64 protein-coding genes (2 of these 64 cut by a window edge) are annotated in these 57,671 nt (G+C 32.6%); 43 read left to right on the top strand and 21 right to left on the bottom strand.

The annotated features are described in order from the left end of the window. Positions 1-1,239 carry the 3' portion of a T9SS-dependent M36 family metallopeptidase gene (locus Q0870_RS10530; RefSeq protein WP_298555407.1) on the top strand. The gene continues 1,512 nt to the left of window position 1, outside the view, so 1,239 of the gene's 2,751 nt are visible here — the last part of the coding sequence; the start codon falls outside the window, past its left edge; the stop codon is at positions 1,237-1,239. A 75-nt stretch (positions 1,240-1,314) separates the two neighbouring features. Here the strand turns inward: Q0870_RS10530 and Q0870_RS10525 are convergent, their stop codons facing one another. The 6 genes from Q0870_RS10525 to Q0870_RS10500 all read right to left on the bottom strand — a co-directional run bounded on the left by Q0870_RS10525 (position 1,315) and on the right by Q0870_RS10500 (position 11,345). Next, a complete protein-coding gene (locus Q0870_RS10525; protein WP_298555405.1) occupies positions 1,315-2,988 on the bottom strand; it encodes an aryl-sulfate sulfotransferase in 1,674 nt (557 codons plus the stop codon). Positions 2,989-3,081: 93 nt separating this feature from the next. Continuing rightward, positions 3,082-3,969 carry a hypothetical protein gene (locus Q0870_RS10520; RefSeq protein ID WP_298555403.1) on the bottom strand — a complete coding sequence of 296 codons (888 nt, stop codon included), beginning with the start codon at positions 3,967-3,969 and terminating at the stop codon, positions 3,082-3,084. A gap of 20 nt (positions 3,970-3,989) precedes the next feature. Beyond that, positions 3,990-4,826, bottom strand: a complete 837-nt coding sequence (locus Q0870_RS10515) for a hypothetical protein (protein WP_298555401.1) — start codon at positions 4,824-4,826, stop codon at positions 3,990-3,992. Positions 4,827-4,852: 26 nt separating this feature from the next. Further along, entirely contained in the window at positions 4,853-6,361 is a 1,509-nt protein-coding gene (locus tag Q0870_RS10510; protein WP_298555400.1) for a SusD/RagB family nutrient-binding outer membrane lipoprotein, read from the bottom strand. Between the two features lie 10 nt (positions 6,362-6,371). Further along, positions 6,372-9,533 (bottom strand): SusC/RagA family TonB-linked outer membrane protein, encoded by a 3,162-nt coding sequence (locus tag Q0870_RS10505; protein WP_298555398.1) that lies wholly within the window; start codon positions 9,531-9,533, stop codon positions 6,372-6,374. A gap of 117 nt (positions 9,534-9,650) precedes the next feature. After that, positions 9,651-11,345, bottom strand: a complete 1,695-nt coding sequence (locus tag Q0870_RS10500; RefSeq protein WP_298555396.1) for a ShlB/FhaC/HecB family hemolysin secretion/activation protein — start codon at positions 11,343-11,345, stop codon at positions 9,651-9,653. 177 nt (positions 11,346-11,522) lie between these two features. On the opposite strand from Q0870_RS10500, the gene rpsL reads away from it, so the two are divergent. The 37 genes from rpsL (at position 11,523) to ctlX (ending at position 34,894) form a co-directional block, all read left to right on the top strand. Further along, entirely contained in the window at positions 11,523-11,897 is a 375-nt protein-coding gene (gene rpsL / locus Q0870_RS10495) for a 30S ribosomal protein S12 (protein WP_019386263.1), read from the top strand. 21 nt (positions 11,898-11,918) lie between these two features. Then, complete coding sequence (rpsG, locus tag Q0870_RS10490) at positions 11,919-12,395, top strand: 30S ribosomal protein S7 (protein ID WP_092847766.1); 477 nt, start codon at positions 11,919-11,921, stop codon at positions 12,393-12,395. Positions 12,396-12,398: 3 nt separating this feature from the next. Next, positions 12,399-14,525, top strand: coding sequence for an elongation factor G (fusA, locus tag Q0870_RS10485; RefSeq protein WP_298555393.1), 2,127 nt, complete (start codon positions 12,399-12,401; stop codon positions 14,523-14,525). Positions 14,526-14,536: 11 nt separating this feature from the next. Further along, complete coding sequence (rpsJ, locus tag Q0870_RS10480; protein WP_010181931.1) at positions 14,537-14,842, top strand: 30S ribosomal protein S10; 306 nt, start codon at positions 14,537-14,539, stop codon at positions 14,840-14,842. 122 nt (positions 14,843-14,964) lie between these two features. Then, positions 14,965-15,582, top strand: coding sequence for a 50S ribosomal protein L3 (rplC, locus tag Q0870_RS10475; RefSeq protein WP_298555392.1), 618 nt, complete (start codon positions 14,965-14,967; stop codon positions 15,580-15,582). Further along, on the top strand, positions 15,582-16,211 hold the full coding sequence (gene rplD / locus Q0870_RS10470; RefSeq protein ID WP_298555391.1) for a 50S ribosomal protein L4: 630 nt from the start codon (positions 15,582-15,584) through the stop codon (positions 16,209-16,211). Before rplC ends, rplD begins: the two co-directional genes overlap by 1 nt. Positions 16,212-16,218: 7 nt before the next feature. Further along, positions 16,219-16,509: a 50S ribosomal protein L23 gene (gene rplW, locus Q0870_RS10465; protein ID WP_298555390.1), complete on the top strand. Its 291-nt coding sequence runs from the start codon at positions 16,219-16,221 to the stop codon at positions 16,507-16,509. 10 nt (positions 16,510-16,519) lie between these two features. Further along, complete coding sequence (gene rplB, locus Q0870_RS10460; protein WP_298555389.1) at positions 16,520-17,347, top strand: 50S ribosomal protein L2; 828 nt, start codon at positions 16,520-16,522, stop codon at positions 17,345-17,347. 3 nt (positions 17,348-17,350) lie between these two features. Next, positions 17,351-17,629: a 30S ribosomal protein S19 gene (rpsS, locus tag Q0870_RS10455; RefSeq protein ID WP_034043300.1), complete on the top strand. Its 279-nt coding sequence runs from the start codon at positions 17,351-17,353 to the stop codon at positions 17,627-17,629. A 6-nt stretch (positions 17,630-17,635) separates the two neighbouring features. Continuing rightward, positions 17,636-18,043 (top strand): 50S ribosomal protein L22, encoded by a 408-nt coding sequence (gene rplV, locus Q0870_RS10450; RefSeq protein ID WP_298555387.1) that lies wholly within the window; start codon positions 17,636-17,638, stop codon positions 18,041-18,043. A gap of 7 nt (positions 18,044-18,050) precedes the next feature. Beyond that, positions 18,051-18,770 carry a 30S ribosomal protein S3 gene (gene rpsC, locus Q0870_RS10445; RefSeq protein WP_298555385.1) on the top strand — a complete coding sequence of 240 codons (720 nt, stop codon included), beginning with the start codon at positions 18,051-18,053 and terminating at the stop codon, positions 18,768-18,770. 21 nt (positions 18,771-18,791) lie between these two features. Beyond that, positions 18,792-19,211, top strand: coding sequence for a 50S ribosomal protein L16 (gene rplP / locus Q0870_RS10440; protein WP_298555383.1), 420 nt, complete (start codon positions 18,792-18,794; stop codon positions 19,209-19,211). Positions 19,212-19,224: 13 nt separating this feature from the next. Further along, complete coding sequence (gene rpmC, locus Q0870_RS10435; RefSeq protein ID WP_298555381.1) at positions 19,225-19,416, top strand: 50S ribosomal protein L29; 192 nt, start codon at positions 19,225-19,227, stop codon at positions 19,414-19,416. A gap of 12 nt (positions 19,417-19,428) precedes the next feature. Then, positions 19,429-19,686, top strand: a complete 258-nt coding sequence (gene rpsQ, locus Q0870_RS10430) for a 30S ribosomal protein S17 (protein WP_298555379.1) — start codon at positions 19,429-19,431, stop codon at positions 19,684-19,686. 2 nt (positions 19,687-19,688) lie between these two features. Then, a complete protein-coding gene (gene rplN, locus Q0870_RS10425; RefSeq protein WP_069831953.1) occupies positions 19,689-20,057 on the top strand; it encodes a 50S ribosomal protein L14 in 369 nt (122 codons plus the stop codon). Between the two features lie 15 nt (positions 20,058-20,072). Beyond that, positions 20,073-20,384 carry a 50S ribosomal protein L24 gene (gene rplX, locus Q0870_RS10420; RefSeq protein WP_298555377.1) on the top strand — a complete coding sequence of 104 codons (312 nt, stop codon included), beginning with the start codon at positions 20,073-20,075 and terminating at the stop codon, positions 20,382-20,384. 2 nt (positions 20,385-20,386) lie between these two features. Continuing rightward, complete coding sequence (rplE, locus tag Q0870_RS10415) at positions 20,387-20,938, top strand: 50S ribosomal protein L5 (RefSeq protein WP_298555375.1); 552 nt, start codon at positions 20,387-20,389, stop codon at positions 20,936-20,938. Positions 20,939-20,941: 3 nt separating this feature from the next. Then, a complete protein-coding gene (gene rpsN, locus Q0870_RS10410) occupies positions 20,942-21,211 on the top strand; it encodes a 30S ribosomal protein S14 (protein WP_040278732.1) in 270 nt (89 codons plus the stop codon). 68 nt (positions 21,212-21,279) lie between these two features. Beyond that, complete coding sequence (gene rpsH, locus Q0870_RS10405; RefSeq protein WP_298555373.1) at positions 21,280-21,678, top strand: 30S ribosomal protein S8; 399 nt, start codon at positions 21,280-21,282, stop codon at positions 21,676-21,678. 17 nt (positions 21,679-21,695) lie between these two features. Beyond that, complete coding sequence (rplF, locus tag Q0870_RS10400) at positions 21,696-22,238, top strand: 50S ribosomal protein L6 (RefSeq protein ID WP_298555371.1); 543 nt, start codon at positions 21,696-21,698, stop codon at positions 22,236-22,238. Positions 22,239-22,248: 10 nt separating this feature from the next. After that, positions 22,249-22,605, top strand: a complete 357-nt coding sequence (gene rplR / locus Q0870_RS10395; protein ID WP_298555370.1) for a 50S ribosomal protein L18 — start codon at positions 22,249-22,251, stop codon at positions 22,603-22,605. A gap of 6 nt (positions 22,606-22,611) precedes the next feature. Next, positions 22,612-23,136, top strand: coding sequence for a 30S ribosomal protein S5 (gene rpsE, locus Q0870_RS10390; protein ID WP_109351401.1), 525 nt, complete (start codon positions 22,612-22,614; stop codon positions 23,134-23,136). A gap of 11 nt (positions 23,137-23,147) precedes the next feature. Next, a complete protein-coding gene (rpmD, locus tag Q0870_RS10385; protein ID WP_019386285.1) occupies positions 23,148-23,327 on the top strand; it encodes a 50S ribosomal protein L30 in 180 nt (59 codons plus the stop codon). 16 nt (positions 23,328-23,343) lie between these two features. Further along, positions 23,344-23,796: a 50S ribosomal protein L15 gene (gene rplO, locus Q0870_RS10380; protein ID WP_298555369.1), complete on the top strand. Its 453-nt coding sequence runs from the start codon at positions 23,344-23,346 to the stop codon at positions 23,794-23,796. 14 nt (positions 23,797-23,810) lie between these two features. Then, a complete protein-coding gene (gene secY, locus Q0870_RS10375; protein WP_298555368.1) occupies positions 23,811-25,169 on the top strand; it encodes a preprotein translocase subunit SecY in 1,359 nt (452 codons plus the stop codon). Between the two features lie 10 nt (positions 25,170-25,179). Next, positions 25,180-25,395 (top strand): translation initiation factor IF-1, encoded by a 216-nt coding sequence (gene infA, locus Q0870_RS10370; protein ID WP_007094967.1) that lies wholly within the window; start codon positions 25,180-25,182, stop codon positions 25,393-25,395. Positions 25,396-25,399: 4 nt separating this feature from the next. Further along, positions 25,400-25,516: a type B 50S ribosomal protein L36 gene (gene ykgO, locus Q0870_RS10365; protein ID WP_013305171.1), complete on the top strand. Its 117-nt coding sequence runs from the start codon at positions 25,400-25,402 to the stop codon at positions 25,514-25,516. A gap of 3 nt (positions 25,517-25,519) precedes the next feature. Then, complete coding sequence (rpsM, locus tag Q0870_RS10360) at positions 25,520-25,894, top strand: 30S ribosomal protein S13 (RefSeq protein WP_298555366.1); 375 nt, start codon at positions 25,520-25,522, stop codon at positions 25,892-25,894. A gap of 98 nt (positions 25,895-25,992) precedes the next feature. Next, entirely contained in the window at positions 25,993-26,376 is a 384-nt protein-coding gene (gene rpsK, locus Q0870_RS10355) for a 30S ribosomal protein S11 (protein WP_298555364.1), read from the top strand. A gap of 195 nt (positions 26,377-26,571) precedes the next feature. Further along, positions 26,572-27,177 (top strand): 30S ribosomal protein S4, encoded by a 606-nt coding sequence (gene rpsD / locus Q0870_RS10350; protein WP_298555362.1) that lies wholly within the window; start codon positions 26,572-26,574, stop codon positions 27,175-27,177. Positions 27,178-27,272: 95 nt separating this feature from the next. Then, positions 27,273-28,265, top strand: a complete 993-nt coding sequence (locus Q0870_RS10345) for a DNA-directed RNA polymerase subunit alpha (protein ID WP_298555360.1) — start codon at positions 27,273-27,275, stop codon at positions 28,263-28,265. 59 nt (positions 28,266-28,324) lie between these two features. Next, on the top strand, positions 28,325-28,795 hold the full coding sequence (gene rplQ, locus Q0870_RS10340) for a 50S ribosomal protein L17 (protein WP_298555359.1): 471 nt from the start codon (positions 28,325-28,327) through the stop codon (positions 28,793-28,795). An 88-nt stretch (positions 28,796-28,883) separates the two neighbouring features. Continuing rightward, positions 28,884-29,987 (top strand): glutamine-hydrolyzing carbamoyl-phosphate synthase small subunit, encoded by a 1,104-nt coding sequence (carA, locus tag Q0870_RS10335; protein ID WP_298555358.1) that lies wholly within the window; start codon positions 28,884-28,886, stop codon positions 29,985-29,987. Between the two features lie 155 nt (positions 29,988-30,142). After that, on the top strand, positions 30,143-31,435 hold the full coding sequence (gene eno, locus Q0870_RS10330; protein ID WP_298555357.1) for a phosphopyruvate hydratase: 1,293 nt from the start codon (positions 30,143-30,145) through the stop codon (positions 31,433-31,435). Positions 31,436-31,611: 176 nt separating this feature from the next. After that, positions 31,612-32,898 carry a citrate synthase gene (locus Q0870_RS10325; protein WP_298555356.1) on the top strand — a complete coding sequence of 429 codons (1,287 nt, stop codon included), beginning with the start codon at positions 31,612-31,614 and terminating at the stop codon, positions 32,896-32,898. A gap of 139 nt (positions 32,899-33,037) precedes the next feature. Continuing rightward, entirely contained in the window at positions 33,038-33,952 is a 915-nt protein-coding gene (locus Q0870_RS10320) for an arginine deiminase-related protein (RefSeq protein ID WP_298555355.1), read from the top strand. A 6-nt stretch (positions 33,953-33,958) separates the two neighbouring features. Continuing rightward, on the top strand, positions 33,959-34,894 hold the full coding sequence (gene ctlX / locus Q0870_RS10315) for a citrulline utilization hydrolase CtlX (RefSeq protein ID WP_298555354.1): 936 nt from the start codon (positions 33,959-33,961) through the stop codon (positions 34,892-34,894). 215 nt (positions 34,895-35,109) lie between these two features. Here ctlX and Q0870_RS10310 read toward each other — a convergent pair whose 3' ends face one another. Beyond that, positions 35,110-37,182: a tetratricopeptide repeat-containing sensor histidine kinase gene (locus tag Q0870_RS10310; RefSeq protein ID WP_298555353.1), complete on the bottom strand. Its 2,073-nt coding sequence runs from the start codon at positions 37,180-37,182 to the stop codon at positions 35,110-35,112. 610 nt (positions 37,183-37,792) lie between these two features. Here Q0870_RS10310 and argS point away from each other — a divergent pair. After that, the gene (gene argS / locus Q0870_RS10305) at positions 37,793-39,577 is read left to right on the top strand and encodes an arginine--tRNA ligase (RefSeq protein WP_298555351.1); all 1,785 of its coding nucleotides are present in this window, start codon (positions 37,793-37,795) and stop codon (positions 39,575-39,577) included. Between the two features lie 14 nt (positions 39,578-39,591). On the opposite strand, the gene Q0870_RS10300 is transcribed toward argS, so the two are convergent. From Q0870_RS10300 to Q0870_RS10270, 7 genes are all read right to left on the bottom strand, one after another. Then, complete coding sequence (locus Q0870_RS10300) at positions 39,592-39,777, bottom strand: hypothetical protein (protein ID WP_298555349.1); 186 nt, start codon at positions 39,775-39,777, stop codon at positions 39,592-39,594. A gap of 97 nt (positions 39,778-39,874) precedes the next feature. Beyond that, the gene (locus tag Q0870_RS10295; protein WP_298555347.1) at positions 39,875-40,249 is read right to left on the bottom strand and encodes a hypothetical protein; all 375 of its coding nucleotides are present in this window, start codon (positions 40,247-40,249) and stop codon (positions 39,875-39,877) included. 12 nt (positions 40,250-40,261) lie between these two features. Continuing rightward, complete coding sequence (locus Q0870_RS10290; protein ID WP_298555344.1) at positions 40,262-41,899, bottom strand: DUF1501 domain-containing protein; 1,638 nt, start codon at positions 41,897-41,899, stop codon at positions 40,262-40,264. A 4-nt stretch (positions 41,900-41,903) separates the two neighbouring features. Further along, positions 41,904-43,547 carry a DUF1800 family protein gene (locus Q0870_RS10285; RefSeq protein WP_298555342.1) on the bottom strand — a complete coding sequence of 548 codons (1,644 nt, stop codon included), beginning with the start codon at positions 43,545-43,547 and terminating at the stop codon, positions 41,904-41,906. 97 nt (positions 43,548-43,644) lie between these two features. Beyond that, entirely contained in the window at positions 43,645-45,999 is a 2,355-nt protein-coding gene (locus Q0870_RS10280) for a TonB-dependent receptor (protein WP_298555340.1), read from the bottom strand. After that, on the bottom strand, positions 45,992-46,888 hold the full coding sequence (locus Q0870_RS10275) for a FecR family protein (RefSeq protein ID WP_298555338.1): 897 nt from the start codon (positions 46,886-46,888) through the stop codon (positions 45,992-45,994). Before Q0870_RS10275 ends, Q0870_RS10280 begins: the two co-directional genes overlap by 8 nt. A 140-nt stretch (positions 46,889-47,028) precedes the next feature. Further along, positions 47,029-47,544 (bottom strand): sigma-70 family RNA polymerase sigma factor, encoded by a 516-nt coding sequence (locus tag Q0870_RS10270; RefSeq protein WP_298555335.1) that lies wholly within the window; start codon positions 47,542-47,544, stop codon positions 47,029-47,031. Between the two features lie 159 nt (positions 47,545-47,703). Here Q0870_RS10270 and Q0870_RS10265 point away from each other — a divergent pair, with 159 nt between their 5' ends. The 4 genes from Q0870_RS10265 (at position 47,704) to Q0870_RS10250 (ending at position 53,493) form a co-directional block, all read left to right on the top strand. Beyond that, complete coding sequence (locus Q0870_RS10265; RefSeq protein WP_298555334.1) at positions 47,704-49,449, top strand: hypothetical protein; 1,746 nt, start codon at positions 47,704-47,706, stop codon at positions 49,447-49,449. An 864-nt stretch (positions 49,450-50,313) separates the two neighbouring features. After that, complete coding sequence (gene ffh / locus Q0870_RS10260; protein WP_298555333.1) at positions 50,314-51,642, top strand: signal recognition particle protein; 1,329 nt, start codon at positions 50,314-50,316, stop codon at positions 51,640-51,642. Between the two features lie 105 nt (positions 51,643-51,747). Continuing rightward, positions 51,748-52,626 carry a bifunctional methylenetetrahydrofolate dehydrogenase/methenyltetrahydrofolate cyclohydrolase FolD gene (folD, locus tag Q0870_RS10255; protein WP_298555331.1) on the top strand — a complete coding sequence of 293 codons (879 nt, stop codon included), beginning with the start codon at positions 51,748-51,750 and terminating at the stop codon, positions 52,624-52,626. Between the two features lie 147 nt (positions 52,627-52,773). Further along, complete coding sequence (locus Q0870_RS10250; RefSeq protein WP_298555330.1) at positions 52,774-53,493, top strand: TIGR02206 family membrane protein; 720 nt, start codon at positions 52,774-52,776, stop codon at positions 53,491-53,493. A gap of 2 nt (positions 53,494-53,495) precedes the next feature. On the opposite strand, the gene Q0870_RS10245 is transcribed toward Q0870_RS10250, so the two are convergent. From Q0870_RS10245 to Q0870_RS10215, 7 genes are all read right to left on the bottom strand, one after another. Continuing rightward, the gene (locus Q0870_RS10245) at positions 53,496-53,921 is read right to left on the bottom strand and encodes a VOC family protein (protein ID WP_298555329.1); all 426 of its coding nucleotides are present in this window, start codon (positions 53,919-53,921) and stop codon (positions 53,496-53,498) included. A gap of 6 nt (positions 53,922-53,927) precedes the next feature. Then, positions 53,928-54,113: a hypothetical protein gene (locus Q0870_RS10240; protein ID WP_298555328.1), complete on the bottom strand. Its 186-nt coding sequence runs from the start codon at positions 54,111-54,113 to the stop codon at positions 53,928-53,930. Between the two features lie 65 nt (positions 54,114-54,178). Then, positions 54,179-54,937 carry a 23S rRNA pseudouridine(2604) synthase RluF gene (gene rluF / locus Q0870_RS10235; protein ID WP_298555326.1) on the bottom strand — a complete coding sequence of 253 codons (759 nt, stop codon included), beginning with the start codon at positions 54,935-54,937 and terminating at the stop codon, positions 54,179-54,181. A 20-nt stretch (positions 54,938-54,957) separates the two neighbouring features. Then, on the bottom strand, positions 54,958-55,785 hold the full coding sequence (locus Q0870_RS10230; protein WP_298555324.1) for an alpha/beta hydrolase: 828 nt from the start codon (positions 55,783-55,785) through the stop codon (positions 54,958-54,960). Then, positions 55,786-56,157: a cupin domain-containing protein gene (locus Q0870_RS10225; protein ID WP_298555322.1), complete on the bottom strand. Its 372-nt coding sequence runs from the start codon at positions 56,155-56,157 to the stop codon at positions 55,786-55,788. A 21-nt stretch (positions 56,158-56,178) separates the two neighbouring features. Beyond that, a complete protein-coding gene (locus Q0870_RS10220; protein WP_298555320.1) occupies positions 56,179-57,150 on the bottom strand; it encodes a YitT family protein in 972 nt (323 codons plus the stop codon). Between the two features lie 7 nt (positions 57,151-57,157). Next, on the bottom strand, positions 57,158-57,671 hold the 3' portion of the coding sequence (locus Q0870_RS10215) for a hypothetical protein (protein ID WP_298555318.1). It continues 44 nt past the right edge of the window; only the last 514 of its 558 coding nucleotides appear in the window; the start codon falls outside the window, past its right edge — the gene reads right to left on this strand; its stop codon occupies positions 57,158-57,160.

Here is a 57,671-nt window from a genome sequence, read left to right as displayed (position 1 = left end):
AGAGGTAATTGTGCTTTTACGGAGAAAATACAAAATGCCCAAAATGCTGGTGCTATTGCAGTAATTGTTGCAAATCATAATAATCCAGATAATGATCCTGACTATTCTGAGTATGTTGGTATGTATGGTGTTACAACCCCAGTTTTTACAATACCTTCAATTTTTATAAATTTCACAGATGGAGAAAGTATAATATCATCACTTAACAATGCTGAAACCGTTAATGCAACGATTATCAATGACCCTGGAATTTTACTCGATGGGTCTTATGATAATGTTGTAATTGCTCATGAATATGGTCATGGTATTTCAAATAGATTAACAGGTGGTGCGTTTAGTTCTGATTGTCTTATAGCTTGTACTGAAAGAGATGCTGAAGGACGATGTATCCCAGAGACAAATACAGAGCAAATGGGTGAAGGTTGGTCAGATTGGTTTGGTTTAATGATAACTATGAAAGCTAGTGATTTACCAACAGATGGTAGAGGTATAGGAACTTATGTTAGTAGTCAACCTACAACTGGTTCTGGTATTAGACCTTTTTTATATAGTACAGACACTAATGTAAACCCAATGACTTATGCGACTTCAAATGATACAGCAAGTATAAGTGCTCCCCATGGAGTAGGATCTGTTTGGTGTACTATGTTATGGGATTTGACCTGGAAATATATTGAAAAATATGGTTTCGATCCAGACATCTATTATGGTACTGGAGGTAATAATAAAATTATGCAAATTGTTATGGATGCCTTAAAATTACAAGCCTGTCAACCAGGATTTGTTGATGGTAGAAATGCTATTTTGGCAGCTGATACTGCAATGGGAGGAGAAGATCAATGTATGATATGGGAAGTTTTTGCAGCCAGAGGTTTAGGTTTAAATGCTACTCAAGGAAGTAGATTTTTAAGAACAGATCAGACTGAAGATTTTACAATGCCAGATCCTAGTGATATGAGTCTAGCAAATTGTACTACTTTAAGTGCTGAGTCTTTTACTAGTAAAGATTATAGAGTTTATCCTAACCCAGCTAATTCTGAATTAGCTATAAAAGCTTCTAAGGCGATTGGTAATGTCGTTATAGATATTATTGATATTAATGGAAGAAAAGTGCTTTCTAAATCGACTATACTTTCAAGTGAAGTTAAAATAAACACAAGCTCACTTCAAGCTGGAATGTATATTTTGAGAATGAAAGGAGACTATATTAATACATACGATAAAATACTAATAGAATAATCACAATAGTAATTGATTTATAATTTAATTAAAAACCAACCAATCTAGAATATCTAGATTGGTTTTTTTATACTGTTAGTTTTTTATAATTTTTTCACTTATAATTAAATTATTTGAATAAGCTTTAATGATATAGATACTTTTATTAAGGTTAGAGAGGTCTATACTATCAATTCCATTTTCATCCTTTTTGTTTTTAATAAGGAGTCCTAATATATTATAAACCTCAATATTAATAATTTTGTTTTTAGAGTTAATATGTAAAGTATTATTAACAGGGTTAGGATACATTTTAAAATTATAATTAGTGTAGTTGTTAACCTCTAAAAGCGTGCAAGATTCATTTATTTGAGAATTCATTTCAATTGGTCTTTTTGGTATTAAAGATTTACCCTCAAATACAGGGTCATTTACATCATATTTATTTGCTCTAAACACGGAATTAGCACTTGCTAAGCTCCCTTGAGATAAAATACCATTACTGGTATCTGGATTTATATATTCCCATACAATTTCTTTATTAGAATTAATTTCAAAAAAATAGCCTAAAGAGCCAGAGCAAATTAATGTGTTTCCATTTGGTAGTCTTTGTGCACCAGAGAGAATAGGAGAGAAAAATTTTTTACGCTCAACAGGGTCAATGTATGTCCACGTAAGGTTTTGTGGTTCAAACCCATTTACAAGATTAAAATTGTAATTACCATTAATGTCTACATTTGGATCAATAATATCAATAGAAGAATAATTTATAGGTAAATTATTTTTATCAATTTCTCTTGAATTGCCATTATTAAAAATCATGATTTTTCCAGCATCATTAAGATTTTCTGGAATCCAATGCGGAAAATGTTGACCAAACAATTTTTTATCACTGTTATTACCTAGTCTATATGATTGTGGATTTCCCCAACGATATAAAAAATCACCTCCTTTTCCATAATTGCCACCAGTATGACTAGCAGCTTCTTTGCTTGTTGTAGAATGATCAATGATATATATTTCGCTTAAAAGACGTGAACTTAGAATAAGTTGGTCTAAATCAATATTGTATTGTACAGAGTTAAAATGAAGCCAATTGGCTGCGCCACCATTGCTGTTTTCATTAATAAAGTTTATGTCTAGTAGCTGAGGGTTATTAGCTACGTTTCCAAAATTATCTTTCGAAGCATCTAAATCTTGAATTAAATGATCTTTTATATCCCATTCCCAAACTATTGTACCACCACCATTTATTAAATCAGGCTGAATTTCTATAATTTTTTCACTGTAAATTTTACCTTCGGTTATGAGATTAGGATCTCTACCTGCTTGAATAGCTTGTACTTCTGTGAGTATTTTGGCTGCAAGAATTAATATATTCCCATTAGGTAATGGTAACACTTCATGATGTTGAGAGACTTCGTTAGTTGAATAGGTATAGTCCCAAACTAAATTATTATCCCAATCAAATAATTCTACTTTTCCACCAACTCCTCCAAAAACAACATTATCGTTTGGGATTTTTGCAGCACGTAATAAGTTTCCGTTTTCAAGCAAGTATACAGATACTCCAGGATTATACACACTAGTCCATTGATGAACAATTTCGCCACAATTATTTATTAAATAGGTTTCGTTAGATGTATTTGGTGAAAACAACGTATAACCATTAAAAGCTTCAGAATTATTTTTTATAACACCTACAGTATTTTGAGCATGTAACGTTAAACTATAGCTTAATAATAAAATAAAGTAAATAATAATTCTCATAGCTCTAATTTTAAAAGGTTTATAAAAAAGCAAAACCACTTCATATGAAGTGGTTTTGCTTTTTTATACAATATGATTAATTTATCAAAAGTTTTAGTTGCTAAAAACAACTGTACCTGAATCATTATCTGTTACTGTATAGCTAGTACCAGATACAGTTAAAACATATTTGAATAAATACGCATCTGGATTACCTTGCACTTGACCACCAGTATTAGTGTTCCATGTGCCAGTTAAATCTATAGTTTCTAAAGCAACACCAGGTTGAGAAAGTGTAAATAAAACTGGAAGAACTAAATTTTGTGCAGGAGGAACTCCGCTTGCACTAGTCCAAAAACTTGGAACTAACCAATAATTACCATCGTCTAAACTACCAGGTGATACTCTAATCTCTTCTGGACAATTATTATAACTTGCATCAATTGGTCCTGTGAAATCTTCGTTATAAATCTCAAAATCCATGTCAAAGTCACAAATACTGTGAGGATCTCCGTCTGAATCAACATATTCACCATCCCAGTTTAGGTTAACTACAAATTCATCAGTAGTAGAATTTTCTATAGTTAAAGATACTGTTGGCGATCCAATAACTTCATGAAAGTCAGAAACTGTACTTGCAACTATTTGAAGTTCTATAGTTTCAGATTCTTCAGGTGTTATATCATCATTAATAACCACTTCCATAGTAGTAGATGTTTGATATGCTGGAACAACAGCGTTACTTAAAGTAAAATCACTCTCTGATGCTGTACCTCCAACTTGACTTGCAGTAAACGAAGTTGTAGTTTTTATTGGTTTATCAAAATTAATTGTAATACTTACAACAGGTGAACCTGCCTCATTAATACTAGAAACTGCAGAAGTTGCAGTAACTATAGGTTTACTACTTTCATCACCAATTGGAGAAAGGTCTTGATCATCACAAGAAGTAAAAGCTAAAATGATTACTAATGTGCTAAATATATGTATAATTTTTTTCATTTTGTATGTTTTAAAGTTTCTTACTGTCTTGTGTAAGTTGAAGTCCATTCTCTTGGTCCTCCATTAAAGAAAGTCTCTATATGTTGCATAGTAATAATACCATTTTCAGCATCCCAAGTACCTCCTAAGATATCACCAATACCAAAACCTCCGGCAGTTCCATAATCTAAATTACCAGTGGCTAAAATTTCTCCACAAAGTTCAACAATGTTACCTCCGTTAAAAAGCCCTGCGTTACCTGTGCAAGAATCTAACCAATATCCATCTGCAGTACCAAATCTCCATGATCCATCTGCGTTTTTAGTGATAGTCGTAGTTTTTGATGGCCCACACCAATCATTAGTAACTAAGTAAGTTCCTGCTAAATCAGCAAAACATTGATAGATTAATGTCAAAGTAGTTGATTTACTACTAGCAATCACGTTAGTACCATCTGCACTAGCAAATTGTAACGTTAAAATAGGAGCAATATCTAAAGGAGGCTCAATTCCTTCAGTAATTATACTAACAGGAATAGTTCCTATGTAGTTTTGATCAGACTTAAGTGTAATTGATGTACTGTTTAATGTATAATGAACACCTTCAATGGCTGTTGTATTAGTAGCATCAACAGATATAGTAAGGTTTACATCTTCTGTGAAATCAACTATTGTTGGACCCTGAAGTTCTATGTTAACATTAGCAGTTACAATATTGCCATCAGCAACGGCACTAACTGTTTGGTTTAATGTTGAAAAACTTGTGAAATTTTCTCCATCATTAAAGGTGTCTGCTAAATTATCATCATCAAGTATACATGATGTAACAGATAATACCATTACTAATAATAATGAAATGGACTTTATTATATTTTTCATATCTATATATTTTTAAAATTATTATTTTATTGCATCCAGAAAGTATGTCTGTCAAAAGCTGCATTATCTCCCTGTATTGGAACATTATCAGGGTTAGTTGCTAACTCAGTTTCAGGGTACAGTAAATTTGATGGAAAAATTGGAGATCTTGCATCTACTGGAATAGGAATTCCAGAAGGAAAGCCAGTTCTTACTCTATCCATCCATACTTCAAATCCAGAAATAAAACCACCAGCTACCCATTTTTGAGTAATAATAGCTTCAATTTCGTTTCCTGCTGCTACTGCTAAATTCCAGTTTATTTTATTACTAAAAGCACCAGCTTCATAACCTATAGCTGCTGTTTCTGCACTTGGAACTCCTAATTCAGTAAACGAGGCTATTATACCATTTCTATAAAGCGTACCAGCATCTCCCGAAAGTAAACCACGTTGTACAGCTTCAGCTTGTAAGAATAATGATTCTGATCCTAACATAACTTGTAATGGTTGAGTACTACCAATTAACAGTCCAGGCCCTAAGGCTGAAGTCGCATTTGTTCTGAATTCATCTACATATACGTTTTGCGGAACACCTCTAAATTCACCATCAGAAGCTGCAGGAAGGAAAAGTCTAGAAATCCTATCATCACCATTATCTACTAAAAAGTTCATAAAGAATTCATTTCCACGTGTAGCTTCATTATTTCTAGCTGGAGTAGTCGTACTTCCTGGTACAAAACCAAAAACAGTAAAGAAAGGGTTTTGTTGATCAGTTTGGTCAGCATAACCAGGATTAATAGCTGCAGTGGCAGTTATAAAACCAATACCGTTATTTTCTATTTCACTATACTTGGAAGATAAATCTTCACCAGTATTTACTTGTCGTAATAACATTCTTAGTTTTAGTGTATTAGCAAATTCTTGCCAAGTCGTCATATTACCACCAAACATAGCATCAGTTGTTGCAGGTAATGTGCCAGCTGGAGCATCATTAATCATGTTTATTGCTAAATTTAACTCATCATAGATGATATCGTAAACTGCTTTATCATCATCGTAGGCAGGTTGGATATTAGATCCTCTAGCAAAAGCTTCTGTGTAAGGAACATCTCCATAGGTATCAACTAGCATAGCATAATGAAATGCTTTCATGATTTTAGCAATAGCTTTATAATTATCATAAATATCTCCTTCAAAGTTTTCAATGAAGACATAATTGTTTAAAGTAAGTGTAAACGTATTGTTCCATATTCTTTGGTACGTTGTATTGATAATTAAATATTGTTGTTCAGGTTGGTACCATACACGGTCTCCAGCATCAGCCATAACACCAGCATGAATACTTCCAATTAAGTTAAAAGAGTCACCTGAACCATTTAAGACATCTGCATTATATAACATATCTGCAGAGTTTTTTTGAGCTGCAGGCAGTAATAGATCTGGCGAAGCTGATGAAGGACTTGCTGAACTTCCATTAACATCTAAATAACTGTCACTGCACGAGAATGACAATGTCAATATCGTAAGTAGAATTATATTTTTTATATTTTTCATTTTTATTTTTTTAAAATTTTAAATTAACTTTAAACCCATAAGTTCCTGAAGGAGGTGCTTGGGCAGAAGACCCAATACCAGTTGTTCCATTACTAACTGTAGAGTTTGTGCTGCCAATACCTATGTTTGAACCAGCTCCAGAGTTAATTGAAAATTCAGGATCTGTATAGATATTTTCTGCAGCTCTCCACATAATTAAATTATTAGCAACTAAGCCAACATTAATCGCATCAAAAGGTGTTTTTTCTAAAAATTTAGAAGGAATTGCATAATCTAAAGCAATTTCTCGAATTTTAATAGCTGAAGCATCCACTACATAGTTTTCTTTAATTTCGTTATATGAAGTTTGCCAGAAATTTCTAGTTCCATCAGTTGTTGGTCTATCTGTGTTTTCTACAAAAACTCCTGATCCTGGAGTAGTTTCATAAACAGAATTAGGAAAGATGAAAGCTTGTCTATTTGTTGATACACTATTTTTTGTTAATCCAGCAAATTCTAGAGCTTCAACTACAGTACTATAGAATACGTGTCCAGTTTTATAATCAGCAACAGCTCTTAGCGAAAGCCCTTTATATGATAATTTTGAAGTAATACCTACAATAATATCTGGTACTGTATTACCTAAATTAATAAGTTCTGTAGTTGGCTCTGGGTTTCCATTCGCTTCAACAATTATTCGGCCTTGATCATCTCTTTTATAACCAGGGGCAAATAAAGAAGGATAAGCATCTCCTACTTTAGCAAATATAGTAGCTGTGTTTTGGAAACCAGAACCAATCTGAATTCTATCAGGACCACCTAAGTCTATAACTTCAGACTTGTTTGTTGACATATTGAATCCTAAATCCCATTTAAAATTTTCAGTTTGTATAGGAACAAAGCTCAAGTCAAGCTCTATACCTCTATTTTCAATTTCTCCTAGATTTGTTACAAATGAAGATGCTCCAGAGGCTCTTGAAGCTCCAATACTGTTAATTTGATCTTCAGTAGTAACTGAATAATAATTAGCATTCAATATAACCCTACTTTTGAAAAATTCTGCTCTAAGACCTGCTTCAGTAGAATAAGAAAACTCAGGACTTAAATTAGGGTCTACTGCTCTTGTTGTTTGTCTAAGCCCAGGGGTTCCTAAAGGAAAACCTACAGGTACTATGAAGTTTTCATTAATTAGTCCTATTGGTGCGTCATTACCAACTTTAGCATAACTAACATTTAATTTTAAAAAGTTTAAAACATCGCCTTTTAAACCCTCTATAGCATCAGTAGCAATAAATGATAAACCTCCAGTGTAATAAGAGTAGGTGTTGTTAGCAACAGGTAATGTAGACGAGGTATCTTGTCTCCATGCTCCCGTTAAGAATAAATAATCTTTATAACCAAGAGTCATATCACCAAAATAAGAAAATAACCTTTTTCGAGAATCAGACTGAGGAGAAGCAAAGTTAGTGGTGTTAGATCCTAAATTCCCTGTTCTAACATTTACATTAAAAAGCTCATTAGTAAATAAATTATTACCTACTATATTTATTTGGTTACTTCTAAACCCTTCCAAGTGAGTTCCTAAAATAACTCTCAAGCTGAAATCATCTGATAATTGTCCTTCTATATTGAATAAAAAATCAGAATTTAATCTAAAGTTACTACCTACACCATTAGCAACTGCACTTACCTCATCACTTGGTCTTGAATAATCTATAGCAGGGTTTGTATCATATGCAAAAGCTTCTTGAGTGTTTTTAGTTTCTCTATTAAACCAAGTTCCACCAAGAGAGTAAGATGCAGATACCCAATCGCTAAATGTATATTTAAAATTAGCAATTGCTTGTAATCTATTTGTTTTATTGGTATCTCTATTAGAATCTACTATTTGGTAAGGGTTCTTAAAGAAGGCATTAAAATATGTGTCTGGTGTAGAAAATTGATCTGTTCTCCAATTTTTATATCTCTGTAAATCTATATGGGCAGGTGTGTTCAGTAAAATTCTATAAAAACTGCCATCTGAAGGACTAGGTCCTGCAACGTCAGATTTGTCTTGGAAGAAAGATATTGATGTTCCAGTTTCAAATTTTCCATATTTTTTTGTGGCATTAAATCTGAAATTATCTCTGTTGTATTTGTCACCTGGTGTAATACCGGTTTTATCTATTCTTTGAGCTGAAAAGAAGTATGTAGAACTATCATCTCCACCACTTATAGATATAGAATTTTGAGTTGTTATTCCGGTTTCAAAGAAATTTTCTCGACCATTTTTAACAGGAGCATATCTGCCAGTTTGAAAAGTTCCATCAACTAATTGCGGTCCGATTTGACGAATAGTACCGTCGTATCTAGGTCCCCAACTTTCATTTTCATCTGGAGTATAGTTAAATGAATTACTAGAACCGCTACCAAATTTACTCTGTGTTTCAGGAAAGAACTTTAATTCTTCAAAGGTAACAGCGGAGTTAATAGAAATACTGATTTTGCCATCATTTTTCCCTCTTTTTGTGGTAATAATTAAAGCTCCATTTGCTCCTGCAGAACCATAAAGAGTTACTGAAGAAGCTCCTTTAAGAATATTTACAGATTCAATGTCATTTGGGTTAATGTCACTAAGAGCAGTGTTTGCTTGTGGTACACCATCAATAACAATTAGAGCATCATTGTTACCAGTTAAAGATGTACTAGCTCTTAATCTGATACTCGAGTTAGGTTTTACACCATTATCACTAAAGTTGATGTTAAGTCCAGAAGCTTTACCTACTAAGGCACTAACTGGATCTACAGGTGCCGCTTGTACAAGGGCTTCTTGGTTAACTATTGTGGTTGCATAAGCAAGTTCTTTAGGCTTACGCTTAATTCCCAATGCAGTAACAATTACCTCGTCAAGAGCTTCTGCATCTTCTGCCATAGTAATATTGATTGTGTTGGAGGCACCAACACCGATTTCTTGAGTTGTATACCCAACAAAACTGAATACAAGGATATCGCCTTGATTAGCATTTATTGAATAGTTACCATCAAAATCTGAAGATGTACCTGATGAAGTACCTTTAACTAAGACAGTTGCTCCAGGCAACGGTAAACCAGAACCATCTGATATTGTACCTGAAATTGTCTTTTCTTGTGCAAACGTTAGTTGCACAACAAACGCTAGTAATAGCGTTAGAATTCCACTAAACTTTGTTTTCATTTTATAATTATTTGAATTAGTCAATGCCAAAAATCATAAAATTATCTTAATAAAACAATAAATAATGGTTAAAATTTGGTAAAAAGGGTGAAATTTTACGAAAATGATAATTTGAGGCTAGAAATTCGCTGTCAAACTGATATGTATTTTAGAATTAGAGAGTTTAAATTTGGTATTCTCAGTTTTGCCGTTAGCATAGTTGAGTTTAAGTAACCCTGACTTTGTAATAATTCCAAATCCAAATCCGTATCCAAATAGTTTCTTTTTAGTTTTTTGGATTTTGTTTTCGAAATATCCAGCGTCAATAATGCTATGAATATAGATTGAATTGTTCAATTGAAACCTGTACTCTGTATTAATAAAGCTATATAGGGTCGCAAAAAGACTATTTTCTTCAAAACCTCTTATGGAGTTTATGCCTCCAAATCTTAATAATTCATTTTCAAAGTAGGTGTCAGAAATTAGATTAGAACCATTTAATCTAATATAAAAACTATTTTTCTTATTAAGGTTAAATATTTTTAAAGCGTCAATAGATAATTGGGATTGTTTTTCCTTGTTTTTAGAGCTATTTCGTTCGCCAAAACCTGTTTCAAAATAAATTTTAGAATTAAAAGGAAAAAGTAAATTGTAAGATTGGGGTTTTAAATATTGGTAAGCAATAGTGTATTGAGTGGTGTTGTAATCGGCTATTGAAGTTAAGCTATTGTCTGAAAGTAAATTATTTGATTCTGTGGAAACAATTCCAGCATACAATTTGTGTTTTACATTTATTTGATAATGCAATTTTGCAGATTGATTTACTGTTGTGAATGATGAATCTTTTTTGAAAATACGTAAAAGAAAATCTACACCTATTGGAGAGTTGAATAAATAAGGTAAAGAAATATCAGCTTCAAATGTTTTTTGGTCGTTTTCATCACTCTTATATAAAAGTCTAAATGCTTCACCAAAATTTAAATTGTTATTTAGATTTAGATTTAAATAACCGTCAAACTCTAAGTTATTTGTTTCTTCATTAGTTCCAAAACCTAAAAAACCATCAAATGCATTGCTTTTAGATTTTTCTAGATACAGATATAAGGTTGTTGAATCTTTTGAAAATAATACTTCAGGAGGTTTAATTTCATTTGCAAAATTTAAGTTGTTTAATTGTTCAGTCTTATTTTTAATGGTATTTAAATCAAAAACCTGTTTAGGTTTTATTTTTAAGAAGTTATTTAAATATGAGCGAGGAAAATTTTCATATCCTTTTAAGATTATATTATCAATGATTCTTTTGCTTTTTGACGAATTTATAATTAAACGAGCTTGAAGTGTGGATGTGTCAATAGTTTTTAAATCCGATAATTTTAAATTAGAAAATGGAAAGCCTTTTTTAGCAATTTCAGAATTAATAATATTCAGAGCATTCTCAGTTTCGGAGAGGTTAAGAATAAAATAATCATCATACACTTCCTTTGAAACTGAATTTAAAGTTATGAAGTCAATATCATTTTTATTGTAGTATACATATAAGGACTTGAATTTGCTTTTTAACTTAATTTGAGAATGGAAAGTAGAGTCATTCGTTTTCTTTAATTTTTTAGTTTCATTTTCAATATAGCCTAAATTAAATAGGGCTTTTTGTAATGCATCAATTTCAGATTTAATAGATAAAAAATCACTATGAGTTTTTAAATACCCTAATGAGTCTATTACTTGTATTTCATATTTGGTATTGCCCTCAATTTTTAAGGTTAATTTTTGGCAATACCCATTCAATGAAAAGAATACAGATATAATAAGAATTAAGTAAGAGGTTTTTGGCACGTTTTTAACTACTAAATATTCTGTAAATCTAACGGAAAATCTAAGCTTATAATATGCCTAATGTTATTATTTTTGAAAACTCTCAAAAATTAATGAATTAGGATTTGAATTCTAAATTTTAATTTCTACATTTGCACCCCTCTTAAAAGAGGATAATAAAATTTATATATATTATATATGCCAACAATTTCGCAATTAGTAAGAAAAGGAAGAGCCAAAATAACCAAGAAGAGTAAATCGGCTGCTTTAGATTCTTGTCCGCAAAGACGTGGTGTGTGTACTCGTGTTTACACAACAACTCCTAAAAAACCTAACTCAGCAATGCGTAAGGTAGCAAGGGTTCGTTTAACAAACGGAAACGAGGTTAATGCATACATCGGTGGTGAAGGACATAATCTACAAGAGCACTCGATAGTATTGGTTAGAGGTGGAAGGGTAAAAGATTTACCAGGAGTTAGATATCACATTGTACGTGGTGCTTTAGACACAGCAGGTGTTTCAGGTAGAACGCAACGTAGATCTAAGTATGGTGCAAAACGCCCTAAGAAGTAATTAAAACTTTAAGAAGAAGACATGAGAAAAAGAGCAGCAAAAAAGAGACCGCTTTTACCAGACCCAAAATTTAACGACCAGTTAGTAACGCGTTTCGTTAATATGATGATGTGGGATGGAAAGAAATCGGTGGCTTTTAAAGTATTCTACGATGCTATTGATATTGTAGACTCGAAAAAAACAGACGAAGAAAAAACAGGTTTAGAGATTTGGAAAGATGCTTTATCTAACGTTATGCCACACGTAGAAGTACGTAGTCGTCGTGTTGGTGGTGCAACATTCCAAATTCCAATGCAAATTCGTCCAGACCGTAAAGTTTCAACAGCTATGAAATGGCTAATTAGCTATGCTCGTAAAAGAAACGAAAAATCTATGGCATTGCGTTTAGCGTCTGAGGTTTTAGCAGCAGCTAAAGAAGAAGGGGCAGCCGTTAAGAAAAGAGTTGATACTCATAAAATGGCAGAGGCAAACAAAGCATTCTCTCACTTTAGATTTTAAGACATGGCAAGAGATTTAAAATTCACTAGAAATATAGGTATTGCTGCACATATTGATGCAGGAAAAACTACTACCACAGAGCGTATACTTTATTATACAGGTGTTTCACACAAAATTGGAGAAGTACATGATGGTGCTGCAACAATGGATTGGATGGAGCAAGAGCAAGAAAGAGGTATTACAATTACTTCTGCTGCAACAACTTGTACATGGAAATTTCCTATTGAAAATGGAGAGCCTACACCAGATACTAAAGGATATCACTTTAATATAATTGACACACCAGGTCACGTTGATTTTACGGTTGAAGTAAACCGTTCTTTACGTGTACTTGATGGTTTAGTGTTCTTATTTAGTGCGGTTGATGGTGTTGAACCGCAATCTGAAACTAACTGGAGGCTAGCAGATAACTACAAAGTACCAAGAATTGGTTTCGTTAATAAAATGGATCGTCAAGGATCTGACTTTTTAGGTGTTTGTCAACAAGTAAAAGATATGTTAAAATCTAACGCGGTGCCAATCGTTTTAAATATTGGTGACGAGGATGATTTTAAGGGTATCATAGATTTAGTAAAAAACCGTGCTATTGTTTGGCATGATGAAACTCAAGGGGCAACTTTTGATGTTATTGAAATTCCTGAAGAATTAAAAGAAGAGGCTCGTAAATACCGTGCATTGCTTATTGAAGAAGTAGCAGGTTATGATGAGGATCTTTTAGAAAAATTCATGGAAGATGAAGACTCTATTACTGAAGAAGAAGTGCATGCTGCACTTAGAGCTGCTGTAATGGATATGGCAATCATCCCAATGATATGTGGTTCTGCATTTAAAAACAAAGGTGTTCAGTTCTTATTAGATGCTGTATGTCGTTATTTGCCTTCTCCAACTGATAAAGAAGGTATTGTAGGTGTAAATCCAGATACTGAACAAGAAGAATTACGTAAGCCAGATGTAAAGGAGCCATTTGCTGCTTTGGCTTTTAAAATTGCTACCGATCCTTTTGTTGGTCGTTTGGCTTTCTTTAGAGCATATTCTGGTCGTTTAGATGCCGGTTCTTATGTATTAAATAACCGTTCAGGTAAAAAAGAACGTATTTCTCGTATCTATCAAATGCATGCTAACAAGCAAAATGCAATTGATTTTATAGAAGCTGGAGATATTGGAGCTGCTGTTGGATTTAAATCTATTAAAACAGGAGATACACTTTCGTCAGAAAAACATCCTATTGTTTTAGAATCAATGGACTTCCCTGATCCAGTAATTGGTATTGCGGTTGAGCCTAAAACTAAAGCAGATGTTGATAAATTAGGAATGGGCTTAGCTAAATTAGCTGAAGAAGATCCTACATTTACAGTGCGTTCAGATGAGGCTTCAGGACAGACTATTATTTCTGGAATGGGTGAACTTCACTTAGATGTAATTGTTGATCGTTTAAAACGTGAATTCAAAGTTGAGGTTAACCAAGGTCAGCCACAAGTTGAGTATAAAGAAGCTATTACAGCTTCGGCGGATCACAGAGAAGTTTATAAAAAACAATCTGGTGGTCGTGGTAAATTCGCAGATATCGTATTTACTATTGAACCTGCAGATGAAGGTCAAGTTGGACTTCAGTTTGAATCTGTAATTAAAGGTGGTAATGTTCCTAAAGAATTTATTCCTTCAATTGAAAAAGGATTTAAAATGGCAATGGTAAATGGACCATTAGCAGGTTTTGAAGTGGATGCAATGAAAATTACTTTAAAGGATGGTTCTTACCACGATGTTGATTCTGATCAATTGTCTTTCGAATTAGCCGCTAAATTAGGTTTTAAAAACGTTGCAAAAGCTGCTAAGGCAGTTATTATGGAGCCTATTATGAAACTTGAAGTTATCACTCCAGAAGAAAACATGGGTGATATTGTAGGTGATTTAAATAGAAGAAGAGGTCAAGTGAGTGACATGGGAGATAGAGCAGGTGCAAAAACTGTAAAAGCTACTGTGCCATTATCAGAAATGTTTGGATATGTAACAACATTAAGAACACTATCTTCTGGTCGTGCAACATCAACAATGGAATTTTCACACTATGCTCAAACACCTTCAAATATATCTGAAGAAGTAATTAAAGCAGCTAAAGGAGTTGAATCGTAAATCTTAAGAAAATGAGTCAAAAAATCAGAATAAAATTAAAATCTTACGATCACAACTTAGTAGATAAGTCTGCTGAAAAGATTGTAAAAACAGTAAAAAGTACTGGTGCTGTTGTAACTGGACCAATTCCGTTACCAACACATAAGAAAATTTTCACTGTATTACGTTCTCCACACGTAAACAAGAAATCAAGAGAACAATTTCAATTAAGCTCTTATAAGAGATTATTGGATATTTACTCGTCGTCATCAAAAACAATTGATGCGTTAATGAAACTTGAATTACCTAGTGGTGTTGAAGTAGAAATCAAAGTTTAGTTATAAACTTACATGTCCTAAGCTGCGAGCGAAGGAAAAACGGTAAAAATACAATTCAAGGCTGAAACGTATTTTCAGCCTTGAATTTTAATAACAAATAGTAATAAATTAAATAAATAATTATGTCTGGGTTAATTGGAAAAAAAATCGGTATGACCAGCATCTTTGATGAAAACGGGAAAAATATTCCTTGTACTGTAATCGAAGCTGGACCATGCGTAGTTACCCAAGTCAGAACTGAAGATGTTGACGGCTATTCAGCTGTTCAATTAGGTTTCGATGACGCGACAGAAAAAAGCGCTACTAAAGCAGACTTAGGTCATGCTAAAAAAGCGGGTACTTCTGTAAAACGCAAAGTTGTTGAATTCAAAGGTTTTGATGCGGAGTACAAATTAGGAGATGCAATCACTGTTGAACATTTCACTGAAGGTGAATTTGTTGATGTAGCAGGAACATCTAAAGGTAAAGGATTTCAAGGTGTTGTAAAACGTCATGGTTTCGGTGGTGTAGGTCAAGCTACTCACGGTCAGCATAACCGTTTAAGAGCGCCAGGATCTATTGGAGCTGCATCTTACCCTGCTCGTGTTTTTAAAGGCATGAAAATGGCAGGAAGAATGGGTGGAGACACAGTTAAAGTTCAAAATTTAAGAGTTTTAAAAGTAGTTGCTGAAAAGAATCTACTTGTGGTTAAAGGATGTGTTCCTGGTCACAAAAACGCTTATGTAATTATTAGAAAATAATGAAAGTAGCAGTTTTAGATATAAACGGAAAAGACACAGGTAGAAAGGCAGACCTTTCTAAAGATGTGTTTGCTATTGAGCCTAATAATCACGCAGTATACTTGGATGTTAAACAATATTTAGCAAACCAACGTCAGGGAACTCACAAATCGAAAGAAAGAGCTGAGATTGCTGGTAGTACACGTAAGATTAAAAAGCAAAAAGGAACTGGTACAGCAAGAGCAGGTAGTATTAAGTCTGGTGTATTTAAAGGTGGTGGTCGTATGTTCGGTCCAAGACCAAGAAATTACAGCTTCAAACTTAATAAAAACTTAAAGCGTTTAGCACGTAAATCTGCCTTAAGTATCAAAGCAGGAGAGAAGTCAATTACAGTTTTAGAAGATTTTAATTTTGACACTGTAAAGACTAAGAATTTTACAGCAGTTTTAAAGGCTTTAGAGCTTGAAAACAAAAAAACTCTCTTTGTGTTGGGTGGGTCAAATAATAACGTATATTTGTCATCGCGCAATTTAAAAAGCTCAGAAGTTATAACTTCATCAGAATTAAGCACTTACAAGATTTTAAATGCAAATCAAGTAGTGCTTTTAGAAGGAGCTTTAGAAGGAATTGAAACAAACTTAAGTAAATAAGAAACAGATGAGTATCTTAATTAAACCTATAATCACAGAAAAAGCGACTGCAGATAGCGAGTTGAGAAACTGCTATACTTTCGCGGTGAATACAAAGGCGAACAAGGTAGAAATCAAGAAAGCGGTGGAAGCCACTTACGGAGTTTCTGTTGAAAAAGTTCGTACTATAAATGTCCGTCCAGATCGCAATACTAAGTTTACTAAAACGGGTATTCAACATGGTAAAACAAATGCTGTTAAAAAGGCAATTGTACAACTGGCGGAAGGTGAAATGATTGATTTATACAGTAACATGTAATTAAAGACAAATGTCAGTAAGAAAATTAAAACCAATCACACCAGGACAGCGATTTAGAGTAGTAAACGGTTACGATGCCATTACTACTGATAAGCCGGAAAAGAGTTTACTCGTTCCGAACAAAAGGTCTGGTGGTAGAAACAATCGAGGAAAAATGACCATGCGCTATATTGGTGGAGGTCATAAGAAAAAGTATCGTATTATCGATTTTAAAAGAGACAAAGCAGGTATTCCTGGTGAAGTAGCTTCTATTCAATACGATCCAAACAGAACTGCTTTTATTGCGTTATTGAATTATCAAGATGGCGAGAAAAGATACATTATTGCTCAAAATGGACTTCAGGTTGGACAAAATGTAGTGTCTGGTAAAGAAGGTGTTGCTCCAGAAATTGGAAACGCGATGCCATTAAGTCAAATTCCATTAGGAACTATTATCTCTTGTATAGAATTACGTCCAGGTCAAGGAGCTATTATGGCTCGTAGTGCTGGTGCTTTTGCTCAATTAATGGCAAGAGAAGGTAAATTTGCTACAGTTAAACTGCCTTCAGGTGAAACAAGATTAATTCTTGCTAACTGTATGGCTACTATAGGTGTTGTATCTAATTCGGATCATCAATTATTAGTTGGAGGTAAAGCAGGTAGAACAAGATGGTTAGGAAGAAGACCACGTACTAGACCAGTAGTTATGAATCCAGTTGATCACCCAATGGGTGGTGGTGAAGGTAAATCTTCAGGTGGACATCCTCGTTCTAGAAACGGTATTCCAGCTAAAGGTTATAGAACCCGTTCTAAGACTAAAGCAAGTAATAAATATATTGTAGAACGTAGAAAGAAATAAGACATGGCAAGATCATTAAAAAAAGGACCTTACGTTCATTATAAATTAGAGAAAAAAGTGGCTGTAAATGTTGAGAATAACAAAAAAACAGTAATCAAAACGTGGTCTAGAGCCTCTATGATTACTCCAGATTTTGTTGGACAAACAATAGCAGTACACAATGGCCGTCAATTTGTTCCAGTATATGTTACTGAAAACATGGTGGGGCATAAATTAGGAGAATTTTCACCAACACGTTCATTCCGTGGACATGCAGGTGCTAAAAATAAAGGTAAAAAGTAGTAAGCTATGGGAAGTCGTAAAAAACAAATGGCAGACGCTATTAAGGAAGCTAAAAAACATGTTGCTTTTGCTAAACTTAATAACTGTCCTACATCACCGAGAAAAATGCGCTTAGTAGCCGATTTAGTAAGAGGCGAAAAGGTAGAAAATGCACTAAATATACTAAAATTCAACCAGAAGGAAGCATCAGGTCGTTTAGAGAAATTGTTATTGTCTGCAATTGCAAACTGGCAATCTAAAAACGAAGAAGCTAACATTGAAGAGGCTGAATTGGTAGTAAAGGAGATTAAAGTTGATAGCGGATCTATGTTAAAAAGATTGCGTCCAGCTCCTCAAGGTCGTGCACACAGAATTAGAAAACGTTCAAACCACGTTACAATCGTAGTTGGAGCTAATAATAACACACAAGCTTAATAACAGTATGGGACAAAAGACAAATCCAGTCGGGAATCGCTTAGGAATTATCAGAGGATGGGAATCTAACTGGTACGGAGGAAACGATTATGGTGATAAACTTGCCGAAGACGATAAGATTAGAAAATACGTTCACGCGCGTTTATCTAAAGCTAGTGTAAGTAGAGTAATTATTGAGAGAACTTTAAAACTTGTAACCGTTACTATCACTACTGCTAGACCTGGTATTATTATCGGAAAAGGTGGTCAAGAGGTAGACAAGTTAAAAGAAGAGCTTAAGAAAATTACTGGAAAAGAAGTTCAGATTAACATCTTTGAGATTAAAAGACCTGAACTTGATGCATTTTTAGTAGGATCAAGCATCGCTCGTCAAATTGAAAATAGAATTTCATACAGACGTGCAATTAAGATGGCTATTGCTGCTACAATGCGTATGAATGCTGAAGGAATTAAAATCCAGATTAGTGGACGTTTAAATGGTGCTGAAATGGCACGTTCTGAACACTACAAAGAAGGACGTATTCCTTTATCAACTTTTAGAGCCGATATTGACTATGCTTTAGTTGAGGCGCACACTACTTATGGTAGATTGGGTGTTAAAGTATGGATCATGAAAGGTGAAGTATATGGTAAAAGAGAACTTTCTCCGCTTGTTGGTTTATCTAAGAAGCAAGGAAAAGGTGGAGCCGGAAGAGGTGGCAATAAAGGACCTCGTCGTAGAAAGTAATTTTTTATAAAGTAAAGAAAAATGTTACAGCCTAAAAGAACAAAATTTCGTAAACAACAAAAAGGACGTATGAAAGGTCTCTCTGGAAGAGGACATCAACTTTCAAACGGTACTTTTGGAATAAAAGCAATGGACGCTACGTTTATTACTGCACGTCAAATTGAAGCAGCACGTATTGCCGCTACACGTTACATGAAAAGAGAAGGTCAACTTTGGATTAAAATATTTCCAGATAAGCCTATTACAAAAAAGCCTCTTGAAGTACGTATGGGTAAAGGTAAGGGTGCCGTTGAATTATGGGTTGCCGTGTGTAGACCTGGTCGTGTTTTATTTGAAGTAGGAGGAGTGCCATTAGACGTTGCAAAAGAAGCATTGCGTTTAGCAGCACAAAAACTACCAGTAAAAACTAAGTTTATAATCGCTAGAGATTACGAAGCATAATTTATTTGATATTATGAAACAATCAGAAATTAAAGAATTATCTGTAGCTGAGTTACAAGATAAGCTTGGTGAAACAAAAAAGAGTTATTCAGACCTAAAATTGGCTCATGCAATATCTCCTTTAGAAAATCCAATTCAATTACGTTCTATAAGAAGAACTGTAGCTAGAATTGCGACTGAATTAACTAAAAGAGAATTACAATAATTCTGCTGAAAGATGGAAACAAGAAATTTAAGAAAAGAACGTGTAGGAGTTGTTACAAGTAACAAAATGCAAAAATCAATAGTTGTTGCAGAAGTTAAAAAAGTAAAACACCCTATGTATGGAAAGTTCGTGTTGAAAACAAAGAAATATGTTGCGCACGACGAAACAAACGATTGTAATATTGGAGATACTGTAAAGATTATGGAAACAAGACCTTTAAGTAAATCTAAATGTTGGAGATTAGTAGAAATCCTAGAAAGAGCTAAATAATTATGTTACAGCAAGAATCAAGAATAAAAGTAGCAGACAATACTGGAGCTAAAGAAGTTTTAGTTATCCGTGTGTTGGGAGGTACTAAAAGAAGATACGCTTCTGTAGGAGACAAAATAGTTGTTTCTGTAAAAGATGCTACTCCTAATGGAAACATTAAGAAAAAAGCAGTTTCTACAGCAGTTGTTGTACGTACCAAGAAAGAGGTAAGAAGACCAGATGGATCTTATATAAGATTTGATGATAATGCTTGTGTTTTATTAAACCCAACGGGAGAAATGAGAGGAACACGTGTATTTGGTCCTGTTGCGAGAGAGCTTCGTGATAAACAATTCATGAAGATTGTATCATTAGCGCCAGAGGTGCTTTAATACATTATAAGTAAGATGACAAAGCTTAAAATAAAAACTGGAGATACTGTAAAAGTAATTGCTGGAGATCATAAAGGATCTGAAGGTAAAGTACAAAAAGTATTAATAGAAAAGAACAAAGCGATTGTTGAGGGTGTAAACATGGTGAAGAAACATACTAAGCCAAGTGCACAAAATCCTCAAGGAGGAATCGTAGAGAAAGAAGCTGCTATTCATATTTCTAACTTATCATTGTTAACCTCAAAAGGTGAAACAACAAGAGTTGGATATAAAATAGAAGGCGATAAAAAAGTAAGATTTTCAACAAAATCTAATGAAGTAATATAGTTATGGCATATTCACCAAGACTTAAAGAAGAGTATAAAAGCAAAGTAATTGCAGCTCTTACAGACGAATTTGGGTATAAGAATGTAATGCAGGTTCCTAAACTTACTAAGATAGTAATATCTAAAGGTGTTGGTGCAGCCGTTGCAGACAAAAAGTTAATCGACTACGCGTTAGAAGAGGTAACTACTATATCTGGGCAAAAAGCAATATCTACATTATCTAAAAAGGATGTTGCATCATTTAAATTACGTAAAGGAATGCCAATTGGTGTTAAAGTAACCTTACGTGGTGAAAAAATGTATGAGTTTTTAGATCGTTTAGTAACTTCTGCACTTCCACGTGTTAGAGACTTTAACGGTATTAAGGCAACAGGATTTGATGGTAGAGGTAATTACAATTTAGGAGTTACTGAACAAATTATATTCCCAGAAATTAACATTGATAAAGTGAATAAAATTTCTGGTATGGATATCACATTTGTAACTACTGCAGATACTGATAAAGAAGCAAAATCATTATTAACCGAATTAGGATTACCTTTTCAAAAGAACTAAGATATGGCTAAAGAATCAATGAAAGCCCGTGAGGTAAAAAGAGCTAAAACAGTGGCTAAGTATGCTGAGAAACGTAAAGCTTTAAAAGAAGCTGGAGATTATGAAGCATTACAAAAGTTGCCTAAAAATGCATCTCCTATTCGTCAGCATAATAGATGTAAATTAACAGGAAGACCAAAAGGATATATGAGAACTTTTGGGATTTCTCGTGTAACTTTTAGAGAAATGGCCAATCAAGGCCTTATCCCTGGAGTAAGAAAAGCTAGTTGGTAATATTATTTAAATAATCGGGTTTAAGGTTCGAAATAGTTCGAAAACCAAGACCACAAAATCAATTCATTATGTACTCAGATCCAATTGCGGATTATTTGACAAGAATTAGAAATGCAGTGCGTGCTAACCACAGAGTAGTGGAGATACCTGCATCTAATTTGAAGAAAGATATCACTAAAATATTATTCGAGCAAGGATATATTTTAAGTTATAAATTTGATGATTCTTCTGTACAAGGAACTATTAAAATAGCTCTTAAGTACAATAAGGAAACAAAAGAACCAGTAATTAAAAAGCTTCAACGAATTAGTACACCAGGTTTACGTCAGTATGCAGGTGCTAATGAGTTGCCTAGAATCCTTAACGGACTTGGTATTGCTATCGTTTCTACGTCTCATGGCGTTATGACGGGTAAACAGGCCAAAAGAGATAATGTAGGTGGTGAAGTATTATGTTACGTACACTAATTTAAAGCCAGAAAGAAATGTCAAGAATAGGAAATAATCCAGTAGCCATTCCAGAAGGTGTAACAGTAGACGTTAAAGATAGCGTTGTAACTGTAAAAGGAAAATTAGGAGAGTTAACACAAAATTTCGATGCAGTTGAAATTAAAGTAGAAGATGGAAATGTTCTAGTTACACGTTCTTCAGATACTAAAGAGCAAAAAGCCAAACATGGTTTATATAGATCTTTAATGAATAATATGGTTGAAGGTGTATCTAAAGGATGGACTAAAGAATTAGAATTGGTAGGTGTAGGTTATAGAGCATCAAATCAAGGACAAAAATTAGATTTAGCCTTAGGGTTTTCTCATAATATTATATTAAATATAGCTCCAGAAGTAAAAGTGGAAACTATATCAGAAAAGGGAAAAAACCCAATAGTTAAACTAACATCATTCGATAAACAACTTGTTGGTCAAGTAGCTGCGAAAATCCGCGGATTTAGAAAACCTGAGCCTTACAAAGGAAAAGGAGTCAAGTTTGTTGGTGAAGAAATAAGAAGAAAAGCAGGTAAATCAGCTTAATAATTAAGTTATGGCATTGACAAAGAACGAAAGAAGACTAAGAATAAAAAACAGAATCCGTAAGGTTGTTTCTGGAACAGAAGCAAGACCAAGGTTAGCTGTTTATAGAAGTAATAAAGAAATTTATGCTCAAATAGTAGATGATGTTACTGGTAACACTATCAGTGCAGCATCTTCAAGAGATAAAGACATTAATTCTGCGAAAGTAACTAAATCAGAAGTAGCTAAATTAGTAGGTAAAGCACTTGCTGAAAAAGCTTTAAAAGCTGGTGTTGAAACTATAGCTTTTGATAGAGGTGGATATTTATACCACGGAAGAGTTAAATCATTAGCAGAAGGTGCTAGAGAAGCAGGACTTAAATTCTAAGAAATTATGTTTAAAAAATATAAAAGTGCAGAATTAGTAAAACCAGGTGGATTAGATCTTAAGGATCGTTTAGTTGGGGTACAAAGAGTTACAAAAGTAACTAAAGGTGGTAGAGCATTTGGTTTTTCAGCAATTGTAGTGGTTGGTGATGAAGCAGGTGTTGTAGGACAAGGTTTAGGGAAATCTAAAGACGTTGCTAGTGCAATCGCAAAAGCCGTTGAAGATGCAAAGAAAAACCTAGTTAGAATTCCTATTATAAAAGGAACCTTACCACATGAGCAAAAAGGTAAGTACGGTGGAGCTAGAGTAAATATTATCCCTGCTGCCCCTGGTACAGGTGTAATTGCTGGTGGTGCTGTAAGAACGGTACTTGAAGCAGTTGGTGTGCATGATGTATTATCAAAATCTCAAGGGTCTTCAAATCCTCATAATGTAGTAAAGGCAACATTTGATGCTTTGTTACAATTAAGAGATGCGAACGCAATCGCGAGAGATAGAGGTATTTCACTTGAACAAGTTTTTAACGCTTAATATAGACAGAGATGGCAAAGATTAAAGTAAAAAAAGTTAAAAGCGCAATCAATCGTACGCAAAGACAAAAAAGAACTTTAGAAGCTCTTGGTCTAAAAAAGATTGGTCAAGTTAAAGAGCATGAGGCCACACCAAATATTCTTGGTATGGTTGCTAAAGTTTCACATTTAGTTTCTGTTGAAGAAGCTTAAAAATATAAACTGAAAAATGGATTTAAGTAATTTAAAACCTGCAGAAGGTTCAGTAAAAAACCAAGGTAAAAGAATAGGTAGAGGACAAGGTTCTGGAAAAGGTGGTACGGCAACTCGTGGTCACAAAGGAGCTAAATCACGTTCTGGTTATTCTAAGAAACTAGGATTTGAAGGTGGTCAAATGCCACTTCAAAGACGTGTTCCTAAGTTTGGTTTTACTAACATTAACCGTGTAGAGTATCAAGGTGTCAATTTAGATACGTTACAACAATTGGTTGATGATAAGAAAATTAAGGGTACAGTAGATTTTGAAACATTATTCATAAACCGTTTAGCTGGAAAGAATGATTTAGTTAAAATTATGGGGCGTGGAGAATTAAAAGCAAAATTAAAAGTATCTGCTCATAAGTTTACTGCTTCAGCAAAAGCTGCAATTGAAGCTGCTGGAGGAGAAGCGATAACTTTATAAGACGTATTATAAGTATGAAATTTATAGAATCGTTAAAAAATGTTTGGAAAATTGAGGAACTAAGAAACAGAATCATAGTTACATTGGGTCTGTTGTTAGTTTATCGTTTTGGTGCTCAAGTGGTTTTACCAGGTATAGATGCAGCTCAATTAGGCGGATTGCAACAAGGAACGGATTCAGGTATATTGAGTATACTTAATATGTTTACCGGTGGAGCATTTGCAAATGCATCTGTATTTGCTTTGGGTATCATGCCATACATTTCAGCTTCTATTGTTGTACAATTAATGGGAATAGCTATTCCGTATTTACAAAAACTACAAAAAGAAGGAGCTAGTGGGCAAAAGAAAATAAATCAAATTACACGTTGGTTAACAATTGCTATTTGTTTATTACAAGCTCCTGGTTATTTGGCAAGTTTAACTCCAATGTTTGGAATTCCTGAAAGTGCCTTTTTATTAGGACAAGGTCCATTATTTTATTTTTCATCAATTACTATTTTAGTAACGGGATGTATATTTGCTATGTGGTTAGGAGAAAAAATTACTGATAAAGGTATTGGTAATGGGATATCTTTATTAATTATGGTTGGTATTATTGCTACGTTACCTCAAGCATTTTTACAAAATGCAGCTACCAGATTAGAAGGTGGAGGAAACGGAGGATTAATGATGGTATTAATTGAATTTGTTATCTGGTTTGTTATCATTTTAGCATCTATCATGTTAGTCATGGGGGTTAGAAAAATAGCAGTGCAATATGCAAGAAGAACAGCTTCCGGTGGTTATGAAAAAAGTGCTATGGCGGGTTCAAGACAGTACATTCCATTAAAGCTTAATGCTTCTGGGGTTATGCCAATTATTTTTGCACAGGCTCTTATGTTTGTCCCTAGTTTAATTGGGCAGTCTGCTTTATTAAAGGAAACGGCTACTGGAACATGGATGGCAACAAACTATTCTGATATGTTTGGATTTTGGTACAATGTAACATTTGCTTTATTAATAATAGTATTTACATACTTTTATACAGCAATTACAGTGCCTACCAATAAAATGGCAGACGATTTAAAACGTAGTGGTGGTTTTATTCCTGGTATTCGTCCAGGTTCTGAAACATCTGAATATTTAGATAGAATAATGTCACAAATCACCTTGCCAGGTTCTATATTTTTAGCTCTTATTGCTGTGTTCCCAGCGTTTATTGTTAAACTAATGGGTGTACAACAAGGATGGGCTTTATTTTTTGGAGGAACCTCATTATTAATTATGGTTGGAGTTGCAATTGACACTATGCAACAAATAAATTCTTATTTGTTAAATAGACACTATGATGGTTTGATGAAAACTGGTAAAAATAGAAAAGCATCCGCTTAATTATTATACTATGGCAAAACAAGCAGCAATAGAACAAGACGGAACAATTATAGAAGCATTATCAAATGCTATGTTTCGTGTTGAATTAGAAAATGGTCACATTGTGACTGCACATATTTCAGGTAAAATGCGTATGCATTATATTAAATTATTACCAGGAGATAAAGTAAAATTAGAAATGAGTCCTTATGATTTAACAAAGGCTCGAATAACTTATAGATACTAATACGATGAAAGTAAGAGCATCAGTAAAGAAAAGAAGCGCAGATTGTAAGATTGTGCGTAGAAAAGGTAGACTTTACGTAATTAACAAAAAGAATCCTAGATTCAAACAAAGACAAGGATAAGCTATGGCAAGAATTGCAGGTGTAGACATACCAAAAAACAAAAGAGGAGTTATCTCTTTAACTTATATCTATGGAATAGGTAGAAGTAGAGCAAAAGAAATTTTAGCAGTAGCTAAAGTTGATGAAAGTACAAAAGTTCAAGATTGGACCGATGACCAGATTTCTGGTATTCGTGATGCCGTTGGAACTTTTACTATCGAAGGTGAATTACGTTCTGAAACACAATTAAACATTAAGAGATTAATGGACATTGGATGTTACAGAGGTATTCGCCATAGATCTGGTCTTCCATTAAGAGGGCAACGTACTAAGAATAACTCTAGAACTAGAAAAGGTAGAAGAAAAACTGTTGCTAATAAGAAAAAGGCAACTAAATAATTAAAAGTCATTAGTATTTAGTAGTTGGATGGAATCTGTTTGAAATGTAAAAGTCTAGGATTCTACACTAACAACTAACAACTAGAAACTAAAATAATATGGCAAAGACAAGTACAAAAAAACGTAAAGTTATTGTAGATGCTGTTGGAGAAGCTCACGTTACTGCTTCTTTTAATAACATCATAATTTCACTTACCAACAAAAAAGGAGACGTAATTTCATGGTCTTCAGCTGGTAAAATGGGATTTAGAGGTTCTAAGAAAAACACACCTTATGCAGCTCAATTAGCTGCCGAAGATGCTGCAGGAGTGGCATCAGAAGCGGGGCTAAAGAAAGTAAAGGTTTATGTTAAGGGACCAGGAAATGGTAGAGAATCTGCTATCCGTTCAATTCATAATGCTGGAATTGAAGTAACAGAAATTGTTGATGTTACTCCATTACCACATAATGGATGTCGTCCTCCAAAAAGAAGAAGAGTTTAATCACGTTTTAATTAACCTGAATTAAACAAAGCAAAGTAAAAAATTAATATCATCTGAAACTCAGATGGTATTAATTTTTTGCATAAATTTGCAGACTGAAAAAAAATAATTAACAAGTATTAACGAGAGATCAACGATTATCGAAGGATAAGATTAAGACCTTAATTCATAATCACTCTCAAAACAAATTTTAAAATGGCAAGATATACTGGTCCTAAAACTAAAATAGCTCGTAAATTTGGCGAAGCTATCTTCGGAGATGATAAATCATTCGAAAAAAGAAATTACCCTCCAGGGCAACACGGAAACGCACGTCGTCGTGGAAAAAAATCTGAATACGCAATTCAATTACAAGAGAAGCAAAAAGCTAAGTATACTTACGGTATCTTAGAGCGTCAATTTAGAGGATTGTTTAAAAAAGCTAGAGCTGCACAAGGTATTACTGGTGAAGTTCTTTTACAACTTTGTGAATCTAGATTAGATAATGTTGTATTTAGAATGGGTGTTGCTCCAACTAGAAGTGGTGCAAGACAATTAGTATCTCACAGACACATTACTGTAAATGGGGAATTAGTAAATATTCCTTCGTACTCTTTGAAAGCTGGAGATGTTGTTGCTGTAAGAGAAAAATCAAAATCACTTGAAGCTATTGAAAGATCACTTTCAAATTCTAGTAACGTTTATGAGTGGATTACTTGGAATGATGATACGAAACAAGGAACTTATGTTTCTGTTCCTGCTAGAATTCAAATACCGGAAAACATAAACGAACAGTTTATCGTAGAATTATACTCTAAATAATAAATTAATCATATTGGTATTTAGCCAAAGGATTTATTAGTCTTCTTCAAACTTATAAATCGCGCAACTAAATAACAATTAAAACGAAGAAATATATGGCAGTATTTAATTTTCAAAAACCAGACAAAGTAATCATGATTGATTCTACTGATTTCGAAGGCAAATTCGAATTCAGACCACTAGAGCCTGGTTACGGACTAACAGTAGGTAATGCGCTAAGAAGAGTTTTATTATCTTCATTAGAAGGATTTGCAATTACTTCTGTTAGAATTGAAGGAGTAGATCACGAATTCTCAGCAATTGCTGGTGTAGTTGAAGATGTAACAGAAATCATCTTAAACTTAAAGCAAGTTCGTTTTAAAAGACAAATTGAAGATATAGATAATGAATCAATTTCTATTTCAATTTCTGGACAAGACAGAATTACAGCTGGAGATTTTCAAAAGTTTATTTCAGGATTCCAAGTGTTAAATACAGAATTAGTTATTTGTAACTTAGATCCTAAAGTTAATTTTAACATGGAAATCACAATTGAAAAGGGTAGAGGGTATGTTCCTGCTGAAGAAAATAAAAAAGCTTCAGCTCCAATAGGAACTATATTTACGGATTCAATTTATACTCCAATCAAAAATGTTAAGTATAGTATAGAAAACTATCGTGTAGAGCAAAAAACTGATTATGAGAAATTAGTTTTTGAAATCATCACTGATGGTTCCATAACACCACAAGATGCCTTAACTGAAGGTGCTAAAACATTAATTCACCACTTCATGTTATTCTCAGATGAGCGTATCACTTTGGAAGCTGATGAAATTGCACAAACTGAAACTTATGATGAAGAATCACTTCACATGCGTCAGTTGCTTAAAACGAAGTTAATCGATATGGATTTATCTGTACGTGCACTTAATTGTTTAAAAGCTGCAGAAGTTGATACTTTAGGAGACTTAGTATCATTCAATAAAAATGACTTAATGAAATTTAGAAACTTCGGTAAGAAGTCTTTAACAGAGCTTGAAGAGCTTGTAAATGTTAAAGGATTAAATTTTGGAATGGATTTAAGCAAATATAAATTAGATAAAGATTAATTAATCATATTTTGCTCCTCGAATCACGAGTTTGGTAGCAAGATGATAAAACAAATGTCATGAGACACGGAAAAAAAGTAAACCACTTAGGTAGACAAACTGCACACCGAAAAGCAATGTTAGCAAATATGGCTTGTTCTTTAATTGAGCACAAGCGTATTAATACAACTGTTGCAAAAGCAAAAGCTTTAAAACAATTTGTAGAACCAATGATTACCAAATCAAAGGTAGATACAACTCACAACAGGCGTATTGTAATGGCTAATCTTAGACAAAAAGATGCTGTAGCTGAGTTGTTTAGAGATGTTGCGGCTAAAATAGCAGATAGACCAGGAGGTTATACTAGAATTATAAAACTAGGAAATCGTTTAGGTGATAATGCTGATATGGCAATGATAGAACTTGTTGATTATAACGAAATCTATAATGCTGGTAAGAAAGAGAAGAAAACAACTAGAAGAAGTAAAAGAGGTGGTTCAAAACCAGCTACTCCTCCAGTTGCAACTCAAGCATCAAACGAAGAAGAATAAATGTTAATAAGCATTTAATATAAAAAGGATAAACTATTTTAGTTTATCCTTTTTTTTATGCAATTTTGCAAAACTTTTTAAACGAAACATGAAATATCAAAAAAGACAAAAGGCCATCATTCTTCTAGCAGATGGTACTATTTTTTACGGTAAAGCAGTTGGTAATAAGCAAGGAACCTCATTTGGAGAAGTGTGTTTTAATACAGGTATGACTGGCTACCAAGAAATTTTTACAGACCCTTCGTATTACGGACAACTTATGGTAGCTACCAATGCACATATTGGTAACTATGGAGTTAATGATAATGAAGTTGAATCTGATTCTATTAAGATAGCAGGTTTGATTGTAAAAAACTTCAGCTATGAGTACTCTAGAGAAGATGCTGATGGGTCACTAGAAGATTTTCTTGATAAGAATAACTTATTAGCAATATCAGATGTTGATACAAGGGCTTTAGTGAGCTACATCAGAGATCATGGAGCAATGAATGCTGTTATTTCAACAGAGGTTGATAATATAGAAGGCTTAAAAAAACAATTAGCAAAAGTGCCTAATATGGAAGGTTTAGAGTTGGCTTCAAAAGTATCAACTAAAGAGCCTTACTATTTTGGTGATGAAAATGCGACTTATAAAGTTGCAGCTTTAGATATCGGAATTAAAAAGAATATTTTAAGAAATATAGCAAGTAGAGATGCTTACATAAAAGTGTTTCCATACAACTCTAAGTTTGAAGACTTAGAAGCTTTTAAACCAGATGGATACTTTTTATCTAATGGACCTGGAGATCCAGAACCTTTAGTAGAAGCGCAACAAGTTGCAAAAGAAATTATAAAAAGAGATTTACCATTATTTGGAATTTGTTTAGGGCATCAAGTAATTGCTCAAGCTAATGGTGTTTCAACGTATAAGATGCATAATGGACACAGAGGGATAAATCACCCAGTAAAAAACTTGCTTACAGGTAAAGGTGAAATTACATCTCAAAATCATGGCTTTGCTGTAAATAGAGAAGAAGCAGAAGCAAATCCAGATTTAGTAATTACACATGTACATTTAAATGATGATACAGTTGCTGGTTTAGCCATGAAAAGTAAGAATGTATTTTCTGTACAATACCATCCTGAAGCGAGTCCAGGACCAAATGATTCAATTTATCTTTTCGATCAATTCATTGAAAATTTAAAGAGGTAATATTTTATAAGCCTTAAAAATAGCTTGCTCTTTTAAGGCTTATTTTTACTAAAACGTTATAGATGTGTTTTCGTAAAATTCTGCAAAAACATCTAAAAGAAAACAAGATTAAGCCGTAAATTTGAAATAATAAAAAAGATTTAAAATAAACCATTATGAGTGTAATAATCAATGTTCACGCAAGACAAATTCTTGATTCAAGAGGAAACCCTACAGTTGAAGTAGATGTAGTAACTGAAAATAATATATTAGGTAGAGCTGCTGTACCATCAGGAGCATCAACAGGGGAGCATGAAGCTGTTGAATTACGTGATGGTGGAAACAGTTATATGGGTAAAGGTGTTTTAAAAGCAGTAGAAAATGTAAATACTATAATTGCAGAAGAGTTATTAGGTATTTCTGTTTTTGAACAAAACCTTATTGATAAGATAATGATTGATTTAGATGGTACACCAAATAAATCAAAATTAGGAGCTAATGCTATTTTAGGTGTGTCTTTAGCCGTTGCTAAAGCTGCTGCTAATGAGTTGAATATGCCGTTATATAGATACGTTGGTGGAGTTTCAGCTAACACACTGCCTGTACCAATGATGAATATCATAAATGGAGGTTCTCATAGTGATGCACCAATTGCATTTCAAGAGTTTATGATTATGCCAGTTAAAGCTAAAAATTTCACACACGCTATGCAAATGGGTACTGAGATTTTCCATAATCTTAAAAAAGTATTGCATGATAGAGATTTAAGTACAGCAGTAGGAGATGAGGGTGGTTTTGCTCCAAACTTAGCCGGAGGTACAGAAGATGCATTAGATACTATTGCAAAAGCTGTTGGAAATGCTGGATATAAATTTGGTGATGAAATTAAAATCGCTTTAGATTGTGCTTCAGCTGAATTCTTTGAAAATGGAAAATACGATTATAAGAAATTTGAAGGAGATTCAGGTGTTGTAAGAACTAGTAAAGAACAAGCTGAATATTTGGCTGAGTTAGTAGCTAAATATCCAATTATCTCTATTGAAGATGGTATGGATGAAAATGACTGGGAAGGTTGGGCTTATTTAACCGAATTGGTTGGAGATAAAGTACAGTTAGTTGGAGATGATTTATTTGTTACTAATGTTGAACGTTTATCTAGAGGTATTGAAAATGGCATTGCTAATTCAATCTTAATTAAAGTAAATCAAATTGGTTCTTTAACAGAAACTATTGCAGCTGTAAATATGGCAAAAAATGCGGGTTATACTTCTGTAATGTCTCACCGTTCTGGAGAAACTGAAGATAATACTATTGCAGATTTAGCAGTAGCATTAAACTGTGGTCAAATAAAAACAGGTTCTGCATCAAGAAGTGATCGTATGGCAAAGTACAATCAATTATTGCGCATTGAAGAAGAATTGGGAGAGGTTGCATATTTTCCACAAGAAAATGCATTCAAAATAAAATAACTATTAGTTTATTACTTTTTAAAAAAGCGATTATTTTTTAATAATCGCTTTTTTATTTGGTGTTAATTTTATCAATATGTTAATTGATTAAATCATTTAGGATAATCTTTAAAAATAAGGTGTAGATTTCGTAATTTAGCATTCCGCATAAGAAACATAAAATCACATTAAAAAGTATGGCAAAAACAGCAACTATAGAAATTAACGGTCAGAAAAATGAATTTCCTTTATTTGAAGGAACAGAAAATGAAGTTGCAATAGATATTTCAAAACTGCGAAGTTCTACTGGGGGTGTTATTACTTTAGATCCCGGATATAAAAATACAGGGTCATGTGAAAGCGCTATTACGTTTTTAGATGGTGAAAAAGGTATTTTAAGATACCGTGGTTATTCAATTGAAGATTTAGCAGATAAAGTTGATTTTTTAGAAGTCGCATACTTGTTAATCTTTGGTGAGTTACCAACTAAAGAGCAGAATGATAAGTTTCATGATGATATTAAAGCGGAATCAACAGTAGACGAAGATATTAAGAAGATTTTAGATGCTTTTCCTAAAGCAGCACACCCAATGGGAGTTATTTCTTCTTTAACAAGTGCGCTTACAGCATTTAACCCTTCTTCAGTAAATGTTGAATCTGAAGAGGATATGTATAAATCTGTTGTTAGAATATTAGGTAAAATGCCTGTATTAGTAGCATGGACCATGCGTAAAAAACAAGGGCAACCTCTAGATTACGGCGATAATTCACTTGGATACGTTGAAAACCTTTTAAAGATGATGTTTTCAAGACCAAATAGCTGTTATGTTCAAAACCCAGTTTTAGTTGATGCTTTAGATAAGCTATTAATCTTGCATGCAGATCATGAGCAAAATTGTTCAACATCTACAGTAAGAATTGTCGGTTCATCACATGCTGGTTTATTTGCATCTCTTTCAGCAGGAATTTCTGCTTTATGGGGGCCACTTCATGGAGGTGCTAATCAAGCTGTTTTAGAAATGTTGCAAGCTATTCAAGAAGATGGTGGAGATACTAAAAAGTACATGGCTAAAGCAAAAGATAAAAGCGACCCTTTTAGATTAATGGGCTTCGGACACCGTGTGTACAAGAATTTTGATCCACGTGCTAAAATTATAAAGAAAGCTGCAGATCAAGTGTTACATGATTTAGGCGTAGAAGATCCTATTTTAGAAATAGCAAAAGGTTTAGAAAAGGAAGCCTTAGAAGATCAATATTTTGTAGATAGAAAACTTTATCCTAATGTAGACTTCTATTCTGGTATTATCTACAGAGCTATGGGAATTCCAACTGAAATGTTTACAGTAATGTTTGCTATTGGTCGTTTACCAGGTTGGATTGCCCAATGGAGAGAAATGCGTTTACGTAAAGAGCCAATTGGAAGGCCAAGACAAGTTTATATTGGAGAACCTGAACGTAAATATGTACCTATCACGAAAAGATAAATACATCTATTTTTTTTTGAATAATATTTAAGTTTCACGATTTTTTCGTGAAACTTTTCTTTTTTAGGACAATTTTTATGAGAATAATGTAATTTATTGTTGATAATTATTAGTTTTGATATTATAATATGAATATTGAATGCTAAAATTAAATGTAAAAAATGAAACTTCAAGGCTTAGGTCTGTAGTTTTAGGTACAGCACAAAGTAATGGGCCTATTCCAAAAGTTGAAAATTGCTATGATCCAAAGAGTATTGAGCATATTTTAGCAGGTACTTACCCTACTGAAGGTGATATGGTTAAAGAGCTTGATGCCGTTGCAAAAATTTTTGATAAATATGATGTTAAGGTTTACAGACCTGAAGTTATTAATGACTGTAATCAAATATTTGCAAGAGACATAGCCTTTGTAATTGATGATATTTTAATTGAAGCTAATATTCTACCTCATAGAGAAGAAGAAGTTGAGGCTATAGATTATATATGGAATCAAGTTGCAAAAGATAAGCGTATTATTTTACCAGAAGCCTGCCATGTTGAAGGAGGTGATGTTATGCCATGGAATGACTATATTTTTATTGGTACCTATTCTGGAGGAGATTATTCTGAATTAATCACAGCAAGAACTAATATAGACGCTGTTATTGCTATTCAAGAGTTATTTCCAAATAAGATTGTAAAATCTTTTGAACTTCGTAAATCGAACACTAATGCAAAAGAGAATGCGTTGCATTTAGATTGCTGTTTTAATCCATTGGGAAAGGGGAAAGCTATTATTCATAAAAATGGATTTTTAGTTGAAAGAGAATATGAATGGTTAGTTAATTTCTTCGGAAAAGAAAACGTTTTTGAGATTACTAAAGATGAAATGTACCAAATGTGTAGTAATGTATTTTCTATTTCGGAAGATATTATTATTTCAGAACAAAACTTTACTAGACTTAATGATTGGTTAAGAACTCAAGATTTTATTGTTGAAGAAGTGCCTTATGCTGAAATTGGCAAGCAAGAAGGCTTATTAAGGTGTACAACAATGCCATTAATTCGAGATTAATTTAAGATGCAACAAACAACAAATACTATTTTAATGATTCGTCCGGTGAATTTCAGGATGAACGAGCAAACAGCTGTTAATAATTACTATCAAGAAAGTATTGATGGTGTTTTACCTGAAACTATAAATGTCAAAGCGCAGCGAGAGTTTGATGATTATGTTAATAAACTTAAGAGTATTGGCGTGAATGTAGTTATTGTTAACGATACAAAAGAAACGGATACACCAGATTCTATTTTTCCTAATAATTGGGTGTCTTTTCATGAAAATGGAGATGTGGGTTTATACCCCATGTTTGCTAAAAATAGACGTTTAGAGCGTCGTGAAGATATTCTAGAAACTTTAGAAGAAAAAGGATTTATAATTAATAATATTGTTGATTATACAAGTGCAGAGGAAGAACAAGTTTTTTTAGAAGGTACTGGTAGCATTGTATTAGATCGTATAAATAGAAAAGCGTATTGTGCTTTGTCACCTCGTGCTGATGAAGATTTGTTTATTGAGTTTTGTGAAGATTTTGAATATACGCCAGTGATATTTACTTCAAATCAAACTGTAAACGGAGAAAGAAAGGCGATTTATCATACTAACGTTATGATGTGTATTGGCGAGACTTTTGTTGTAATTTGTTTGAGTAGTATTGATGATAAAAAAGAACGGAAACAGGTCGTTAAACATCTTAAAGAAGATGGTAGGGCTATTATTGATATTACTGAGACACAGGTTAATAGTTTTGCTGGTAATATGCTTCAAGTTAAAGGTAAAAATGATGAACGTTACATAATTATGAGCCAAGCGGCGTATGATATTCTTACTGACTCTCAAATAAATTCTTTGGAAAAGCATACAAAAATAGTATCAAGTTCTTTAGATACTATTGAAACTTGTGGTGGAGGTAGTGCGCGTTGTATGATGGCTGAGGTGTTTTTGCCTAAACAGTAATTTTATTGATTGGCGGCGTTAGTTATTACAGCGAAACATTTATATTAATTAATTAATTAATTAATAATATAAGAAAGTATGAATAAAAGCCACAGTTATTTTTTATTGAGATATTGATATTGAGTAACCTATAAACCCTTCAAATACAATCTAGAAAAGCCTAAGCCCGACTCTTGTGGTAGCTCCGAACCAAGCCATAATTTTTTTTTATACTTTTAAGATGATGGTCTAGACTTAGGCAATTGTACATAAAATGTACTTCCTTGGCCTTTAGTACTTTCTACCCAAATTTTTCCATTATTTAATTCTACCAGCTCTTTACAGATAGAAAGTCCTAAACCAGTACCTTTTTCATTATCTGTTCCCATAGTAGTGAAAGAACTATTATTAAATAACTTACCAATATTTTCTTTTGAAATGCCTATTCCAGTATCTGCGATACTAACAATACAAGTTCCATTACTTATATGGTTTGAAACGGTAATTGTGTCACCGTTTTTACAAAATTTAAGAGCATTAGCAAGTAGATTTTGTACAACAATTTCGAACATACTTCTGTCAGCATATGCAAAATCACGTAGGGAATGATCAATTAATTCGATGCCTTTGCTTTCCATGCGCTGATCAATAAGCTTCAATTTAGTTTCAAAAACCTCTTGGATATCAAATAAACTAGGTTTTGGTTCTAGCGATTGCATTTGAGATTTAGACCAGTTAAGTAAATTGAAAAGTAATAATGATGCATTATTAGCATTTTCGCTTAACTCTGGAATTAAATTATCGAATTCTTCTCTAGATAAAGAACCATCTTTTAGTAAATCTATAAAACCATTAATAGATGAGAGCGAATCTTTTAAATCATGAGAAACAATTGAAAACAATTTATCCTTTACGTTGTTTACGTTTTCTAGATGTTTAGTTTGCTCAGAAAACGATTCATTTTGTAATTCAATTTTAACGTTTTTTTCTTCAAGCTCTTGTGTGTATTTGATATTACTATTTCGTTTAAAATAAACTAAAATTAATAATGCAGATACAACAATAAGTGCAGCAAGTAAGCCGTAAAGAATTAATTTATATTTATTTAATCTCTTATTGGTTTCAAGTGTTTTTTTAGAATCTGTTTGAGTAGTTACTATGTTTTTTTCTTGAGGTTCTTTAAAATTTGAGTTTAAATCTAAGTCATCGGGTATTTTGGTTAGATGGCTTATTTTAGACTCACTTTTATTAAGGCTATTATTTTTTAACTGATAATACTTACGTTGCCATTCAAATGCTTTGTCAAAACGTCCATTAGTTGAATCCAAAGCCTTCATTAACTTATAATGCTTTAAAAGTTCTGTTTTATTGTTAAGGTTTTTGGCTATTTTTCCAGCTTCTAAAAGTTGTTTTTCAGCAATTTTTAAACGGCCTTGTTGTAAATTTAAATCGCCTAAATTATTTAAAGCTAATAATAATCCTGCATTGTTTTTTGTTCTGGTATTGATATTATAACCAAGTATTAAATATTTTGTTGCTTTATCGTAGTCTTTAAACATTAAATACTCACCGCCTAGTTTTGGAAGTACTTTTCCTCTAACAGAATCATTTTTTGATTCACTACTCTCTAAAACTTTTTCATAATATTCAATAGCTTTTCTGTGTTCTTTTTTGTTAGAATAAAGTTCGGCTAATTTACTATGAGATTCGTTACTACCTTTGGTATCATTTAGACTTAATTGAATATTTAGTGCTTTTTCATAAAACTGAATGGCTTTTTCAAACAATTGAATATTATAATATGCTTTTGCTAAATTACTATAGGCTAGATTTAACTCTTTGTAAAGATGTCTACTTTCAAGTTCTTTTATGGCGGCCAAAGAATATTGCAAACCTTTGTTGTAGTTACCTCTGTTTATTTCAATTAAACCAATGCTGTTATTAACTTTTGCAACACTTAGTGTGTCTTTTAATGTGCTAAATAATTTTTTAGATTCATTGTACCCACTTATAGCATTTATATAGTCGTTCTTTTGTGCATAAATCAAAGCTTTGTAGTACGTAATTTCTGCAATTCCTTTTTTGTAGTTAAGATTGTTTGAAAGTTTTTCGCTTTTTAGGATGTACTCTAACGCCCTTTCGTAATCATTAATTTCATAAAGTGCTTTAATCAGTTTTAACGAGGTCTCAATTTTTAATGAGTCCTTATCTTGAAAAGCTAATTCCAAAGCAAGATTATCTATATCATTAGTTTGCGAGAAACTAATAGACATAAATAACATAACAAGTAAAGTAATTATTCTCCTCATTTTAACATTTAAATCACATCTAAGTTATAAAGCAAGTAAACTGGGGTCTTAAATTTGAGGGAAATAAGATTGCTTTATTCCAGTTGTAATTATTTGTTAGCGTTAAATTTTACCCAATAGAATTGGGATTAATAGCATTACCACGCAAAAGTTGAAAAAAGCTTATTTAAAATCTAATTTCTGCGTTTTAATACCAATAAATTAGTTGAAAGGACATCAAAAAAATAGGGCTAAAATCGATGAATAGATGAACGGTAAAAATCATAGAAAAAGAACCCTTTTATCGACAAAATGCATCTTTCTTTGTTTCTGTTGAAATTACTTTCTGTTATGTAAGAATTTTATTTTAAGTGGATTACAAAATTAAAAATAGAATTAGTCATATATCTACAAATGGTTAAATAGGTTTATACCAAGATTAGAATAAATCTATATTTTAGAATAGATGTGATTTTTATTTTCTTATTATCGTTTTTTGTTACTTCAATTTAAGTGTGAAAGTCAAAAAGAAGTTTAGGTTTTATGTTATTTTAAATATATTTTTTTGCGATTAAATAAAATTCTATACTTGATTTAAAATTCTATCTTTGTAGCCTTAAAAATGAGTAAAATGAGTCTTCAAGAAACGTTATCGAATTACGTAAAACAAGCTGTAAAATCGGATTTTGGCATTACTTTAGAAACTGTTGAATTTCAAGCAACAAGAAAAGAATTTGCAGGAGATATTACTGTTGTTGTTTTCCCAATGTTACGTTTTGTGAAAGGAAATCCTGTGCAAATTGGAGAGACTATTGGTAATTATTTAGTGGAAAATGTTGCTCAGGTTAAGGCTTTCAATGTGGTGAAAGGCTTTTTGAATGTTGAAATAGCTGACAATTACTACATTAACCTTTTTAATGAAATAAAGGATGATGAAAAATACGGTTTTGTTTCGCCTAAGGCGGAAGGCAAAGCTGTAATGGTTGAGTATTCTTCACCAAACACAAACAAACCGTTGCACTTGGGGCATGTTAGAAACAATCTTTTAGGGTATAGTGTTGCTGAAATTTTAAAAGCCTCAGGAAAAAAGGTTTATAAGACTCAAATTATAAATGATAGAGGGATTCATATTTGTAAAAGTATGTTGGCTTGGGAGCGTTTTGGTAATGGTGAAACTCCAGCTTCAACTGGTTTAAAAGGTGATAAATTGGTTGGCAATTATTATGTAAAGTTTGACCAAGAATATAAAAAAGAGACTCAAAATTTAATTTCCAAAGGAAGTTCTGAAGAAGATGCAAAAAAGAATGCGCCTTTGTTAATCGAGGCTCAAAATATGCTTTTAAAATGGGAAGCTGGTGATGAAGAAACTGTTGCGCTTTGGGAAATGATGAATGGTTGGGTTTATGAAGGTTTTGCTGAATCCTATAAGAATTTAGGAGTAGACTTTGATACTTTATATTATGAAAGTAACACTTATTTATTAGGAAAGGAATTTGTTGCTGAAGGTTTAAAAACTGATGTTTTTATTGAAGAAAAAGATGGTTCCGTTTGGTGTGATTTAACCGAAGACGGATTAGATAAAAAAATAGTGCAACGTGCCGATGGAACTGCGGTTTACATGACCCAAGATATAGGTACTGCAATACAGCGTATTAAAGATTTTCCAGATGTTGGCGGTATGGTTTATACCGTTGGAAATGAACAAGATTACCATTTTCAAGTGTTGTTTTTAATCTTGAAGAAACTAGGGTTTGAATGGGCTAAAAACCTTTTTCATTTAAGTTACGGTATGGTAGATTTACCTAGCGGAAAAATGAAAAGTAGAGAAGGTACTGTAGTTGACGCTGATGATTTAATTGATGATATGGCATCTACAGCCGAAGAGATTTCAGAAGAACTTGGTAAACTTGATGGTTATTCAAAAGAAGAAAAAAAGGAACTCTATAAAACGATTGGCTTAGGAGCGTTAAAGTACTACATTTTAAAGGTTGATCCTAAAAAGCGTATTTTGTTTGATCCTAAAGAATCTATTGATTTTCAAGGAAATACAGGGCCGTTTATACAATATACTTACGCTAGAATACAATCTATTTTGCGTAAAGCTAATCTAAATGGAGTTGTCACTTTGAGCGCAATCAAAACGTCTTTACATCCAAAAGAAAAAGAACTTATCAAGCAAATACAGCTATTCCCAGAAGTGGTTCAAAATGCGGCGGATAACCATAGCCCTGCATTAATAGCTAATTACACTTATGAATTGGTGAAAGAATTTAACTCCTTTTATCAAAATGTATCTATTTTAGGGGCGGATAATGACTCTGAGAAAACATTTAGAGTTCAATTATCTTATTTGGTGGCAAATACTATTAAAAATAGTTTTGGGTTGTTAGGGATTCATGTTCCTGAGCGTATGTAGTATTTTAAATCTATTTATTTTTTTGTAACCACCTTTAAGTCGGCTTTGTTTTCATCTTCTCGTTTTTTGTCAATTTGCTCAATTTTAAATTTTGGTAAATTATCTTTTCTGTAAAATGTAATAGGTACGGGCAATACAGTTGCTAACCCTATAATAAATACTAAAGCTAAAAGTCTTAGTGTTTTTTTTATTGACTTCATAATAATGTAATAGGAGTAACATCAATTCAATTGATGTTAAAAAATTAAACATGTAGTGAGATTTGCTAATAGAAAGCAAACAAGAATTACAATTACTTTATGAAGTTATTTTTTGATATTTACTCATGTTAATTTGAGCAATAAGATTTTGCTCTAAAAACGGATATTCTAAACTTTGCAATGTAGTTTCTTTCTGAGATTTTAAGGTTATGGAAAAATCAAAAGAGTGGATTTTGAGTAAACACTTAAAATTGAAAACTATAAATGGGTTAAATATTAAAGTTTGATATGTTTTTGCAAAGGAATAGTATTTAACAAAAGATGTACTTTCTATAGGTGTATTTTTACTGACTAACTCAGTTTTAGGGCTTTCATAATTAGTTGAAGTACTAGTAAATCCAGAAGCTGATACTAATGACAGGAGAAGTAAAAAGCAAGAGGCTATATTCAATATTCTTTTGAATGAAAACATATAAATTTTAGTCTAAATTTTAATCACCTTATGAATTTCTTTTCTTCCACCAGCTACAATTTCAACAATATAAACACCACTGGTTAAGTATGTTAAGTTTAGGCTTAGTTTACCGTTAACAATGTCTCCTATGTTGTTAATCATTAAAGCACCAGAACTATTGTAAATTCTATAAGCAATTGTGCTTATATCATCAATTCCAGAAATATTTAAAGTATCTCTAAACGGATTTGGATATACTAACCAATTCTTAACATCTTCAGTAATATTATTATTTGATAGTGTACCTCCAAAACATTCACTATCAAGTTTAAATTCTGCCTTAAGTAAATCATCTAATTTAAGACTTGAAAAACTATCATTTAAAGTATGATTAAAAAAAGTAGCATCAATTATAGTGTTATTTGCTCCTAAAAAATTCTGAAGTAAAGTGGCAAAAGTTTGTCTGTAATCATGTTGTACGGTTTGTATTTGCCAATTATTACTGTCTGATGCTTCCGTTAAATCTGGGTTTGTACCAGAAACACCTCCAGCTACAGGTTTTCCAAAAACAAACATGGGTGCTATTTCTCCATGGTCTGTTCCAAAGTTTCCATTCTCTCGGGCTTTTCTACCAAATTCAGAAAAGGTTATACCAACAACATCATCCGCAATGTTTTGACTATCAATATCGGTCATAAATGCATCTAAAGCACCAGAAAGTTCAGTTAAGAGTTCGTGATGTCTTCCTAAAACATCACCAACACCTTGTACTTGCGCGTTATGGGTGTCGAAACCAGAAATACGAACCATATAAACTTTTGAGCCCAAGTCACCACTAATTAAACGTGCAACCGTTTTTAGCTGATCTGCCAAATCGGTATCAGGATAACTTACATCGTTTTGTCCATTATTAAAGGCATTGGAAATAGATTCTGCATAGGTGTTAGAAAGTGAATCTGTATTGTTAATGAATTCTAATTCTTTGCCGTAATCAGAATCTGGAATGTTAGTTGGAGGTGCACCACCTAGTCCATTCAAAATAGAATAAAAACCTGCAGGGTCTTGTCCTGTAATGTTTAAAGATAATCCATGAGCTTCTTGAGCATGGAAACCAAGTGACGTTTTATTTGAGCCAATTTCAACAGCTAAAGGATAAGTTTCAACTACCAAATCGGCATAATACAATTCCATAAAACGACCTATCCAACCTGTGTCTGAACCATTCAAAAGGCTATTTCCGTCGTTTCCGGTTAAATATAAATCGGTAGATTTAAAATGACTTTTATTTTGAGAAGGATACCCAACGGATTGCATAATGCGAAGCCAACCTTTATCATATAAGGATTTAAAACCAACAAGCGCAGGGTTTAAGCCTATTTGCTGATTGCTAGGAAGAGTACTATCTAGAGTTATATATTGATTAGCACCAGATTCTGGAACTTTTATAGTGGGTCTTAAATTACTATAAGTATCGTATTGATTTAAAGGGATAATGGTGTTTAAACCATCATTAGCTCCTGCTAAATTTATTAAGACTAATTTTCTGTTTGAAATATCAGGACACGCCACATAAGGCATAAAGGATTTTAAAGCCGCTTGCAATTCAATTGGTGTTAATCCAATTACTGAAGCAGATGCCGATAGTTTTATAAAATTTCTTCTTTTCATAACCTTACATTAATTGGAATTCAGCTGCATTTACCATAGCAGTTACAAGAGCATTTAATCTAACTCTAACAGAGGTGTCATCATTATCATTTATATATTGCGACCATAAACCTGTCCAGTAATAATCAGGAAAACCTTCATCAACTAAAAATGTTTTGAAATAATTAACCCTATCTGTGTCAATAGCTTCTGGATATAATAAATTTGAAACTTCTATTATTAAAAGCACTGGGTCTTGAGGGTTTTCTAGTTTGGTTTTTGCAAATAATACTGTGTCTAACTCTGCATATATTCTAGCATTAGGTGTTATTGTATTTCTGCCAATAATAAAGCTTTCTATAAGCTTATATCTACCAATTAGTGTATTGGATGAAAACCAAATCCTATCAAAACTAGGTTCTTGGTAGTAGGCTGGGTACCCAGCCACAGAATCTGGATTATAAAGTTCCATACCTGCAGCTTTAAAATAAGTGTTATGGACAAATCTGAGAAAGAAATTATTATAAAAGATTAAAGCATCTGTAGTTGGATTTGGATAAGATACGCTAAACATAGAACACACTTCTGAAAACTGTTGTAAAGGGCTTTTTATAATCGCCCCAATGGTGTTATCAGTAACATCACTATCATCGGCATCATAAAAATGCTCACTAGCGAGTAACGTGGTTACAGCTGGTAGAATTTCAAAATCATTATCAATTAAGATTTGAGATAATGGTGTTATAATATCTGTTTCAATAGTATCATCCCATTCACTTTTTACAAAATATCTATAGAGTTTTCTCGCATAAGCTTTTGCAGTTTCTTCTTGAGCAAATACCATATCTACAAAGTCGTGAAGTTCTCGAGTCATATCTGAGGCATCTGTAGCCGCAGTTATAATTTGATTACCAAAAGCAGAACTAAAAGTTTTGTCGGTTTTATCATGCCTGAAATAATTGTTATAACCAGAAGGAATGCCTGTATCTGGGTCAATATCGCTTCTATCTGCACGTTTCTTAAATCCAGAAAACACTTTAGCAGCTTGTTGAATATCGTACTCTGTATAATTGGTATAATTACCATCTCCAATTTGTTTGCCTTTTAAAATTGTAAAAAGCTCTAAATATTCTCTAGCATAATTTTCATTAGGATTAGTATTGTTATTTTGTGTATTATCTAAATAATCTAGCATACCATTATCTAGAGTTATTTTTTTAGCAAGTGTTTTTATATTTCCTAAGGCATAGTGATCTAAAAGTCTAATATGATCATAAAAATAGGTAGCTGAACCTACGCCAGAGTCTTTGCCAACAGTAAAACTTGTATGAAGAAAAAACGATAGTTTGTGTTTTAAACTCACCTGATTCATAGCATTATACCACCACCAAGCCGTTATCATAGCGCGTTTTCTAGTTTGCCCGTCAAAAGAATTTGGAAGTTCAGTTGAAGATGTCCAAAATCCATCAGGACTGGATGTTGGAAGCGGGTCATAAGGTTCTGATAATGCATTAGCTGAACCTGTTGTTAAGCTATTTATAGCATTTTCGGCAGACATGCCAACAAAAATTTCTAATTGTTCTTTTGAATAATTAAAAGTTGCTCGCCTCAATAAATGTTTAGCCTTTCTTAAATCTAAAGAAACGCTAAGGGGACTAAGTGATGCCATTAATTAATTTTTATGAAAAAGTAATTAAAATTTTGATTAGTTGTATGTGGTTCATGTGTTTATTCGTTGAAATACAGTTTGTTAATCCCGTATTTTTTTAAAAACGAACTCTTAAGCTTATATTTGGGGTGATTCCTAAAGATCTATTTTCAACAGATATTACCTCATTATTTTCATCTAATGAGTAGTAAGTATTGATGATGTTTTTTTTATTTAGAAGGTTCCAAATAGAAGCTCCAATAGTGGCTTTAGTTGAATCAGAAATATTAAAAGAATAAGTAGCAGAACAATCTACTCTTAAATAATCATCTAACCTACTACTATTTGGTGATGCATAAGTGATAACATCATCATCTGAATCATCATCAATAGAAGGCTTAGTATTAGGGATTCCAGAATGCCAATTTAATCCAGCAGCAAACTTAAAATTGTTATTTGTATAAGTTCCAGCAAAAGTTAAAGCATGAGTTACGTCTGCATTGTTAGGGAATTTTTTACCTTCATTTAAATCATCAAAAGTATAATTATTACTGCTGTATGAATATGAAATCCAACTACTAACAATGTCGCTAAATTGTTTATTTAAAAGTAAATCAACACCTTTAATTTCGTAACTGCCATTACTATTTGTAAACTGAAATTGGTTTTGAAACCCTTGGCTTCTAGTCGTAATACCGTCAACTTTTTTTATATAAGTTTCTGCACTAATTAGTAATTTATTTTTGTTGAAATGAATACCTGTTGAAAATTGCTTGCTTTTTGAAACGGGAATAGGGTATATAGTTTGATTATCATTTTTAATAATCTCTTTATTGTTGTTTGAAAGTACCCAACGGCGTTTTTCAATACCTAAAAAATCATTTTGTAAATCTATAACTTGCGTTGTAGTTTGACTTTTAAATTCTCCTAACACTTCAAACCTGAAGTTGTTTAAAAACCGTTGGGAAAAACTCAATCTAGGTTCTGCGAAAATTAAATCAAATTTTTCGATATAATTTAATCGACCACCTAAAGTTAATTTGGTTTTAGCATCATTAGATAGAAATCCTATTTCTACATATACAGCATGACTTCTTAAAACATTTCTAATGAAGCTTCTAAAAACCGGGTTGTTAACGTCTTCTAAATTGCTGATACCTACTTCTGAAAACTGATAACCACTATTAATTTTAAATAGGTTATTGAATTTGTAATTAAGATCTAGTTTAGCAGAGATATCATACACCTCATTTTTTTGGATTAAACGTTGGTTGTTAATCACATCAAAATTGGTGGCATCCAAATTATAATTAGAAATATAAGCTTGAGTTGTGGTTGAAAGTTTTCCAGTCCAATCTCTAGTGTATGTAACTCCAAAGGCTAAGTTTTCTTGCGATAATTTGCTGTTTAAAGCTTCATCTCTATCATTAATAGTGGACTGCTCATCATAATTTAAGTTGTTGTTCACATTTAAAAAATGAAATCTTACTTTGTTCTTTTTAGAAATATCATAAAGAAATTTGGCAGCGATATCATAAAAATGAAAAGATTCATTTTGCGATATAGAATTTCTGTTTTCCTTACCTTTTGAAAAATCTGAATCTTGAAAAATACGTTTAAAATATTGGTCGTAAGTTGAAGTATTTATCAAATCCGTTATAGAACGACGTGTTGATAACTGTAACTCTGTTTTTTGAGATAAAGGTAACTTGATGTAACCATCAGCATTAATTAAATTGAACCCTAAGCCAGCATCAAATTCGTTATCAATATTATCAGGTAAACGCATATCAATAACACTAGAAATTCCATCACCATATTTGGCACTAGAACCATTTTTGAATATATTAACGCGTTTTGTAGTATAAGGGTTAAATGCAGAAATTAATCCAAAAAAATGACCAGATTGATACATTTTTATCCCATCCCAAAGCAACAGGTTTTGGTCGTGCGTACCTCCACGAACGTTAATGTTTGATACTGTTTCGTCTGTGCTTTGAACACCAGGAATAGCTTGTAAGGTTTGTAAAACGTCTAGTTCAATTAACCCAGGTAGAATACCAAAGGTTTTAGGTTTTATGGTTAGAGAGCCGTCATTTAGTTTTGTAATACCTGTGGTTAAATAGTTGTTTACAACAACCTCTTTAAGGTTTTGAATTATAAAATCATTCCGTTTCTTTTTTATAGCTTTAATAACTATAAATCGACTATCTAATAATTCAAAATCTAATTGTGTTTCTAATCGAAGAAATTCTAATACTTCATCTAAAGTTGCCTGTTTTTCTGGCAGGAAAGCTTTCTTATCTTTTATAACATCATCAACATAAGAAAAGCTAACATCGTAAGTTTCAGAAAGTGCTTTTAAAACAACAATAAGGTGTTGCTTTTCTTTTTGAATGGTTTGTGCTTTTAAAGCCGCAACATTCAAAAAAAATACAGATAAAATAATAGAAAGAATAAAGCTTCTATTCACCTTTTAATGTAATCGTATTATTTGATTTGCTGTACGTTGCATGTAAAGGTAAGGTAATTGATTTTAAAGCCACTTCTATATTATCGTGGGCAAAGCTACCTGTGAATAATTGTTCAGAATCAATACCTAATAAAGTCACATCAACATGGTATTGTCTTTCAAATTCAGCAATAACGGTTTTGTAAGGTAAACTTTTAAACGTACTAGCGTTATTTAACCACGAAGGCATGGTGCGGTTTTCTTTTTCTTTAGCAATTACTTTCCCATCGATTATTAAAAAGCTGTTTCCAGGTTTTAATTTTGTTTCTTGAGCGTTGTAAGTTACCCCAACTAGTCCTTCGTAGCAAATAACCTCAAAATAATTGTCCCGTTGTTTTACATTAAATTGAGTACCATAAACCGTAACGGTTCCTGATGTTGTTTTTACCTTAAATGATGATCCTTTAGCAACTTTAAAAAAGGCTTCTCCATGAAGTTCTACTTCGCGTTCATGTTTCCAATCTTTTTTATTAAATGCTAAATGCGATTTTGCGTTGAGGGATACACGAGACGCATCTGGTAATTCTATAGTGGTTTTTTGTGCAAATTCAGTAGAAATGGTAGTATCCAGAGTAGTTGTGTAATAGTATAAGCTAAAACACACAGCAAGTATAGCTGCCACACGCATCAGTGGTTTTAACCAATGTGTTGGTGTTTGCTTTTTAGTTTTAATAACAGATAATACGTTTTCTAGTTCCTTAGACGTGTTGTATTCATCAGCTTTAAACCCTTGCAAGTTGGTATTTAACTTTACTAAATCATCATAATCTTCAAGCTTTTTAAAGGCTTCAAGTTCTTGATTATTTAGGTCGTTATCTAACCATTTCGATATGAGTTCTTCTCTGTTCATGATGTCTTATTCAATTATATAACAGTTAACTTTTATTTTTTCCTACCCTCGAACTAAAAAAAATAAAAAATAAATTCCAAATTCCAAAAAACTAGTTTTTAACAACTAACAACTAACAACTAACAACTAACAACTAACAACTATAACTCCTTAATATCCTTCCGCAACTTCGTTAAAGCACCATAAATACGTTTTTCAACCGCTTTAGTTGAAATTCCCAAAGTTTCAGCAATTTCCTTAAAACGTTTCCCTTCAACACGATTCATCATAAAAGCTTCACGCTGCGCATCCGTTAAATTAGAAAGTGCTTTTTGTAATTTATCGTTATACTCAGCTTCCTGCATTAAAAACTCAGGATTCTCGTTGGTAGAGGTTTTCGGTTTGGTTTGCTGATGCTTTAAAACTACTTTTTGGTGTGCCACTTCATTTAGCATTAAATTGTTGGCAGTAGTAAACACAAAACTCTTTGCTTTCTCTGGTGAAACTTTTGTGCAGTTCTGCCATAACTTAATAAAAGCTTCCTGTACTTTATCTTTTGGGTTCAGTAAATCTCCAAACTTATAGTATAAAAAGTTATGTAAATCTTTAGCGTGTTTATTAAAGATGGAAGAGAATAAGTGTTCTTCACAAATATTTTTATGTAGTTGTTTCTCCATTATAATTGGTAGTTGGTGGCACTAATGTAAGGTTTTTTGGAATTTAGAATTTTTATTTTTTGAATTTTTTTTAAAAGTAGGGTAGGGATTTTTAAAGTTATCCTGTTTTATAATAAAAGATAATAAAAATTTACAATGTTTAACCCAAAATCACATACTATGAAAACTAATATGAAAACATTATTACTAATTCCTTTTTTTGCCCTTTTATTGTTTTCTTCTTGTCAAGATGAAGTAACTGAAATTACTCAACCAGAAGAAAGTGAAGCCCTTACTGCCGAATCTGAGCTAACAAGCTTAATGTTCTCCGCATCTATCATGGACGGATCTGCTGATAATATTATCGATAATGCCAGCTGTACGTCTATAAAATTACCTGTTACTGTTGAGGTTAATGGACTTCAAATTATAATTGATTCAGAAGAAGATTTTAAAGTTATCGAAGCTATTTTTAATGAGTTTGAAGACGATGAAGATAGGCTTGATATTATATTTCCAATTACAATTATCTTGTCTGATCATGAAGAAATTGTAATTGAAAACCGTGATGCTTTAGAAGCGCTTATAAAAGATTGTAAAGGCGATAATGAAGAAGATGATGATATTGAATGTATCGATTTTCATTATCCTATTTCTTTTTCAGTATTCAATACAGATTTCCAAATTATTGATGTTATAACTATTGAGAATGACAGGCAGTTACACCGTTTCTTAAAACGTGTAAAGAAAGCAGAAGTTATTGCAAGCCTTAATTTTCCAATAACACTTGAGTATGCCGATGGTACTACTGTTGATGTAAATAACAATGAAGAATTAGCAAGAACTATAAAAGAAGCAAGAAATGCTTGTGATGAAGATGACGACAACGATTATGGTGATGACGATTTCACTAAAGAACGTTTAGACAAGTATTTAAAAAAATGCCCATGGGTAGTATATGAGTTTGAAAGAAACGCTAGTAACTTAACAGATAAGTATAAAGAATATGCTTTAAATTTTAAAGAAAATGATACCGTAGTAATGCGTGCAAGAGGTGGAGATGTATTAACAGGTACATGGAAAACACGAGTAACAGACAGAGGTGCACTTTTAAAATTAGAATTTGAAACCTTGGAAGATTTTACACTAGAATGGATTGTGTACGATATTGATGAAGGAAAAATCAAACTATACGAAAGAGATGGTAACAGAATCATCATGAAAAGAAACTGTGATGTAGTTATAAACATAATTACCAAAGAAAGAGTAAAAAATTATTTGAAAGAATGTTTATGGAGAGTAGATAGTTTAAGAATTAAAGGTCTAAGTAAAAGAAATGATTATATAGGAACACCTTTAAAATTCTATGATGATAATATAGTAAAACTTAGAGTTGATGGCGAGTTAGTTCAAGGTACTTATGATATAGGTTTAAGAGAAGATAAAATTACCTTAAAAATAGATTTAGATGGCAGACCAGATTTAAAACTAATATGGGTAATCAATTTCTTAGAGCCAGGGTTAATCAAGTTAACCAATACTGATAGCAAAATGGTTTTAAGAAGACATTGTCCAGACGAAGATATAAACTACATTAGCGATGTACTATCAAACGGCGAATGGGTAGTAGCTTCTTATGTAGATCAAGGTGAAAATGAAACCGAAAACTATAACAATTACGTTATTGGATTTAATGAAAACGGTAAATTATTTGCCGAAGGTGACGGAAATAACTACATAGGTTCATGGTTAGCATACAGACACGAGGGTCTATACTTAGGTTTAAATTTCAGAACTCTAAACGAACCATTTAGCGAGTTAAAGCACCGTTGGAAAATCAAAGACATCACACCAAATAGAATTGAGTTAAAAGACTATAATTCAAGCGGAGAAATAGAGCGTATCCTTGTGCTAGAAAAAAACTAAAAATATAAGTTTGGTTAAAAGAGAAACTATAATTTTCGGTTGGTTAGGTTAATTAACAAAGTTTCCTTTTCAAAGGCTGTCATTCCCCAAATGGCAGCCTTTTTTTATATTTGTTATTTGGGCGTTACCACAAAGGGTCGGGCTATATGTTACAATCTTTTTAAAAGCATCATAGCTAGGAACGAGCGAAGTGGCAACCTGTATAATGCAATCTCTCAACTTAATTCATAGTTCTTCAATTTTTAAAAAGGATTTTCACTACTATTCCCAACCCAGAAATGAGAGTATATTATGAAAGAAGAATATCTACAGGTAAAAGTAAAATGAGTACAATCAACATTATTAGAAATAAATTAATTGCGCGAATCTTTGCTGTTTTTAAAACACAAACACCATATGTTAACACTATGAAGTTTGCCACTTAAAAAAAATAAAATTTTATTTTTTTTAATCATAGAATACCCTGGCAAGTTTAATAGCTTAGTTTTTAATTGAGCGTGGTTTTGCTTTTGATGAGGTTCGTTTACCGTCCCGCGAATAAGATTTGTTTCAATGAATTTTATTCGTTGTTGGTGTGAGTGCCTTTTGGCAGTCGCTCCAAATCTTATTCGCGGGACGTTGGAGTGAATGACGCAGGAATTCACTCCAACGGTAAACGAAGATAGTCGAAATTTTTTACAAAGTCAAGCTGTGTTTTAGATTGTAATATTTAAAATCAATCCATTTATATAGCAAAATATGTTTTTAGTAAAACCCCAATTCAACCCCCTAAAAAACAAAATATTTAGTTATTTTTGCATCTTCAAAAGCAATCACAAACAGCAGTAAGCATTGCGGCAAACTGCTTTCAGAAAACATAAAAGGATGTTTAATAATTTAAGCGATAAACTAGATAAAGCACTCCACGTTCTTAAAGGGCACGGTAGCATAACAGAAGTAAACGTAGCCGAAACTCTAAAAGAAGTTAGGCGCGCATTACTAGATGCCGATGTTAACTTTAAAATAGCCAAAGAGTTTACCAATAGAGTTAAAGAAAAAGCGCTTGGTCAAAACGTATTAACTACGTTACAACCAGGGCAGTTAATGGTTAAAATCGTAAAAGACGAGTTAACTGAATTAATGGGTGGAGATGCTGAGGGTTTAAACCTATCAGGAACACCAACTATTATTTTAATGTCTGGTTTACAAGGTTCTGGTAAAACAACTTTTTCTGGTAAGCTAGCCAATTATTTAAAAAACAAAAAAACTAAAAAACCATTATTAGTAGCATGTGATGTTTATCGTCCTGCTGCAATAGATCAATTGCATGTAGTTGGCGAACAAATTGGTGTTGAGGTTTTTAGTGATAAAGGAAATAACGATCCAGTAGCTATTTCTCAAGCAGCATTAGCTCATGCAAAAGCAAACGGACATAATGTGGTGATTATAGATACCGCAGGGCGTTTAGCTGTTGATGAGGCGATGATGACCGAGATATCAAACATCCACAAAGCAATCCAACCACAAGAAACCTTGTTTGTTGTAGATTCTATGACGGGGCAAGATGCTGTAAATACAGCAAAGGCGTTTAACGATGTCTTGAATTTTGATGGTGTTATACTTACTAAATTAGATGGTGATACACGTGGTGGTGCAGCCATTTCAATTAAATCTGTAGTAAACAAACCAATCAAATTTATTGGTACAGGAGAAAAGATGGAAGCAATAGATGTCTTCTATCCATCACGTATGGCAGATCGTATCTTAGGGATGGGAGATGTTGTCTCTTTAGTTGAACGCGCACAAGAGCAGTTTGACGAAGAAGAAGCAAGAAAGCTTCAAAAGAAAATAGCCAAAAACCAATTTGGGTTTGACGATTTCTTAAAACAGATTCAGCAAATCAAGAAAATGGGTAACATGAAAGACCTTATGGGTATGATTCCTGGTGCTGGTAAAATGATGAAAGATGTTGATATTGACGATGATGCTTTTAAAGGTATCGAAGCCATTATTCATTCCATGACGCCCAAAGAAAGAACAAATCCATCAGTGCTTAATGCCAGTAGGAAAAAACGAGTTGCAAAGGGTTCTGGTACTTCGGTTCAAGAAGTTAATCAACTTTTAAAGCAATTTAACCAAATGAGTAAAATGATGAAGATGATGCAAGGTGGTGGCGGTAAAAAGATGATGCAAATGATGAAAAATATGAAGTGATTGTTAGTTAGTTAGTTAGTTAGTTAGTTAGTTAGTTAGTTAGTTAGTTAGAATGTCATGCTGAGCGCAGTCGAAGCATCTTTATAATTTCAAAAATATATAGATATGACCATATTGGATGGTAAAAAAGTAAGTAACGATATTAAAGAAGAAATTGCAGGCCATGTAAAGTCAATGATCTCTAAAGGAGAAAAAGTACCACATCTTGCAGCTATTTTAGTAGGTTCAGACGGAGCAAGTATGACGTATGTAAACGCTAAAGTAAAAGCTTGCGAGCGTATTGGTTTTAATTCAACACTTATTGAATTACCAGATTATACTTCAGAAGACGAGTTACTAGAAAAGATCTACGATTTAAATACCAATGACAATATTGATGGATTCATAGTACAGTTACCATTACCAGATCAAATCGATGAGCAAAAGGTACTAATGGCTATAGATCCAGACAAAGATGTAGATGGCTTTCATCCTGTAAATGTTGGAAGAATGGCTTTAGATTTACCAACATTTTTACCAGCAACACCTTATGGTATCATGGAGCTATTAGAACGGTATCAAATTGAAACTTCTGGTAAAAACGTGGTAGTTTTAGGAAGAAGTCACATTGTTGGTCGTCCTATGAGTATTCTTATGAGTCAAAAGCGTAAAGCTGGCGATGCTACAGTAACGGTTGTTCATAGTCGTTCAAAAAACTTAGAAGATATTACTAGAGAAGCAGATATTATTGTTGCTGCTATCGGGATTTCCGAATTCTTAACAGGAGATATGGTTAAGGAAGATGTTGTTATTATCGATGTTGGAATTACACGTGTTCCAGATGCAACAAAAAAGAATGGCTACAGATTAGCTGGAGATGTTCATTTTGAAAGTGTGAGTCAAAAAGCAAGTTACATAACCCCAGTTCCTGGAGGTGTTGGGCCAATGACTATTGCTATGCTACTTAAAAACACCTTGCTTGCTAGAGAAAGACACAATAAATAGAATTTATTATAATTAATTGAAAAAGAACTCTTTGGGACTATTAGTCCCAAAGTTTCATTTGAATTGTCATTCCCGCTAAGGCGGGAATCTAAATAAAGAATCTTCATCATAGTTTAAATTAGTAAAATTCTTTATTTAAATTGCATCATGAGTTTTTTAATTTGTGATGCATTTTTTTTATTTAGTAGAGTTACTATTGGTAGCCTACAACATATCTTTCCAATTGTATTTGCAATATTATTTAGCGTTATTTTTATAAACTTTACAAAACGAAAGTTAAGTACAATACAACAAAAAAATGCGCTACATGTTTTTGCATGCTTTGTTAGCTTAATAGTTATTGTATTTCACGCTCATAAAATGAGCTTAGGTAATTATAATCTATCAACAGATTTGCCTTTGTATCTCTGTAGTCTATTAGGTTTAGTAATACCAATTTTCACGTATTACAGAAAGTTTTGGATGTATGAAATTTTGGTTTTTTGTATTATTGGCGGAACGCTACAAGCCGTAATAACTCCAGATATAGAGTTAGGTTTTCCAAGTTTTGATTATTTTAGATATTGGGTGGTGCATTTAGGGCTTTTAATAATCATTTTTTACGCCACTTTTGTGTTTAATATGAGACCAAAATTGAAGAGTGTATTTAAGTCTTTTTTAGCACTTCAAGTTTATATTATTTTGATGGTGATTATAAATATGATGCTGAAAGCAAATTATTTTTATATAAATGAAAAACCTCAGTCCGCTTCAATATTAGATTATTTTGGAGAATGGCCTTGGTATATTATTGTAGTTCAAATAATAGTTATTCCGTTGTTTTTACTGATTTATTTGCCTTTCTATTTAGCTGAAAATAAAAATTGATATCATTTAGCAAAAAGCTGAGTCATGTCTCTAAACGCTTTAAATTCTAAAGCATTTCCCGAAGGGTCATAAAAAAACATAGTAGCTTGTTCTCCAACTAAACCCTCAAATCTTATATAAGGTTCAATTATAAATTCAATCTGTTTGTGTTTTAAATCTTCCGCGAAAGCGTGAAAAACGGCCCAAGATAAAACAACGCCAAAATGAGGAACTGGAACAGATTTTCCATCAACAGGATTCGTTTGTAAATCTGTTGACTTTTCTTTTGGTTTATAGTGAATAACCAGTTGATGTCCGAAGAAATTAAAATCTACCCAATGGTCACTACTTCTTCCTTCTTCACAACCTAAAGTGTCTCTGTAAAATGTTCGGCAAGCTTCTAGGTTATGAACAGGAATAGCTAAATGAAAAGGTAATACAGTTTGCATAATTAGTTAAGCAGATTTGCTCTTACCATATTTTAGCATAGAAACACCTGCTATAAAGAAAATAATACCTAAAATAGCTAATGCCCATGGGCTTAATGTGGCAATAATTGGTGTTCCAAAAATTCCTAAAACTCCCATGATTAATCCAGCCATACCAACTAGTGTTAAAATTAGCGCTAATGTTCTTATCATAATAAAATTGATTTTTTCAAAAATAAGAATATTTTACAAACTCAAAACTATTTAAAATTTTGAATTTATCTTATTTTGTTATTGTTTTTTTGATATGTTTTAGTGCTTTCTTCTAAAAGTTTATTCAGTTCTGAAAATTCTTCTTTAGTCAATTCGCGATATTCACCAATAGGTGTGTCTAGCTTTATATTCATAATTCTAACACGTTTTAAGGTTTGTACTTCATAATTTAAATAATCACACATACGACGAATTTGTCTATTCAACCCTTGGGTTAAAATAATTTTGAATTTATAAGTTCCCAGTTTTTCTACTTTACATTTTTTGGTAGTCTTTTTTAATTCCTCAAGCGGAATTCCACTAGACATGCGCTCAATAAAAGTTTGTGAAATGGGTTTGTCAACCGTTACTATATACTCTTTTTCATGATTATTACTGGCTCGAAGAATTTTGTTAACGATATCGCCATCATTAGTTAAAAGAATTAAGCCTTCACTAGGTTTGTCTAACCTTCCAATGGGAAAAATACGCTTAGGGTATTTTAAAAAATCAATAATATTATTTTTTTCAACTGAAGTGTCGGTTGTACAAACTATGCCAACAGGTTTATTAAAAGCCAAATAAACAAAAGATGTTTTGGTATTTTTTATTACTACTCCATCAACTGCAACAACATCATCAAACGCAATTTTAGTTCCCATTTCTGGTACAATTCCATTTATAGTAACACGACCAGTTTCTATAAGTTTATCTGCTTCTCTTCTGGAACAATAACCTACTTCACTTAAAAATTTATTAATTCGTTTTAATGTAACTTCTGCCATGGTTCAAAAGTACAATAAACTTAGGCGTTTAAAAAGTCTAAAATATGTTGGTATATTGGCTCTGATTTTAAACTATGACCAAAGCCTTTTGTAGCAATAAAGCTGGCGTTTTCATAATTCATTTTAAATTTTAAACCATCCTTATAAGGAATGATTCTGTCTTTTTTATCATGAATAATAAGTCCTTTGGCTGTTATTTCTTTAGAAAAAACGGATGGAGAAAAATATTCAGGTAGGTGGTTATAATTTTTTAACACATATTCTTTAAGCGCTTTAGAAACTCTTTCGTTATAACCCATAATATTTTCATAACGATTAAAAATGCCAATAAAGTCTGCTGGAGCGCCCAATAAAACTAATCGTTTGATAGATTTTACCTGATATTTATGTTGGAAAAATACTGATGCCATTCCCCCAACAGAGTGCCCAATAATAGTATGAACATTGAATTTCTTAACAACTAAATTAATACATTCAGAGTAGAGTAGGGCGTTGAAATACTTACTGCCAGAAGCCCCATGTGCTGGAGCATCTAATGCAACAATGTTGTAGCTTTCTTTTTGAAGCAAAGCGATTAAATTTTTCCATCTAAACGAATTGCTTTCCCAACCATGAGCCAACAAGATGGTTTCTTTTTTACCTTTCCAATGGTAGGTTTTGATAAGTGTATCCTCATAAGAGACTTCATCTTGAATCGCTGAATTTAAATATTCTGATTCCTCAGGAGTTATTTTACCTTTTCGGGGAGTTGAAAATAAATCTATGGCTAATTTAGCAGCAAGTTTAGGAGAAAAGTAAACACTAAAATTTATTATGCTACCTAAAATTTTAGGAAGATATTTATTCATTTACTTATCTTCTCTATTTACTGAATCCATAGAAAATGCCGGTGTACAAATAGCAATGTACTCACAAACTTCAGTAAAGGGGTTAGAGTACTGAACTCTGGTGTTTCTTTCAATTTTTATAGATTGTCCCGCTTCTAAAACAATAATTTCGGCTTCTATGATAAACTGTTTTTTACCGCGTATTATAAAAGTAAACTCATCAAATTCTGGGGTTTGAAAAGGTTCGCTCCACCCAGCAGGTGCTTTCATGTGAGCAATACTTATTTCAGAATTTCCGTCTGTAGTATTTCCAAAATGCTCTTTGATGATTTTTCCATCTGTAGTTGGAACAATAAACGGATTTTTTTGAATGATATACTTTTTTTCTGTCATGATTTTACTAACCTTTAAACTCTATTTCATGGGTTTTTTCTTAATCATACCGCCTTTTAAATCTTTTACAACACCCATAATTATAAAAGCATCCTTGTCTATTTTATCAATTTCTGTTTGAAATTTGGCAAGTTCCAAACGGGTTATTATAGTATAAATAATGTCTTTGTCATAACTATCACCGCTTTTGCCATACCCGCCTTTTCCTGCGTATATAGTACAAGCTCTTCTTAGTTTTTGTGTTATCATTAATTTTAATTCTTTATGCTTATTTGAAATAATTGTAACCCCTACATATTCCTCAACCCCATCAACAATAAAGTCAACTGTTTTGGCTGCTGATAAATATGTTAAAATAGCATAAAGAGCCGTTTCAATAGAAAGTAAATAAGCACCAACAGAAAATATTAGAATGTTTATTAATAATAAAACATCACCTATAGTAAGTGATAATTTCCTGCTTAAATAAATGGCTAAAACCTCAGTGCCATCTATAACACTTCCGCCTCTCATAGACATACCTATACCTAAACCTAAAAAGAAGCCTCCAAAAACAGCAATTAGTAATTTGTCTTCAGTAATTGTTGGATAGTTTACAAAATGTACAACTAGAGCTAAAAATGTAATAGCTATAATACTTTTTATAGCAAATTTATTACCAATAGTTTTCGAAGCCAAATAGATAAATGGTAGGTTGACTATTACTAACAATACGCCAAGTTTTAGCGAGGTTACATTTTCAAGAAGTAATGAAATACCTGTGGCACCCCCATCAATAAAACTGTTAGGCAGTAAAAAACCTTTTAAACCAAAGCCAGCTGAAAAAACACCAATAACAATAAAAATGTATTCCTTAATAGCGTGAGATAACTCTACTTGAAATTTTCTTACTAAAGGAACAATTTCCTTTTTGCTTACAGGTTTGTCTACATGGTTTTTTTCAAGCTTTTTACGAGCAATGTCAACTAAAAGTTTTGATAAGAAAGGATTCATTTGGTTTTTAGTTATTCCAGCTTATAAAAAAGTATTTTACTTTGGCGTTATCTGGAATGTGAGTTGGTTCAATTTTTAAATCCATATCAAACCTTAGATTAGCAGGAAGTTCTTTTTTATCTATAGTGAAATTGGCATTAATATCATCAACTGCAATAACAATAGAGTTGATTAAGTTACTAATTCTAGAAATTTTATATTGATTTTGGATGTCTTTAAATGAACTTACTACAGAAATTTTTTTATTAGTTTTAAAGCGTTCATCAAATAGGCGTATACTGCCAATTGTAGATGTAGAGTCTAAAGCCTGTTTTGGTGTTAGTGTTAAAAGTTTTAGTCCTCCTTTTTCAAAAATTTCAATATTGTTTATATTTCCTGTAAATTCATCTCCGCTAATAAATTTAACAATAGAATCGTTTGCATAAATTTTTTCGAGGTCTTTAACTTGTGTTGAGTCGGTTAATAAACCAATATGTTGTTTACTAATCTCGAAGGGGTTTTGCTCCTTTTTACAGCTTGAA

This window comes from uncultured Algibacter sp. (genome assembly GCF_947487575.1).
Lineage (GTDB): Bacteria > Bacteroidota > Bacteroidia > Flavobacteriales > Flavobacteriaceae > Algibacter_B.
This window is presented reverse-complemented; position numbering and strand designations above follow the sequence as displayed.

Excerpts from the sequence above, each read along its gene's own strand:
- Q0870_RS10525 (WP_298555405.1), bottom strand. The coding sequence starts at position 2,988 with ATGAGAATTATTATTTACTTTATTTTATTATTAAGCTATAGTTTAACG.
- Q0870_RS10520 (WP_298555403.1), bottom strand. The coding sequence starts at position 3,969 with ATGAAAAAAATTATACATATATTTAGCACATTAGTAATCATTTTAGCT.
- Q0870_RS10515 (WP_298555401.1), bottom strand. The coding sequence starts at position 4,826 with ATGAAAAATATAATAAAGTCCATTTCATTATTATTAGTAATGGTATTA.
- Q0870_RS10510 (WP_298555400.1), bottom strand. The coding sequence starts at position 6,361 with ATGAAAAATATAAAAAATATAATTCTACTTACGATATTGACATTGTCA.
- Q0870_RS10505 (WP_298555398.1), bottom strand. The coding sequence starts at position 9,533 with ATGAAAACAAAGTTTAGTGGAATTCTAACGCTATTACTAGCGTTTGTT.
- rpsL (WP_019386263.1), top strand. The coding sequence starts at position 11,523 with ATGCCAACAATTTCGCAATTAGTAAGAAAAGGAAGAGCCAAAATAACC.
- rpsG (WP_092847766.1), top strand. The coding sequence starts at position 11,919 with ATGAGAAAAAGAGCAGCAAAAAAGAGACCGCTTTTACCAGACCCAAAA.
- fusA (WP_298555393.1), top strand. The coding sequence starts at position 12,399 with ATGGCAAGAGATTTAAAATTCACTAGAAATATAGGTATTGCTGCACAT.
- rpsJ (WP_010181931.1), top strand. The coding sequence starts at position 14,537 with ATGAGTCAAAAAATCAGAATAAAATTAAAATCTTACGATCACAACTTA.
- rplC (WP_298555392.1), top strand. The coding sequence starts at position 14,965 with ATGTCTGGGTTAATTGGAAAAAAAATCGGTATGACCAGCATCTTTGAT.
- rplD (WP_298555391.1), top strand. The coding sequence starts at position 15,582 with ATGAAAGTAGCAGTTTTAGATATAAACGGAAAAGACACAGGTAGAAAG.
- rplW (WP_298555390.1), top strand. The coding sequence starts at position 16,219 with ATGAGTATCTTAATTAAACCTATAATCACAGAAAAAGCGACTGCAGAT.
- rplB (WP_298555389.1), top strand. The coding sequence starts at position 16,520 with ATGTCAGTAAGAAAATTAAAACCAATCACACCAGGACAGCGATTTAGA.
- rpsS (WP_034043300.1), top strand. The coding sequence starts at position 17,351 with ATGGCAAGATCATTAAAAAAAGGACCTTACGTTCATTATAAATTAGAG.
- rplV (WP_298555387.1), top strand. The coding sequence starts at position 17,636 with ATGGGAAGTCGTAAAAAACAAATGGCAGACGCTATTAAGGAAGCTAAA.
- rpsC (WP_298555385.1), top strand. The coding sequence starts at position 18,051 with ATGGGACAAAAGACAAATCCAGTCGGGAATCGCTTAGGAATTATCAGA.
- rplP (WP_298555383.1), top strand. The coding sequence starts at position 18,792 with ATGTTACAGCCTAAAAGAACAAAATTTCGTAAACAACAAAAAGGACGT.
- rpmC (WP_298555381.1), top strand. The coding sequence starts at position 19,225 with ATGAAACAATCAGAAATTAAAGAATTATCTGTAGCTGAGTTACAAGAT.
- rpsQ (WP_298555379.1), top strand. The coding sequence starts at position 19,429 with ATGGAAACAAGAAATTTAAGAAAAGAACGTGTAGGAGTTGTTACAAGT.
- rplN (WP_069831953.1), top strand. The coding sequence starts at position 19,689 with ATGTTACAGCAAGAATCAAGAATAAAAGTAGCAGACAATACTGGAGCT.
- rplX (WP_298555377.1), top strand. The coding sequence starts at position 20,073 with ATGACAAAGCTTAAAATAAAAACTGGAGATACTGTAAAAGTAATTGCT.
- rplE (WP_298555375.1), top strand. The coding sequence starts at position 20,387 with ATGGCATATTCACCAAGACTTAAAGAAGAGTATAAAAGCAAAGTAATT.
- rpsN (WP_040278732.1), top strand. The coding sequence starts at position 20,942 with ATGGCTAAAGAATCAATGAAAGCCCGTGAGGTAAAAAGAGCTAAAACA.
- rpsH (WP_298555373.1), top strand. The coding sequence starts at position 21,280 with ATGTACTCAGATCCAATTGCGGATTATTTGACAAGAATTAGAAATGCA.
- rplF (WP_298555371.1), top strand. The coding sequence starts at position 21,696 with ATGTCAAGAATAGGAAATAATCCAGTAGCCATTCCAGAAGGTGTAACA.
- rplR (WP_298555370.1), top strand. The coding sequence starts at position 22,249 with ATGGCATTGACAAAGAACGAAAGAAGACTAAGAATAAAAAACAGAATC.
- rpsE (WP_109351401.1), top strand. The coding sequence starts at position 22,612 with ATGTTTAAAAAATATAAAAGTGCAGAATTAGTAAAACCAGGTGGATTA.
- rpmD (WP_019386285.1), top strand. The coding sequence starts at position 23,148 with ATGGCAAAGATTAAAGTAAAAAAAGTTAAAAGCGCAATCAATCGTACG.
- rplO (WP_298555369.1), top strand. The coding sequence starts at position 23,344 with ATGGATTTAAGTAATTTAAAACCTGCAGAAGGTTCAGTAAAAAACCAA.
- secY (WP_298555368.1), top strand. The coding sequence starts at position 23,811 with ATGAAATTTATAGAATCGTTAAAAAATGTTTGGAAAATTGAGGAACTA.
- infA (WP_007094967.1), top strand. The coding sequence starts at position 25,180 with ATGGCAAAACAAGCAGCAATAGAACAAGACGGAACAATTATAGAAGCA.
- ykgO (WP_013305171.1), top strand. The coding sequence starts at position 25,400 with ATGAAAGTAAGAGCATCAGTAAAGAAAAGAAGCGCAGATTGTAAGATT.
- rpsM (WP_298555366.1), top strand. The coding sequence starts at position 25,520 with ATGGCAAGAATTGCAGGTGTAGACATACCAAAAAACAAAAGAGGAGTT.
- rpsK (WP_298555364.1), top strand. The coding sequence starts at position 25,993 with ATGGCAAAGACAAGTACAAAAAAACGTAAAGTTATTGTAGATGCTGTT.
- rpsD (WP_298555362.1), top strand. The coding sequence starts at position 26,572 with ATGGCAAGATATACTGGTCCTAAAACTAAAATAGCTCGTAAATTTGGC.
- Q0870_RS10345 (WP_298555360.1), top strand. The coding sequence starts at position 27,273 with ATGGCAGTATTTAATTTTCAAAAACCAGACAAAGTAATCATGATTGAT.
- rplQ (WP_298555359.1), top strand. The coding sequence starts at position 28,325 with ATGAGACACGGAAAAAAAGTAAACCACTTAGGTAGACAAACTGCACAC.
- carA (WP_298555358.1), top strand. The coding sequence starts at position 28,884 with ATGAAATATCAAAAAAGACAAAAGGCCATCATTCTTCTAGCAGATGGT.
- eno (WP_298555357.1), top strand. The coding sequence starts at position 30,143 with ATGAGTGTAATAATCAATGTTCACGCAAGACAAATTCTTGATTCAAGA.
- Q0870_RS10325 (WP_298555356.1), top strand. The coding sequence starts at position 31,612 with ATGGCAAAAACAGCAACTATAGAAATTAACGGTCAGAAAAATGAATTT.
- Q0870_RS10320 (WP_298555355.1), top strand. The coding sequence starts at position 33,038 with ATGCTAAAATTAAATGTAAAAAATGAAACTTCAAGGCTTAGGTCTGTA.
- ctlX (WP_298555354.1), top strand. The coding sequence starts at position 33,959 with ATGCAACAAACAACAAATACTATTTTAATGATTCGTCCGGTGAATTTC.
- Q0870_RS10310 (WP_298555353.1), bottom strand. The coding sequence starts at position 37,182 with ATGAGGAGAATAATTACTTTACTTGTTATGTTATTTATGTCTATTAGT.
- argS (WP_298555351.1), top strand. The coding sequence starts at position 37,793 with ATGAGTCTTCAAGAAACGTTATCGAATTACGTAAAACAAGCTGTAAAA.
- Q0870_RS10300 (WP_298555349.1), bottom strand. The coding sequence starts at position 39,777 with ATGAAGTCAATAAAAAAAACACTAAGACTTTTAGCTTTAGTATTTATT.
- Q0870_RS10295 (WP_298555347.1), bottom strand. The coding sequence starts at position 40,249 with ATGTTTTCATTCAAAAGAATATTGAATATAGCCTCTTGCTTTTTACTT.
- Q0870_RS10290 (WP_298555344.1), bottom strand. The coding sequence starts at position 41,899 with ATGAAAAGAAGAAATTTTATAAAACTATCGGCATCTGCTTCAGTAATT.
- Q0870_RS10285 (WP_298555342.1), bottom strand. The coding sequence starts at position 43,547 with ATGGCATCACTTAGTCCCCTTAGCGTTTCTTTAGATTTAAGAAAGGCT.
- Q0870_RS10275 (WP_298555338.1), bottom strand. The coding sequence starts at position 46,888 with ATGAACAGAGAAGAACTCATATCGAAATGGTTAGATAACGACCTAAAT.
- Q0870_RS10270 (WP_298555335.1), bottom strand. The coding sequence starts at position 47,544 with ATGGAGAAACAACTACATAAAAATATTTGTGAAGAACACTTATTCTCT.
- Q0870_RS10265 (WP_298555334.1), top strand. The coding sequence starts at position 47,704 with ATGAAAACTAATATGAAAACATTATTACTAATTCCTTTTTTTGCCCTT.
- ffh (WP_298555333.1), top strand. The coding sequence starts at position 50,314 with ATGTTTAATAATTTAAGCGATAAACTAGATAAAGCACTCCACGTTCTT.
- folD (WP_298555331.1), top strand. The coding sequence starts at position 51,748 with ATGACCATATTGGATGGTAAAAAAGTAAGTAACGATATTAAAGAAGAA.
- Q0870_RS10250 (WP_298555330.1), top strand. The coding sequence starts at position 52,774 with ATGAGTTTTTTAATTTGTGATGCATTTTTTTTATTTAGTAGAGTTACT.
- Q0870_RS10245 (WP_298555329.1), bottom strand. The coding sequence starts at position 53,921 with ATGCAAACTGTATTACCTTTTCATTTAGCTATTCCTGTTCATAACCTA.
- Q0870_RS10240 (WP_298555328.1), bottom strand. The coding sequence starts at position 54,113 with ATGATAAGAACATTAGCGCTAATTTTAACACTAGTTGGTATGGCTGGA.
- rluF (WP_298555326.1), bottom strand. The coding sequence starts at position 54,937 with ATGGCAGAAGTTACATTAAAACGAATTAATAAATTTTTAAGTGAAGTA.
- Q0870_RS10230 (WP_298555324.1), bottom strand. The coding sequence starts at position 55,785 with ATGAATAAATATCTTCCTAAAATTTTAGGTAGCATAATAAATTTTAGT.
- Q0870_RS10225 (WP_298555322.1), bottom strand. The coding sequence starts at position 56,157 with ATGACAGAAAAAAAGTATATCATTCAAAAAAATCCGTTTATTGTTCCA.
- Q0870_RS10220 (WP_298555320.1), bottom strand. The coding sequence starts at position 57,150 with ATGAATCCTTTCTTATCAAAACTTTTAGTTGACATTGCTCGTAAAAAG.